The following is a 54,948-nucleotide window of genomic DNA, read 5'->3' on the forward strand; positions in this document are numbered from 1 at the left end:
CAGGGGCTGGCGGTGCAGCCCAGTCGACGGGCGGCGCCACCGGCGGCGCGAACGGCAGCGGCTGGGGGGTCGCCTGCGCGACCGGCGAGAGCGCAGGATCCGTCGCGGCCGGCTCCAGCTGACCGGCGAACTCCGGCAGCACGGGCGGCGGGCCCGGGGCGCCGACGTGCTGCGCCTCGTCGCCGGGCGCACCGCGTCGGAAGCGCGTGAGGCGCGGATCGTTCTCTGCCGGAGGAGCCATTGCCTCGACCCTATTACGCCGGTGGGCCATGATGGAGCGAGTGCGGCCGGAACCCGGTGGCCGCGACGACCCACGGAGAGCAATGATGCGAATCGGAATCCTGACCAGTGGCGGCGACTGCCCCGGATTGAACGCGGTCATCCGTGGCGCAGTGCTCAAGGGGATCCAGATCCACGGGCAGGAGTTCGTGGGGTTCCGCGATGGCTGGCGGGGGGTCGTCGAGTCGGACATCGTGCCTCTCGGCCGCAAAGAGATCCAGGGCATCGCCAAGCAGGGCGGCACGATCCTCGGCACGAGCCGCACGAATCCCTTCGAGGGCAACGGTGGGGTCGAGCGGATCACCGAGAACCTCGAGCGGCGGGGCATCGACGCCCTGATCGCCATCGGCGGCGAGGGCACTCTCGCGGCAGCCAAAAGACTGACCGACGCGGGTCTGAAGATCGTCGGCGTTCCCAAGACGGTCGACAACGATCTGGGCGCCACCGACTACACGTTCGGCTTCGACACGGCCGTCCAGATCGCCGTCGACGCGATGGATCGCCTCCGGACGACCGGGGAGTCGCACAGCCGCTGCATGGTCGCCGAGGTCATGGGCCGTCACGTCGGCTGGATCGCCCTGCACTCGGGCATGGCCGCTGGCGCGCACGCGATCCTGATTCCGGAGCAGAAGACCAGCGTCGAGCAGCTCGCCGAGTGGGTCCGATCGGCGTACGACCGCGGACGGGCGCCGCTCGTCGTCGTCGCCGAGGGTTTCGTTCCCGACGAAGAAGACGACGCTCACTCCGAGCGCGGCCTCGATGCTTTCGGCCGTCCGCGGCTCGGTGGCATCGGCGAGCGCCTCGCCCCGCTGATCGAAGAGCTGACCGGCATCGAGACGCGAGCCACGACCCTGGGGCACATCCAGCGCGGCGGCACGCCCTCGGCGTACGACCGGGTTCTCGCGACACGCCTCGGAATGGCCGCCAGCGACTCGGTCGCCGAGGGGCGCTGGGGCCGTATGGTCGCCCTCCGCGGAACCGAGATCGAGCACGTCTCGTTCGAGGAGGCCCTCGGCACGCTCAAGGTGGTGCCGCAGAACCGGTACGACGAGGCCGCCATCCTCTTCGGCTAGGTCGGGGCTGCCGAGAGGCGGTGTGCCCGTCGTTATTCGACGCACCTGGCGTAGCGTCGGGGCATGACCCGCGCCGTAGTCGTCTCCGAGTCCGAACCAGCGACCCTCCGGGAGGTCGACGACAGCTTCCTCCGGGGCGGCGGCGAACCGGCCCCGGGTGAGGTCACGATCGACTTGTCGTGGTCGAGCCTCAACTACAAAGACGGGATGGCGCTCGGGGGTGACCGCGGGGTCGCCAGGATCCTTCCGCTCATTCCCGGTATCGACCTGGTCGGCACCGTCGCTGCGGGCGATGCAGCCGGGCGCTTCGTCGCGGGACAGCAGGTGGTCCTCACCGGAGCGGGAATCGGCGAGACGCGCCACGGAGGTTTCGCCGAGCGGGCAATAGTCGATGCCGCGTCGCTGGTCGAGCTGCCCGAGGCACTCACTCCTCGGCGTGCGGCGGCGATCGGCACGGCCGGTTTCACCGCGATGCTCAGCGTGCTGAAGCTCGAACGAGACGTCGAGCCTGACGCGGGCGACATCCTGGTGACCGGGGCGACGGGAGGTGTCGGCTCGATCGCGGTCGCCCTCCTGGCCCGCCTCGGCTACCGCGTGGTGGCGTGCACCGGTCGAGCCGAGCTGACGGACTACCTCCGGGGTCTCGGAGCGGCCTCGGTGATCCCGCGGGAGTCGCTTGGCGAGCCCGGAAAACCGCTGCAGCGCGCTCTGTATGCCGGGGCGGTGGACTGCGTCGGCAGCACGACCCTCGCGAACGTCCTCGCACAGACGAGATGGGGCGGAACGGTCACCGCCTGCGGCCTCGCTCAGGGCAGCGACCTACCGACCACCGTGCTCCCGTTCATCCTCCGAGCCGTCTCGCTGGTCGGCATCAACTCGGTGGAGGCTCCACTGTCGCTTCGCCGAACCGCATGGCAACGACTGGCCCGCGACCTCGACCCAGCCCTGCTCGACTCCGTGACGGAGGAGGCCTCGCTGGCCGAGGCCATCGATCTCGGACCCGAGATTCTCAGCGGACGCATTCGTGGCCGGACGGTTATCGACGTTCGTCGCTGACTCCGCCCGGAGTACGAGCGCGGTGGCTCGACAACCGGTCGCAATTATCCTAGAGTCTGAGATACTCGATACATTCAACTGCATGGAAGGTGAGGCATGCCCGCCCGCACCCGCTCCCGTGCAGCAGCAGTCAAGCCCGATTGACCGTTGGTCGTCCCCCGGCGACCACCGATTCGATGTACTAGGGAGCCCCGATGCCAGTCCCCCGCCCCACCCCGGAAAACCAGGAACCCCGCCGCCTCCTCCGCGACGTCGTCTACGACAAGATGTTCCTCGCCATCCTCGACGGCACCCTCGAACTCGGCGAACGCTTGAACGACGACGAGCTCGTCCGCTGGCTCGGCGTCTCCCGCACCCCCGTGCGCGAAGCCATCGCCAAACTGGCTGAACAGGGCCTCGTCGACATCGAGGCCAACCGCTACACCCGCGTCGTCGCCCCGAGCTTCGAGCAGTTCACCGACACGATCCGGACGGGCTACGACCTCTGGTCGATCGTGATGAAGCGCGGCGTGCCGAACCTCACCGACGCCGACCGCACCTTCGTCGTCAACGCCCTCGGCCAGCGCGCCAAAGACCTCGCCGCCCACAAGCGCGAAGACCTCGCGACGCTCGACGCCTTCAACCTTCGAGTCGTGACCGCGGCGAACAGCCCCATGCTCTCGCGCCTCTGGGCGGCGACCGGGCCGCTGACCGCGCTGTTGTTTCAGCGGGCAGGCGCGAAAGACATCTTCCCGTTCGAACCGGGCGCGACCTTCAGCAAAGAGCTCGCGAAGGCGATCAAGGCGAACGACGCCGACCGCGCCGCCGAGCTCGTCTCGAACCAGCCGGACAACTTCCACGAGTTCTACGAGGCCGTCCGCGAAAGCGGAATCTACCCCGCCTGACCGCGACCTCTACCCTCTCCCCCCGACAATCGGCCCGCCAGCCAGAAAGACACTCATGCCTGTTCCCGTACCCACTGCCGAGGCCCCCGCACCTCGCCGCCTCCTCCGCGACGTCGTCTTTGACAAGATGCTGGCCGCCATCGGCGACGGCACCCTCGAACTCGGCGAACGCCTCAACGACGACGAGCTCGTCCGCTGGCTCGGCGTCTCCCGCACCCCCGTGCGCGAAGCCATCGCCAAGCTCGCCGACTACGGTCTCGTCGACATCGAAGCCAACCGATACACGCGCATCATCTCGCCCACGATGGATGACTTCGCTGACACGACGACGACGGCCTTCGACGTCTGGGGCATCGTCGCCCGACGCGGCATCCCAGCACTGACCTCGGCCCAGGCCAAAGAGGTCAAGACGCTGCTCAGCACTGTCGAACGCGACAAGTCGGGTGCCCTCAAGCCCGATGCCCTGGTCAACTTCTCGCGGGCGATGTCTATCTTCGCGGCCGCCTCGAAGAGCCCCAGCCTCGAGCGCGTGCTCGAGACGGTGGGCGACCGCGCCACCCTGCTCTTCGGAATCGCCTCGCGCGACGTCGCCTTCAACATCTCCGGCGTGCTGATGAAGGCGCTCGGCAAGGCCGTTGACGACCGCGATGGCAAGGCCGGCGCCAAGGCGTTCCTCGACACCATCGACGGCATGGGCGACTACGTCTCCTCGGTAGCGGCCGCCGGCGTGTTCCCGGCAGCGACCTCGAGCCGCTGACCTCCACCGTCGACCCGGGCGTCGTCCTACAGCTGGACGACGTCCGGGTCACCCGAGCCGGGCGAGACCTGCTCGAGCACGTCGACCTGCGAGTCGGGGTCGGCGAGCACTGGGCTTTGATCGGCCCGAACGGGGCCGGCAAGACCACGCTCCTGACGCTGTGCGGCGCGCTCGGGCACCCGTCCGGCGGCACCGTCGCCGTCCTCGGGCGACAACTCGGCCGCGTCGAGCTCGCAGCCCTCCGTACGCGCATCGGCCATGTCGACCCGAGGCATCGCATGCTCGGAGACAACAGCGTCGGCGAAGTCATCCTGACCGGCCTGACGGGATCGAGCGATCCCGTGCCCCGATGGCAGGCCTCCGCGGCCGAGCGCCAGCACGCCGTCGATCTCGCGGCGTCGGTCGGGCTGGGCGCGAGGGTGGACGCCCGGTGGAGCACGCTGTCGCAGGGCGAGCGGGGTCGAGCCCTGATCGCCCGCGCGCTCGTGTCGGATCCTGCGCTCCTGCTCCTCGACGAGCCGGCGACCGGGCTCGACGTCGCGGCTCGCGAGCACCTTCTCGACACGGTCGACACCCTCCGCCATCGGCACCCGTCGATGGCATCGGTGACCGTCACCCACCACCTCGAAGACCTTCCGGCGTCGACCACGCACGCGATGCTACTGCGCGACGGACGGGTCTTCGCATCGGGAACGGCCGACGACGTGCTCACCAGCGAGCTCGTGTCGGGTGCGTTCGACTTTCCGCTCTCGATCGAGCGCCGTGCCGGCCGCTGGGTCGCTCGACGCGCCTAACCTGCCCGGGCGACCCGGCTCAGCGGGGTGACGTGGCGGCGGCGGCAGCCTTCGCCGCACCCGGAAGAGCCTCGAGGATCCGGCCGATCGCCGCATCATCGTGCGCCGCTGTCAGGAACCACGCCTCGAACACCGACGGCGGGAGGTTCACGCCGGCATCGAGCATGGCGTGGAAGAACGGCGGGTACCGGAAGGCCTCCTGCGCCCGGACGTCGTCGTAGTTCTTCGGGGCCGAGTCGCTGAAGGCAAACGAGAACAGGTTGCCGGCGTGCTGCACCGTGTGGGCTACGCCCTCGCGCGAGAGCGCCGCGCTCGTCTCCCGCGAGACGATCTCGGCCGCGGCGTTCAACCGCTCGTAGACGGAGGCGTCGGCGAGCCGCAGCGTCGCGATGCCCGCGGCGACGGCCACCGGGTTGCCGCTGAGAGTTCCGGCCTGGTACACCGGCCCGAGGGGGGCCAAGAAGTCCATGACCTCGGCGCGACCGCCGAGAGCCGCGAGAGGCATGCCGCCTCCGATCACCTTGCCGAACGTGATGAGGTCGGGCTCCCAGCCGGCGCCGTCGGGCACGACCTGCGAGGCCTCGAGGCCCCACCAGCCGGCGGGCCCGACCCGGAACCCGGTGAGGACCTCGTCGACGATGAGCAGTGCGCCGTTTCGACGCGTGATCTCAGACAGAGCCCGGTTGAAGCCGCGCTCGGGTGCGAGAACGCCCATGTTGGCCGCGGCGGACTCGACGATCACGGCGGCGATGCGCTCGGAGTGCTCGTCGAACACCTGACGGACGGCGTCGAGGTCGTTGTAGGGCAGCACGAGGGTCTGCGCCGCGGTCGCCTCGGTGATTCCCGCTGACCCGGGCAGGGCGAGAGTGGCAACACCGGAGCCCGCCTCGGCCAGCAGCGAGTCGGAGTGCCCGTGATAATGCCCGGCGAACTTCACGAGCAGGTCGCGGCCGGTGTAGCCGCGAGCCAGGCGGATGGCGGTCATCGTCGCCTCGGTGCCGGTCGACACCATGCGGATCTTGCCGATGGGGCGCTGGTCGCCGTGGCTCACCCGCTCGCGGACGATCTCGGCGAGCTCGGTCTCACCCGGCGTCGAAGCGCCGAAGCTGAGCCCGCGCGCGGCGGCCTCCTGCACGGCCTGGACAACCGCGGGATGAGCGTGACCGAGGATGGCGGGGCCCCACGACGCGACCAGGTCGACGTACTTCGTGCCCTCGGTGTCGGTCACGTAGGCACCCTCGGCGCCCACGAGGAACCGCGGGGTGCCTCCGACCGACCCGTAGGCCCGGACGGGTGAGTTGACCCCGCCGGGAATCGACGCACGAGCCCGGGCGAACGATCGCTCGTTGGTGTTCTGCTGGCTCATCGGAGGTTCCTGCTCGCATCGCTTCGGCCGGTGAGGCGCTCGGCGAGGTCGACCGCCCAGTAGGTGAGGATCGCGTCGGCCCCGGCCCGCTTGATGCCGAGGACGCTCTCGTAGCTGGCTGCGTCGAGGTCGATCCAGCCGTTCGCGGCGGCGGCCTGGATCATCGAGTACTCGCCCGAGATCTGGTACGCCCAGACCGGGACGTCGCTGGTCGCGGCGACGTCTGCCAGCACATCGAGGTAGCTCATCGCGGGCTTCACCATGACGATGTCGGCGCCCTCGTCGAGGTCGAGGGCGACCTCGCGGAGGCCCTCGCGGCGGTTGCCGTTGTCCATCTGATAGGTGCGTCGGTCGCCGACGAGCGACGACTGGACAGCCTCGCGGAACGGGCCGTAGAACGCGCTGGCGTACTTCGCCGCGTAGGCGAGTACCGCCGTGTTGCCGAAGCCATGTGCGTCGAGCGCATCGCGGATCGCCGCGACCTGGCCGTCCATCATCCCGCTCGGGGCGACCAGCTCGGATCCTGACTCCGCCTGCACCACAGCCATCTCGCGGTACCGCTCGAGGGTTGCGTCGTTGTCGACGTAGCCGTGGGCGTCGAGCACTCCGCAGTGGCCGTGGTCGGTGAACTCGTCGAGGCACAGGTCGGTCTGGACGACGAGCGAGTCGCCCACCTCGGCCGCGGCGATTCGGGTGGCCACATTCAGGATCCCGTCGGAGTCGGTGGCACCCGAGCCCTGGGCGTCTTTCTTCTCGTCGAGAGGCACCCCGAACAGCATGACGCCGCCGATGCCCGCCTCAGCGGCTCGCTGCAGGGCCGGCTTGAGCGTGTCGAGCGAATGGTGCGCGACGCCCGGCATGGAGGCGATCGGCGCGTCTTCGGTGATGCCCTCGCGGACGAACATCGGCAGGATCAGGTCGGCGGGGTGCAGGCGGGTCTCGGCGACCAGGCGGCGAAGGGCGGGGGTGGCCCGGAGGCGGCGGCCTCGGACCAGTGGGAACTGCGACATCAGATGCTTTCGGAATTCGGCGACCCGGGGGTCACCTGATCGGTGTGCTCGGGCCAGCCGGCCAGAGCGTTGTCGACGACGGCCTCGACGAGCGCCGGTGCGGAGCGGGTCTCGGCGATGACGTGGACGGGGAGCCCGGCGGCGCGCGCATCGAATGCGGTGCGCGGGCCGATGCACGCGACGAGCACGTCGCGCGGGAGGGGGGCGAGCTGCTCGGCGATCTGGCGGGCGACGCTGCCCGACGTCACGAGGATGACCCGGATGGAACCGTCGGCGACCTCGGCCTTGACGCTCGCGTCGATCGAGACCCCGACCGTGCGGTAGGCGGCGACGAACTCTGCGTCGAGGCCCCGCGCGGCGAGACCTTCGACGAGACGGGGCTCGGCGATCTCGGACTGCGGCACCAGCACCCGGCCGACGATCTGGTCGGTCGGCCACTCCTTGACGAGCCCCCGCGCGGAGTTGTCGTTCTCGGGCACGAAGTCGACCCGGATCCCGGCCAGCGTCAGCGCGGCCGCCGTGGTCTCGCCGACCGCCGCCACCTTGGTCGTGGGCGCCGGGCGGATGCTGTTGCCGATCAGGACGTCGACCGTCGTGGCGCTCGTCACCACCAGCCAGTCGTATTCGCCGGCCTCCAGCCGGAGCAGCGCGATCATGAGTTCGTGCTGGTCGGCTGTCGGGGCGAAGTTGATGAGTGGTGCGATCACGGGACTCGCGCCGTACGAGCGCAGGATGGCCGAGACGTTGTCACCCCACTTGCCTCCGCGGGGCACCAGCACCCGGACGCCGCGAAGCGGCTTGTCGCTGGCGCGGGTGTCGGTCATGCCGAGCCGCCCTGGTCGGTGACGCTTCCGCGCGGCACGAGGTCGGCGGCGCCGTTCTCGAGCAGTTCGTCGACGACCCGCGACGAGACGTCGTGCACCTCGGCGAGCTGCGCCGCGAGGGTGCCTGGCTCGAGCGTGACTCCGTGCGAAGCAGTGAGACGCTCCGTGCCGTCGGGCCGATAGACGCTCGCGCTCAGCAGCAGGAGGCCCGCGTCGATCACGGCCGAAGCGCCGATCGGCGCCGCGCACCCCGCTTCGAGGCCGGCGAGCACTTCGCGTTCGGCGGTGACGATCAGACGCGTCTCGCGGTGGTCGATGGCGCGGAGCCCGGCGGCGAGATCGGCGGCCTTCTCGCCCTCGCGGACTTCGAGCGCCAGCGCGCCCTGGCCCGGCGCGCTCGGCCAGAAGCCGAGAGGCATCAGTTCGGTGGCGACGTCGAGCCGCCCCAGGCGCGAGAGACCGGCGGCCGACAGGAGCACGGCGTCGAGGTCGTCGCCGACTCGGGAGAGCCGCGAGTCGACGTTGCCGCGGATGTCGACAACATCGAGATCGGAGCGCCGGGAGCGGATCTGGGCGACTCGGCGTGGCGACCCGGTGCCGACGCGGGCGCCGGCAGGGAGGGCGTCGAAGGTGAGCCCATCGCGCGCGCAGAGGGCGTCTCGCGCATCCACGCGTTTTGGGATGGCGCCGAGAGTCAGCCCCGGGTACAGCGCGGTGGGAAGGTCTTTCAGCGAGTGCACGAGCAGGTCGCACTCGTCGGCGAGGAGCGCCTCTCGAAGGGCGCTGGCGAACACGCCGGTGCCGCCAAGGGTCGCCAGGGAGGCCTTCGAGGTGTCGCCCTCGCTCGTGACGGTGACCAGTTCGACATCGCGGCCCGTGACCTGGGCCAGTCGGTCTTTGATCAGGGTCGACTGAGCGAGGGCCAGTGCCGACCCTCTCGTGCCGATTCGGAGTGCTGTCACGGCTGCCCTACGGAACCAGGCCGGAGACGGCCGGCTTGAAACCGAGGCGGACGTTCTCGCAGCAGCCGGGACGGCAGACGTCGTACCAGGGGCCGAGGTCGGTGAGGTGCGGGCGGTCGGCGGCGGGCACACCGTCACGACGCTCGAGGACGAGGTCGACGAGACCGGTGACGTAGTTCGGGTCGATGCCGGGGGTCGGCGTTCGAACGGCCCAGAAGCCCTCTTCTTCGCACGACTCGAGCGCCTCGTTGTCGAGATCCCACATGACCTCCATGTGGTCACTCACGAACCCGAGGGGCACGATGACGACGGCCTTCGTCGGGCCGCCGTTCAGGGCGTGGATCGCGTCGTTGATGTCGGGCTCGAGCCACGGCATGGAGGGCGGGCCGGAGCGCGACTGGAAGACGAGCTGCCACGGGACAGTCGTGTCTGACGGAAGCTCGAGAGCGGCCTCGGCTGCTGCCATGACCACTTCGGCGACGGCCCGGTGCTGAGCGGCGTACGCGCCGTCGCCGTCGAATCCGCGCGCCTCGGGGCCGGATCTCGCAGCGTCGGTGGAGGGAATCGAGTGGGTTGAGAACAGCACCTGGATCTCGGTGCCGAGGTCGATCCCCTCGATCTCGGTCTGCGCCTTTACCAGGGCATCGCGGACGCCGTCGATGAAGGGCTGCACGAACCCGGGGTGGTCGAAGAACTGACGGACCTTGTCGATCTGCACGCGGTCGCGCAGGTCGGTGTCGTCGAGCGCCATCGCGAAGTCTTCGCGGTACTGCCGGCACGACGAATACGAGCTGTACGCGCTGGTTGCCACAGCGATCAGCTTCGTGAAGCCGCGATCCGCCGCCTCACGAACCGCGTCGGCCATGTAGGGATCCCAGTTGCGGTTTCCCCAGATCACGGGAAGGTCGATCTCGCGACGGGCGAGCTCGGCCTCGAGGGCCGCCTTCAACTCACGGTTGTGCTCGTTGATCGGGCTGACCCCGCCGAAGTGCCGGTAGTGGTGGGCGACCTCCTCGAGGCGCTCCTCCGGGATTCCGCGACCTCGGGTGACGTTGCGGAGAAAGGGGATGACGTCGTCCTGCCCCTCCGGTCCGCCGAAGCCGGCCAGGAGGATGGCGTCGTAGTCGGTGCCCTCGGTGACCCACTCGGGGCCGCTCTCGGCAGCCTTCGTGGCCGACGGGACCAACCCGCCGGGCGTCCCGATCTCGTTGTTCGTTATGTTGCTCAACTCAGGACCTCTGCGATAGCGGTGGTGGGGATTCGACGCCCCGTATAGAAGGGAACCTCTTCGCGCACGTGCATGCGCGCCTCGGTGTAGCGGAGATCGCGCATGAGGTCGACGAGCTGAACCAGCTCGGGGGCCTCGAGCGCGAGGATCCACTCGTAGTCGCCCAGGCTGAAGCTGGCGACGGTGTTGGTCAGGACAGCGCGGTGGGCGCCGCCCTTCATGCCATGGTCGCGGAGCATCTGGTTGCGCTCCGCATCGGGCAGCAGGTACCACTCGTAGCTGCGGACGAAGGGGTAGACAGTGAGCCAGGTCTCGGGCTCTTTGCCGCGCATGAAGGCGGGACTGTGGTCTTTCGCGAACTCGGCCTCGCGGTGCATTCCGAGGGCGTTCCACGTCGGCAGCAAATTCTTCAGGAGGTTCGTGCGCACCAGCTCGCGGTAACCGGCCTGGATGTCTTCGGGCACCTCGCCGTGCAACCAGATCATGAGGTCGCTATCGGCCTTGACCGCGCTGACGTCGTAGAACCCTCGAACGACGACGCCCTTCGCGGCGAGACGCGAGACGGCCTCGTCGAGCTCGGCGGCGTCGTCGACGCCGGGCACGAGAGGCCGGGCGGGATCACGCTGGAGAACCGCCCACAGCGTATAGCCGAGACGCTCGGCGGGGGCTTCGGCGGGTGCGGGTGGGGTGGAGTGCTGCGTGCTCGCTGGCGCGTCGGCGCTGGAATTCATGCGTTTATCTTCCTCCGTTCGGCTGGGAGCCGCGAACCGCGACGCTCGCCGTCGAGTGACCGCGAAACCGGCCCGGAGAAGAGGTTAGCGACGCTTCAGCGCGATGAGCGCAATACCGCCCACGACCGCTGCGACGGTAGCCGCACCGGCGAGCCACGGCTTCGGGTCTTTGCCGAACGAGATTTTCGCCTCGTGTGCCTTGATGCCCAGCTGCTTGGGGATGTTGAGCTTCTCTTCGAGCTCGTTCAGTGTCGCCGCGAGGTCGGCACGGGTGCGGTCGATGCTGGCCCGGATCTCTTCGGTGCTGCTCATCAGGATCGTCCTCCCACGTCGGAGCGCGGAATTCGACCGACGCCCTTCACTGCCTTGATGTCGCTCTTGACGCTGTCGATCGTCTGCTTGGGCAGCGGCGGCAGGCCCTTCTTGATCTGCTTGTACGCCAAGAAGCCGAGGATCCCGGCGATCACCAGGAACAGCGCGGCGACCAGCAGCGCCGCCAGCCAGAGCGGCATCACCAGCGACAGCGCCGCGATGCCCGCGCCGATGAGGCAGAGGAGCATCAGGAACAGGAACAGCAGCGCGCCCACAGCGAGACCGGCTCCGATACCGAACACCTTCGCCTTGTCGATCAGCTCCCTCTTCAGGAGCGCGATCTCTCCCTTGACCAGGTCGGTGACCAGCGTCGGGATGTCGGAGAGCAGGCCGAGCAGGGAGCGGTTCTTCTTGGCGTGCTTGATGGTGTCGGCGCGTGTCGACTCGGTCATGTGCTCCCTCTCAGGAAGTGCGGTGCGTCATGGTGCGGTACTTCAGAAAATTGGTTCCGCCGGGGCGGACCGGCGTCAGCGGCGTGCGGCGGTACTGGTCGTCTTGGGCTTCGACTGGATGCCCAGGATCTTCTTGACGCCCCACACGACGAGGTGGAACAGACCGGTGACGACGCGGGGCAGGATCTGACCGGCCGCGTCTTCGACCTTGACGACCTGCTTCTGCACGCCACGGCTGTTCCAGAACTTCGAGGCGCCGCTGGCGATCTGCTCGTAGCGCTGGTGGCCCGCCCTCGAACCCAGAACGTACCCGGCGGCCGCTCCCGCGACGAAAATCAGCTTGCCTCGCATGAAGCCTCCAAAAGTCAGGACTGCACGGAGAACACCGGCGCAGTGCTTCTAGGCTAGTCCGACCCGGGGGCCGTTCGCCGCACGAGTTCGCAACAGGGCCGGAAGCCCTCCGCTACACCTCTGGCGACAGGATCTCGGCGACCTTGAGTCGTGCGTCGGCGACAACGCCCGCGAGACCGCGACCGGCGACGGCACCGCCGACGCGCACCACACCGGGAACCTCGCGCCCCGCCGATCCGGCCCCGCGGTAGGGGCCGTCCCATTCCACTCGCGCGAACCCCTCGACAGACGCCGGGTCGACCGACAGGCCGAGGATCCGCGACGCATCGTCGATCGCGAGCGACCGCAGTTCGTCGTCCGCCGTCGCTCTCCCCACCGCCGGCGCGCTGTAGCTGAGCCGGAGCACGTGGCGCCCCTCCGCCCGCTCGGCCACCCAGTCCCACTTGACGGTGGCGTGGGTGAGGGCTTTGGCGCGGATTCCGGGCGCCCCCGGTGCCACCAGCACGCCCGTGCCACGCGGAGCCGCATCGAGCGCGGGGTCTCTCACGACGAGGGTCGCGAGCGTGATGAGGCCGGTCTCGCTGGCCGAGCCGGTGGATCCTTGGCTGGTGCCGTCGTCGAGGGCGCCGTCGAGACGCGCTGCGTCGCGGCCGCCGAGTGCGACGACGACCGTGTCGGCAGCAAGCTGTTCACCGGTGTCGAGAGTCACCGAGTGGGCTTCGTAGGCCGTGACGCGAGCGCCGAGCCGGACCTCGACACCGTACATCTCGAGGTCGGCGGCGAGCTCGTCGACCAGTCGCACGATGCCGCCGCGGATCCCGCCGACGGCCGAGCCCGCGGGTGACGCGTCGCGGAGGGCCCGGACCGCGCGGGCCAGGGAGTTCTCGTGGAGGAGCGCCTGGCGGAGCCCCGGTGCGACCCGGTCGACGTCGAGGTCGTCGGGGTGCGCCGAGTGGACGCCCTGAACCACGGGCGTGACCAGCTTGTCGAGCACCGCGCGACCCATGCGGCGCCGCACGAGCGGGCCGAGCTTCTGCTCTTTCGCCCCCACCGGGCCGGGCAGAAGGGAGTCCATCTCAGCGCGCAGGGCGGCGCCGGTGCCGATCACGTCGATCACGTCTTTGGCCATCGGCGTGCCCGGAATGCCGAGCAGCCCGGTCTTCGGCAGCTCGAACGCCGTGCCGTCGGGCTGGATGACCCAGGCTCCGCGCAGGTCGGGGTTCACGATCTCGTTGCCCAGCCCGAGCTGCGTGGCGAGGGTCTGGATTGCGTCGGTCTTCGTGGCGAAGCTCTCGGCGCCCGAGTCGAGGTCGATGCCCGCCACCGAGTGCCGCTGCACCTCGCCGCCGAGGCGCGCGGAGGCTTCGAGCAGCGTGACGCGCCGACCGGCCTTGCCGAGGTCGCGTGCGATGACGAGCCCGGCGACTCCGCCGCCAACGACGACCGCCGTCGCGTGTTCGCCGACGTCGGGCCTGAAGGGGGAGCCGGCGGTCACAGCGTGTGGGCCAGCTCGACGATGCGGGTGAGCACGCTCGGGTCGGTGTCGGGGTTCACACCGTGGCCGAGGTTGAGCACGTGAGCCGGAGCCGATTTTCCGCGCTGGACGATGTCACGGACGTGCGCCTCGAGCACCGGCCACGGCGCCTGCAGCAGCGCCGGATCGATGTTGCCCTGCACGACCGTGTCGCCTCCGAGACGTCGGGATGCCTCGTCGAGGGGGATCCTCCAGTCGACCCCCACCGCGTCGGTGCCGACATCGCGCATGGCCGCCAGCACCTCGCCCGAGCCGACACCGAAGTGGATGCGCGGCACCTCGAGCCCGTCGATGTGCGACATCGCCCGAGCCGAATAGGGGGCGACGCGATCGACGTAGTCGCGAAGCGACAGCGATCCGACCCACGAGTCGAACAGCTGGCCGGCGCTCGCCCCCGCGAGGATCTGCGCCCGCAGGAACGCACCCGTTACGTCGGCCGCCCAGGTCAGCAGGGCGTCCCAGGTCTCGGGGTCGGAGTGCATGAGCGTGCGGGCACGGATGTGGTCTTTCGACGGGCCGCCCTCGACGAGATAGGCCGCCAGCGTGAACGGGGCACCGGCGAAACCGATCAGGGGGGTTTCGGCCAGCTCGGCCACCGTGCGGGCGACACCCTCGGCGATCGGAGCAAGAGCGTCAGGATCCAGCGGGCGCAGCTTGGCGACATCGCTCGCGCTCCGGATCGGCTCGTCGAGCACGGGACCGCGTCCGGGAACGATCTCGACGCCCACCCCCGCCAGCTTGATCGGCACCACGATGTCGCTGAAGAAGATGCCCGCGTCGACTTTGTGCCGTCGTACCGGCTGCAGGGTGATCTCGCTGGACAGCGCAGGATCCAGGCAGGCGTCGAGCATCTTCGTGCCGACGCGCAGCTCGCGATACTCGGGCAGAGACCGCCCCGCCTGTCGCATGAACCACACCGGCAGAGTGTCGGGTCGATCGCCGCGGAGGGCGCGCACCAGAGGCGATCCGGCGGTCAAGCCGGAGGCGAGCGGGTGCGAGTCGGGGAGCGTCGGGCTGGCGGTCGTGTTCACGTGCTGAATTGTCGCACTTCGCCCTGGAAACCCGGCCACGCCTTGTCAATCGTATGTAGAGTGTATTCTTCTTCATATCGCGCAAGGGAGTGGGAAGTGGACGACGAATTCAGCCGGGCCCTTCGGCAGGTCGAAGAGGGCCTCGCCGACATGGGAAGGGGCGACGCCCATGCGTACAAGGCCTGCTGGGCCGATACGACCGACTCGACGCTGTTCGGCGCCTGGGGAACGATGGAACGCGGCCGGGCCGACATCGATGCAACGCTCGACTGGGTCGCCTCGCGCTTCTCCGGCGGGCCGCTCGTTCCCCGTTATGACGTCATCGTCGAGACGGGAGACACGGCGTGGACCGTGGGTAGTGAACGCGGAGTCGTCTCGGTCGACGGTGCTCCGGCGACGGAGGTGACCATCCGGGTCACGCACATCTACAGAAAGACGAGCGAGGGCTGGCGGATCCTGCATCGCCACGGCGACCATCCGCCGACCCTCTCCCGGCCCCCTCGACTCGGGCGGAGCTCAGACTGATGCTCGTTCCTGTCGCCCTGGCTATCATCATGTTCGGGCTCGGGGTGACGCTGACGCCGTCCGACTTCGCGCGTGCCCTGCGTCGCCCGGGGCTGCTGATCGTCGCGCTCGCCTGCCAGCTCGTCGTGCTGCCCGCCTTCTGCTTCGGCCTGGTCGCGGCCCTGCAGCTGCCGCCCCTCTTCGCGGTCGGGCTGGTGATCCTGGCCGCCTCTCCCGGCGGCGCGACAGCGAACCTCTTCAGTCACCTCTTCGGCGGAGAAGTAGCGGTGAACATCAGCCTCACGGCGATCAACAGCGTCATCTCACTGCTCACGATTCCCGTGCTCGTCCACCTGGCGACCTCCCTCCACCTGCCGAACGGCGAGGGAGTCGGCCTCCAACCGGGCAAGGTCATCGAGATGGCCGCCACCGTGCTGCTTCCGGTCGCGCTCGGCATGCTCTTACGCCACTTCCGACCCGCGACGGCCGCGCGAGCCGAACGCCCTGTTCGGATCGCCTCGATGGTCGTCCTCGCGCTCCTGGTGATCACGGCGGTCGTCCCCGCCTGGCCGACGGTCGTGGCGAACCTGGGCGGGCTGGTCGCCGCGGCCGCCCTTCTCGGGGCGGGGAGTTTCACCATCGGATACCTCGCGCCCCGACTGGCCGGCATCGACGTGCGACGAGCGATCACCGCGGCGTTCGAGATCGGGATCCACAATGCCGGAGTCGCGATCTTCGTCGCCACCAGTGCCCTCGGCCTGCCCGAGGCGGCGGTTCCGGCGGCCGTCTACGTGCTCGTCATGAACGTGCTGGCTCTCGCCTTCGGGTTCGGATTGGCGCGACCCGCCCTTGCCCGGGCGCGAACGCCGAATGACCGCTAAAGGGCCTTGCGCATCACGACCATGCGCAGGTCGTCGCGAAGGGGTTTGCCGAACCGCGGGTCGCCGTAGGGGAACGGCACGAAAGATCCCGTGGCCGTGAAGCCGCGGCGGTCGTAGAACGCCAGGAGCTCGCTCCGCGGCTCCAGCACCGTGATCTCGAGGGCCGACGCCGCCCACTCCTCGCGGGCCACCCGCTCGGCCTCGGCCAGGATCTCCTTACCGAGCCCCGCACCCTGCCGCCCGGGCGAGACCGCGAACATGCCGAAGTAGGCGACGCCGTCGGGCTTCCGCACGAGGTTGCAGCAGGCGACGATCGCGTCAGCGGCCCCCTCTCCCGTCTCGTCCTGATCCACCCAGACCAGAACGAGGCCGTGGGGGTTGTCGAGGTCGGCGGTGAGCAGGTCGGCGTCGATTCGCTGCCCCTCGAGAAGGTGCGCCTCCGTCGTCCAGCCCTTACGACTCGCGTCGCCGCGATAGGCCGACGTGACGAGCGCCACCAGCGGATCGATGTCGTTCTTTGTGGCCTGTCGCGATAGAAGCACGCCCCCGAATCTACCGGCCGTCGGGGCACCGACTCTCTCGACGGCGAGTCCAGCCAATGCACAGCCGAGAAGCGAGAGTTACCATATCTGTCGTGCTCATCTGCCTGACGGCGTCTCATCAGAACGCCAGCTTCGACCTCCTCGAGAAGTTGAGCGTCGGCGCACCCACGGCAGCCACCACCCTCGTCGATTCCAGTGATTTCGTCTCGGGCGCCGTCGTGCTCGCGACGTGCAACCGTTTCGAGGCCTACCTCGACGTCGACGAGCCCCTGACCGCGGCGAGCACCCTGGCGGTCGAGGCCACCATCCAGGCCATGAGCGAGGCCTCGAGCGTCGAGCCTGACGACCTCCGCGACAGCATCACGGTGATCACCGGCGAAGGCGTCGTCGAGCACCTCTTCGCCGTGAGTTCCGGCCTCGAGTCGGTCGTCGTCGGCGAAGACGAGATCTCGGGCCAGGTGCGCCGCTCCCTCGAGCGTGCCCGCACCGACGGCACCACCTCGTCCGACCTCGAGCGTCTGTTCCAGAAGGCCTCGCACACGTCGCGCGGCATCAAGAACCTCACCAACGTGGGCGGTGCGAGTCGCTCGCTCGTGCGCCTCGCCCTCGAGCTGGCGTCGAGTCGAGTGACCGACTGGAGCCAGGCCCGGATCCTGCTCGTCGGCACCGGCCAGTACGCCGCGACGACCGTCGCCGCCCTCCGCGACCGCGGTGCCGAGCAGATCGGCGTGTACTCCGCCTCGGGCCGAGCGAGCTGGTTCGGCGCGAAGCACGACGTCGCACCGCACACCGACCTCGCCGAGGCCATCGCCTGGAGCGACGTTTTGATCACGTGCACGACGACGACCGAGCCGCTCGTGACTCCCGACGTCGTCGCCGCGGGCGCCCGACGCCTCGTGATCGACCTCGGCCTTCCCCGCAACGTCGACCCGCTCGTCTCGAAGGTCGTCGGCGTTGAGCTGCTCGACCTCGAGACCATCAGCATTCATGCCCCACTGAAAGAGCTGACCGCCGCCGACGATGCGCGCGCCCTTGTCTCGACGGCCGCCGCCGAATTCCAGGCGGTCGCGGCCGAGCAGTCGCTCTCACCGGCCGTCGTCGCTCTGCGCAAGCACGTCTTCGACATCCTCGACGCCGAGATCGAGCGGGCGAGGGGTCGCGGCGATTCGACCGAGCGCACGGAGCAGGCTCTCCGACACCTGGCCGGTGTGCTGCTCCACACGCCGTCGGTTCGAGCGCGCGAACTCGCGCGCGAGGGCCGCGGCGAAGACTTCCGCGACGGGCTCGAGGCTCTGTTCGGCCTCACCGACACTCGGGCCGCGACGGCTCCGACGCCTCTGCGCCCGGCATCCGCCCGCCGCGAAGAGGGTCACGCCGATGGCCGCGAGGCCACGGCGGGCTGAGCAGAACCCGCTCACCCGTGCCCGTCACCGTCTCTTCTCTCGAGACCGATCGCCTGCTCTTGCGTCCATTGACGCCGGCTGATCTCGACGATGTCTTCGCGTATCAGTCCGATCCCGAAGCTCTTCGGTACATGCTCTGGCCCGTTCGCTCTCGAAGCGAGGCCGCCGAGCACCTTGCGCGGCGGAGCACGATGACGCACCTCGAGCACGAGGGCGACTCTCTCGTTCTCGCGGTGACCACGAAGAGCGAGCCCGGCCGGGTGATGGGCGAGGTGAACGTGCGCCTGACCAGCGTCGATTCGCGGCAGAGCGAGGTCGGCTGGATCCTGAACCCTGCATTTCAGGGTCGCGGCTACGCCTTCGAGGCGGCCACGCGCATGATCGAGCTGTGCGTCGACGACCTCGGCAGCCACCGGGTTCACGCCGAGCTCGATCCGCTCAATGCCGGCTCGGTAGCGCTGTGCCGAAAGCTCGGGATGCGACAGGAAGCCCACCTCGTCGAAGACCTCTTCTACAAAGGACGCTGGTCAGACACCGGCATCTACGCGATCCTCGCGTCGGAGTGGCGACAACGCCACGACCTCCGCCCCCGCTAGGTAGAGCCTCCGCGGAACGAAACGGTTCAAGCGACTGCCATCGCCACAACGTAGTCGGCGACGTGAGCGGCGAAGTCGTCGGGGCGCCCGTCGATGAGCGACCGGACCATCGAGCACACCAGCTCGCGTCGGACAACCGGCGGGGCGGCGAACTCGATGCCGTGAACGGCCTGGGCCGACTCGGAGAACAGCACGGCGACGGGCACGGCGAGCTCCTCGAGGAGGTGAGGTGCCCAGGTGCCGAGAAGCGCGCGGCACAGCTCGAGGAACAGCTCGACATCGCAGGGAGTCGTGAGGCCGAAGAGCTCGACCGCACCGAAGCGGGTCTGCTCGCCGTCGATGAGGCCGATGGTGCCGGCCCCGCGCGGGCCGCAGGAGACAGCCGACACCAGCGCACGGGCGAGCCGGTGCAGGTGCACCTGCGACGCCTCTGGCGTGTAGATCAGGATCCCACCGGTCGCCATCCCCTGACGCGTGACGAACCCGAGGCGCCAGGCCGTCTCGATCACCTCGTGAGCATCCTCGACGCTGAGACCGTGCTCGTGGGCGAGCTGCTCGGCATGGACCCCGTCGCCCGGCAGAAAACGGCCGGTGGCGATGTCGACGAGGAAGTAGTCGAAAGGCTCGACGATCAGGGTCGGTCGGAGAGTCGTGGTGGTGTTCCCTGCGGGCATGGGCTGAGTCCTGATCTATGAAGTAAGAGGGGGGGTTGATCACTGCGGAATTGAATATTTCACAGTTATATTGCGCTGTCAAGGGGCCCGGGCGCAATTGATCGAGGCGCCTTCCGCGAGAGGATTGACGCATGGATCCGATCGTCGTCAGCGCACTCGCCCTCGTCCGTGATCGCCGACTCCTGATGGTGACGGCGCGAGGCCGCGACGTCCTGTACCTGCCCGGGGGCAAAGTCGAACCGGGCGAGAGCGGGGCCGACGCGCTGGTGCGAGAGGCGCGTGAGGAGGTCGCGCTCACGCTCGACCCCGCCGGTGTCCAGCCGCTTTTCACCGTCTCCGAACAGGCGCACGGTGAGCCCGACGGGCGGCTCGTCGAGATGACGCTCTACTCCGCCGAGACCGACGAGGAGCCCCGTCCGAGCAGCGAGATCGGTTCACTCGCCTGGGTCACGACGGCGGATGCCGATCGCTGCCCTCCCGCGGGTGTAGAGACGCTCCGGCGAATGTCATTCCTCGGAGTGATCGACTGACACCGGGTTGGTGGCAGGGTAGAACCATGCGTATCCCCACCTCCCTCTCCGTGCTGGCCGCCTCAGTCATCGTGGTCGCCGGTCTGGCTGGCTGCTCGTCGTCGAACGACGACCCCGCGAGCACCCCTACCGTGACCGATACCGTGACCGCGGCACCGGCGACCCCCGACGCCACGACGACGCCCTCCATCACGCCGTCGACGACGTCGAGCCCGTCGGCGACCTCCGGGTCGGGCAGCACCGCGGCTCCGGCCGTCACCACCTGTACCTCGTCGAACCTCTCCGCAGCGATCGTCAGCGGCTCGGGCGGCGCGGCCGGGAGCACGTACGTGAACCTCTCGCTCACGAACAAGGGCTCGAGCACCTGCACCCTGCAGGGGTGGCCCGGAGTCTCTCTGGTCGGGTCGGGCAACGGCACCCAGATCGGCAAGGCCGCGAAGCTCGACCGCAGCTCGGCGCACGCCACCGTGAGCCTCAAGGCAGGTGCATCCGCCCAGGCCCAGCTGCAGATCGTCCAGGCCGATAACTACGAGCGGTCGCAGTGCAAGCCCGCCAAGGGCGACGGGTTCCGCGTCTACCCGCCCGGCAGCAAATCCTCCATCTTCGCGACGTACGCCGCGGTGACCGGTTGCAAGTCGACGTCGGTGTCGCTCTTCACCGTGGGCGCATTGCACCAGTAACGGCAGGCTCGAACAGGCTCAACTGACACGCTCCAGCAGGTCGAGCCCGACGGTGCGGAACACGTCGAGCACCCCGAGACGCGTCTCGAGGTCGACGTCGTCGAACTCGACGGTGACGGCGTACGAGACGCCTCGGTGGCTCCCTCGCAGGGCACCGGCCTCACTGCGGACGCCGCGGTCGGCCCCAGTGATGTTGACGAGCTGGAGCCCATGGTCGCTTGCCCGGTGTGCGACCGGGTCGAGGCCGAATGCCGACGCCACCAGCGACAGGTCGCTGCCTGCCGCGAGCCATCCGAGCACGCGATTGCTGGCGCCGCGGTCGACGCAGCGACCGGCCACCAGATCGCCGAACAGTTGCTGGAGTTCGGCGGTCGAGCCGACGGACGACTGCGGGGCGTCGTCGGGGCCGCGGGTGGCACGCGTGTAGTCCAGTAGCGCGGTTCGACGCAGGCCGAGCGATTCGCCTCGGGCACGGATCGCGTCAAAGCCGACGAGTCGGATCAGCCCGTTGGTGGCCACGGGATCGCGCACGGCACCCACGAGTGTCGCCGCGTCGATCACCCCGAGGCTCGGCAGCAGCAGCGACGACCACAGCCCACCAACGCGTGGGTCGTCGATGCCTCCGCCGGCGTCTCGGCCCGCCTCGCGCGCCACTTGGTCGAGTGGTGCGATACGGCCCGCGCCGAACTGGGCCGCGACCTCCACGAGCAGCAGCAGCCTCCCGACTTCCGCCGTCGGCAGGGCTACGGTATCGTCGATTGCCAGGAGCGTCTCACCCGTGTCGAGGTCGGCTGCCGCCGCCGATACTCGCGCGTTCGCGAAAGCCAAGGATCCGAGTGCCCGAAAGCTGCGCTCGAACGGCGCCGAGCGGTCTTCGGCGCCGTTCAGCCGAGCGTGCGCCGACGAACCCGAGCGGTCGGTGCGGTGCCGCCCCGGATCAGCGTCGCGAGCGCGGCGACTCCGCTCCGCATCACCCTCCCCGGCCATGCTGCTTCTACCAGATCGTGACTCGCTGGTCGGCGGGCAGCCAGAGGGCGTCGGTTTCGGTGACGCCGAAGGCCTCGTAGAACTCGTCGATGTTGCGGACGATCTGGTTGCACCGGAATTCGTTGGGCGAGTGCGGGTCGATCGACATCAGTCGGATCGCCTCCTCGTCGCGGATCTTCATCTGCCAGGCCTGCGCCCAACTGAGGAAGAAGCGTTCGGCGCCCGAGAGCCCGTCGATCACCGGCGGTTCTTCACCGTCGAGCGAGATGAGGTAGGCCTTCCACGCGATCGAGAGCCCGCCGAGGTCGCCGATGTTCTCGCCGATGGTGAGAGCGCCGTTGACGTGGTGGCCGGGGGTCTGCGCGGGCTCGAGTGCGTCGTACTGAGCGATGAGAGACGTCGTCAGCTTCTCGAAGGCCTCGCGGTCGGCCGACGTCCACCAGTCGGTGAGTCGGCCGTCGCCGTCGTACTTCGAGCCCTGGTCGTCGAAGCCGTGGCCGATCTCGTGGCCGATGACCGCGCCGATCGCACCGTAGTTGGCTGCGGGGTCGCGGGTCTCGTCGAAGAAGGGGAACTGCAGGATCGCCGCCGGGAACACGATCTCGTTGAATCCGGGGTTGTAGTACGCGTTGATCGTCTGCGGGGTCATGAACCACTCGTCGCGGTCGATCGGCTTGCCGATCTTGCCGAGCTCGCGGTTGAAGCCGAACACGGCGGTGGCTCGGATGTTTCCGACGAGGTCGCCCGCGTCGATCTCGAGCGCCGAGTAGTCGCGCCACTTGACGGGGAACCCGATCTTCGGAGTGAACTTCGACAGCTTGTCGAGCGCCCTCTCCCGGGTCTCGTCGGTCATCCAGTCGAGGCCCGTGATGCTCTGCCGGTACGCCTCGACGAGGTTCGCCACCAGGACGTCCATCGTCGTCTTCGCGTCTCGATTGAAGTGGCGGTCGACGTAGATGCGGCCGACGGCCTCACCCATCGCTCCTTCGACGAGCGAGACCCCGCGCTTCCAGCGCACCCGCTGCACGGGCGTGCCCGTGAGGGTCTTGCCATAGAAGTCGAAGTTCGCCTTCACGAAGCCGCTCGACAGGTAGGCCGCGAATGACCGGATAATCTGGAATCGCAGCCAGTCGCGCCAGGCCTCGAGGTTGTCTTCGGTGAGCAGTGAGGCAAGACCCTCGACGAACGACGGCTGACGCACGACGATCTCGTCGAAGGTGCCGGCCGGCGCACCGACAGCGTCACGCCAGACGCCGAGGTCGATACCGTCGGCGAGCGCCGCGGCGTCTGCCCACGGCAGCAGGTTGTAGGTCTTCTCGGATTCGCGGGTCGCCACGTTGTCCCAGTGGTGGGACGCGATCGAAGTCTCGATCTCGAGGACGCGCGCCGCGCGCTCTGCGGCCGCGCTGGATCCTGAGAGCTCGAACATGGTCTGGATGTACGAGCGGTACGCCGTGCGGATGTCGGCGAACTTCTCTTCGCGGTAGTACGACTCGTCGGGAAGACCGAGGCCGCCCTGCTCGACGAAGACGATGTAGCGCTCGGGGTTGCCCGGGTCGTTGTCGACGAAGAGCTGAACGAAGCCGGAGACACCCTGCAGCTCGAAGCGGCCGACGGTCTCGAGGAGGGCGTCGACGGTGGTGACGTCGTCGACGGTGGCGAGCAACGGCTGGATGGGCGTGGCCCCGAGCGACTCGATGGTGTCTTCGTCGAGGAAGCTGGTGAACAGGTCGCCGACCTTGCGAGCCTCGGTGCCGGGCTCGGCGCCCTGCGACTCGTCGATTATCTCGCGGACGGCCTTCTCGGCGGCCTCGGCCAGGAGGTAGAACGAGCCCCAGCGCGCCTTGTCTTCGGGAATCGCGGTCTCGGCGATCCAGCGCCCGTTCACGTGGCGGAACAGGTCGTCTTGCGGGCGGACCGCGGGGTCGAGGTCGTCGGTCAGGATTCCGGATGCAGCAGCAACGTCTGTCATGGCTCAAGCCTAGGCGCGCCGTCCGACAGCGGCCTCTCTGCCGCCAGTACAGTCTCTGCATGCCCCTCCCCTGGAAGCTGCACGGCGACGGTAAGAACGTCGGCCAGTCCGAGATCGTCCTCCCCGAGGAGCGCCTCACCTGGCCTCGCACGATCGGGCTCGGGGGGCAGCACGTCGTCGCCATGTTCGGTGCGACGTTCCTCGTTCCGCTGATCACCGGGTTCCCGCCGTCGACGACCCTCTTCTTCTCGGGCATCGGCACGCTGCTCTTCCTCCTCATCACGCAGAACAAGCTGCCGAGCTATCTCGGGTCGTCGTTCGCGTTCCTGGCCCCGATCGGAGCCGCGACGAAGATCGGCGGCATTCCGCTCGCGCTCAGCGGCATCATCGTCGTCGGGGCGCTGCTCGCGATCGTCGGGGTCGTCGTGCACCTGCTCGGCACGAAGTGGATCGACTCGTTGCTGCCGCCCGTCGTGAGCGGCTCGATCGTGGCCCTGATCGGTTTCAACCTGGCACCGACCGCGGGCAAGAACTTTCAGGCCTCCCCGCTCGTCGCGGTCATCACGCTGGCCGCCGTCGTGCTGAGTGCGGTGGTGTTCCGCGGGATCCTCGGCCGCCTCTCCATCGTGATCGGACTCGTGATCGGCTACGTCGCAGCTGTGATCGGAGGCGTGGTCGACTTCAGCAAGGTCGACTCGGCCAAGTGGCTCGGCCTCCCCCACTTCACGGCGCCCTCCTTCGACGCCTCGAACCTGGCCGTCTACGCCGGGTTTCTCCCGGTCGTCCTGGCGCTTGTCGCCGAGAACGTCGGGCACGTCAAGGGCGTGGGGCAACTCACGAACCGCGATCTCGACCGGGTCACCGGTCGCGCCCTCTTCGCCGACGGCATCTCGACCGTGCTCGCGGGTGTCGGCGGCGGCTCGGCCACGACCACGTACGGCGAGAACATCGGCGTCATGAGCGCCACGCGCGTCTTCTCGACGGCGGCCTACTGGGTGGCGGGCATCATCGCCATCCTCCTCAGCCTCTCTCCGAAGGTCGGAGCAATCATCAACACCGTTCCGGCCGGCGTCCTCGGCGGCGTCACCATCGCTCTCTACGGCCTGATCGGCATCATCGGAATCCGCATCTGGGTCGAGAACCGCGTCGACTTCTCGAAGCCGAAGAACCAGCTGACGGCGGGTATCGCGCTGGCCATGGGTATCGCGAACCTCACCTTTACGGTCGGCGGGGCGACCTTCGGCGGCATCATCCTCGGCACGGTGGCGGCCGTCGTCGTCTACCACCTCATGAGCACCGTCGGCAGGGCTCGCCAGACCGAGTGAGCGCCGCAGTCTCGGGCCCCGTGCCGAATTTGAAGGAGATCCGGGCCGGCGACCCCCTCCGATCCCTGATTTTCCGTTGTCGCGGCGAGGTTTCTCCTTCAAATTCGGGCGGGCTACCCACGTGACGCGTGCACTCGACCGCGACATCGCTCGGCTGGCAGTGCCGGCGCTCGGCGCCCTCGTCGCCGAACCGCTCTTCCTCCTCACCGACACCGCCCTCGTCGGCCATCTCGGCGCCGCGCCCCTCGCGGGCCTCGGCATCGCGAGCGTGGTGCTGCAGACGGCGCTCGGCCTCCTCGTGTTCCTCGCCTATGCCACTACGCCGACCGTCGCCAGACGCCTCGGCACCGGCGATCTCGCGGGAGCGATCCGCGCCGGCATCGACGGCATGTGGTTCGCCCTCCTCGTCGGCGCGATCCTGCTCCTCGTCGGGCTGACGACCGCAGGATCCCTCGTCACGGCTTTCGGCACGGCACCCGACGTGGCCTCGCAGGCGACGACGTACCTCCGCATCTCGGTGCTCGGCCTCCCCGCGATGCTCCTCGTGATCGCGGCGACCGGCCTCCTGCGCGGCCTGCAGAACACCCGCACGCCGCTCGTCGTCGCGACCGCCGGCTTCGCCGCGAATGCGGCCCTCAACGCCCTGTTCATCTACGGATTCGGCTGGGGCATCGCAGGCTCGGCGACCGGCACGGTCGTCGCTCAGTGGGCGATGGCGTCGGTCTACGTCGTGATCGCGGTGCGAGCCGCTCGTCGGGTCGGCGCATCGCTGCGCCCGGGGCTCGGCGGAGTGGGTCGGACCGCGTCGGCGGGCGGCTGGCTCCTCATCCGCAGCGCGGCCCTGCGTTTCGCCATGCTCGCAACGGTCTGGGCCGCCGGCACTCTCGGCGTGACCGGGTTGGCGTCGATCCAGGTCGCGCTGACCCTCTTCTCGACGTTGGCCTTCGCCCTCGACGCACTCGCGATCGCGGGCCAGGCGATGGTCGGTCACGCACTCGGCGCCGGCGACGAGGGTCGGGTGAAGGCCATCACGCGACGCCTGGAGTTCTGGGGCGTGATCGGAGGGGCGGCTCTCGGCGCGGTGCTGATGGCGGTGTCCGGGATCCTGCCGTCGGTGTTCACGACCGATCCGGCCGTGCGCGCGCTGCTGCCGGGGGTGCTGCGCGCGATGGCGATCGGAATTCCTCTCGCGGGGCTCGTGTTCGTGCTCGACGGCGTGCTGCTGGGCGCGGGTGACGCCCGCTACCTCGCCTGGACGGGCCTCGTCAACGTCGCCGTATACCTGCCGCTGCTGGCGTGGGCGCTGACCGCCCCGGTCGACGGTCGGCCGGTCGCCCTGTGGATCGCGTTCGGTCTCGGCTACATCGGGGCCCGGGCGGTCACGCTCGGTCTGCGCAGGGCGTCGGGCCGGTGGATCGTGACGGGCGCGGCACGCTAGCTCGGCCGGCTCACGCGGAACAGATCAGCGAGCCCGAGCCGTCGTCGCCCCACGCCGGAACGCGCTCGTGAACGCCACCGATCGTGCCTCACGCCCCGCCAGCAGATCGACGAGCGCCCGTCCGGCCGCGCGCCCCTTCTCGAGGCCCGGCTGCACCATCGTCGTCAGCTCCGGCACCAGCGGATCGTCGACACGCACGCCGTCGAATCCCACGACGCTGAGGTCGCCGGGCACGTCGAGGCCGAGCTCGTGCGCCGAACGGATCACCCCGGCCGCGAGCAGGTCACTCTGCGCGATGATCGCGGTCGGGCGCTCCGCCGATTCGCCCGCACCCGGGTCGAGCAGTGCGTGGCCAGCCAGGCGTCCTTCGTCGATCGTGCTGCCGAGGGTCGCCACTCCGCCGATCGAGGGGTAGACCTCTTGCGCCCCCCGGATCCGCTCCAGCGCCGTGAACGACGTCGCCCGGTCGATTCGGGCGGGGTTCAGGACCCCGCGGTGCCGGTCGCGGTCGAGCTCGAGCGTCACGAGAGCGACGCGACGATGGCCGAGGTCGTGCAGGTGCGCGGCGAGCGCACGCGTCGCCTCGCGACTGTCGAGCCCGACGTCGACCACGCCGAGAAGCGGGCGTCCTTCGATGGCGACCACCGGGATCCCACGTTTCTGCACGATCCTGACCTTGTCGTCGACGACCGGACTGCACCCGAACAGCACGGCCGCGTCGATGGGCGCGTCGACCAGCGCCGACCCGGGCCCGGCCGATTCGGTCAGCAGCAGAAGCGAATTGCCCGCGGCTCCGGTCACGTCGGCGATGCCGTCGAGCATGGCGAGGTTCATCGGGTCGCGGAACGCCTCGCGGAGCGCCTCTTCGAGCACGACGCCGATGATGCCCGAGCGACCTCGCCTCAGAGATCGAGCACGAGGATCCGGCCCGTCGTAGCCCAGCTCGAGAGCCGCTTGGCGCACTCGCTCTCGCGTTGTCTCCGCCACGGGCCCCGAGCCGTTGAAGGCGAGCGACGCCGTGGACGGCGAGACGCCGGCCAGCTTGGCTACGGCTGCCAGAGTGGCTCGCACGGGCTCGGTCATGCTCGGGCTCTCTCGGTCATGCACCGACCTTAGTCGAATCGATTCGACGCGGCACTTGCGGGGCGTGACGAGACGTTGCTAGCGTGACGGAGTCGGATCCTCGAATCGATTCGACTCCAGCTTTTCACCTCGATATGTGAGCGAACCAATGGCGTCCCCCTCCCTAGACACCCGCACCTACGACGGTGGACTCACCCGCTACGACGTGGTGCGCTGGCGCAATGCCCTCTTCATCGTGTTCGCCCTCTCCGGCCTCTCGATCGCGAGCTGGTTGGGGCGCATCCCCAGCATCCGCGACCTGCTGCACGCGTCGACTCTCGAGATGGGCTTTCTCGCCGGGGGCATCAGCGTGGGGTCGATCGCGGGCGTGACACTCTCGAGCCACGTCATCGCTCGATTCGGGGCTCGGCGCACCTCGCTCTACGCCCTGATGCTGGTCGCCTTCGGGCTCGTCTTCGCCGGGCTCAGCACGGCGCTCGGCGGCGGCTTCTGGGCGATCCTGGTCGGCATGGCCGTCTTCGGCTACGGCAACGGCACGCTCGACGTGGCGATGAACGTGTCGGGGGCCGCCGCCGAACGCGTGCTCGGGCGCACCGTGATGCCGCTTTTCCACGCCTCCTTCAGTCTCGGCACGATGGTCGGAGCCGCTCTCGGCGCCGGCGCCGAGCTGATCGACCTGCCCGTCTCGGTGCACGTGTCGGTCATCGCCGTGGTGGTCGCGGGCGTCGGGGTGATCGTCACGCGCTGGTACCAATCCGAAGAGCTCGGGCACGCGGTGCGCGAAGACGACGGCCCCGCATCGACCGGCTGGCGGTCGCGCCTCGCGATCTGGACCACGCCCGGCACCCTCCTGATCGGCCTCATCGTGCTCGGCATGGCGACCGCCGAGGGCTCGGCCAATGACTGGCTCGCCCTCGCCATGGTCGACGGGCACGACGTGAGCAACGTGGCGGGCACGACGATCCTCTTCGTGTTCCTCACCGCCATGACCGTCGCTCGCATCGCCGGATCGCCGCTCATCGACAAATACGGCCGCGTGCCCATGCTGCGCGTGACAGCAGCGTCGGCGGTCGTCGGGCTGCTGCTCGTGATCCTCGCCCCGACCGTCTGGCTCGCCGTCGTCGGTGTCGTATTCTGGGGGTTCGGTGCGGCGCTCGGGTTCCCGGTCGGGCTGTCGGCCGCCGCCGACGACTCGCGCAATGCCGCCGCCCGCGTGAGTGCGGTCGCGACGATCGGCTACGTGGCCTTCCTAGTGCTGCCTCCCGTGATCGGGTTCCTGGGCGAGCACTTCGGGCTCCTGAATGCGCTGTTCGTGGTGCTCGTGCTGATCGTCGCCGCCGGCCTCGCGTCCGGTGCCGCTAGGGAGCCCGCCCGCCGCTGACCTGCCCCTCCGAATTTGAAGGAGATTTCGGCCTGGTGCGACGATCTCATGCGGATCCGGGCCCGCCGACGCAGTTTTCTCCTTCAAATTCGGCGGGATAGCCGGTGAGGAGCCCACCCGCCGCAGCGACTAGGCTTCCCGGGTGCGTCTCGTCATTGCTCGCTGCTCGGTCGACTACGCCGGGCGCCTCTCCGCTCATCTCCCTCTCGCCACCCGGCTCCTCATGGTCAAGAGCGACGGCAGCCTTCTCGTCCACTCCGACGGGGGCAGCTACAAGCCGCTGAACTGGATGAGCCCGCCCTGCACCATCACCATGGGCGAGCCCGACGACGAGCAGGCCCAGGCCGGCATCGCCGAGGTGTGGAAGGTCGTCCAGGGCAAGACCAACGACGTCCTGCTCGTGTCGATCTACGAGATCCTGCACGACTCCGCCCACGAGTTGGGCGTCGACCCGGGCCTCGTCAAAGACGGCGTCGAGGCACACCTTCAGAAGCTCATGGCCGAGCAGATCGAGGTGCTCGGCGACGGCCACACATTGGTGCGGCGCGAATACATGACCGCGATCGGCCCGGTCGACATCCTCGCTCGTGACGCGAAGGGGGCGGCGGTCGCCGTCGAGATCAAACGCCGCGGCGACATCGACGGTGTCGAGCAGCTCACCCGCTATCTCGAGTTGATGAACCGCGACCCGCATCTCAAGCCTGTTCAGGGGGTGTTCGCCGCGCAAGAGATCAAACCGCAGGCGCGGACACTGGCGGAAGACCGTGGCATCCGCTGTGTCGTTCTCGACTACGACGCGATGCGCGGGCTCGACGACGGGCACTCGCGGCTGTTCTGAGCGCCGCTGAATGCAGCTGGGCTTGGCCGACCGGAACAGTTGATCCAGCTGAAATACATATTGACATTGTGAGACAAGCTCGTAGGATTTGATATACCCAATCCGAAAGGCTTCTCCAATGACCTCCGTGCAGACCGCGCCCACTCGTGCTCGTGCCCGCAACCGCACCGCCCGTTCCAACAGCCCCCTTTTCGACGAGCTGGCCGCGAAGATACCCGCGTCGACCCGCCCCCTCGCGCCGATCCTCCCGAAGGCCGGTACCACGGAGGCCCGCACCGCCGAGGCCGGCACCACGGTTGCCGGCCTGATCGTTCGCATGCTCGACGACGACACCAAGGCCACCCGCCGCTGGCCTTTCCACTCCGTCCAGTAGGGCACGCGCGACGCAGGACCGTAGGGCACGCGCCACGCAGGCCCGTAGGCTGGAAACAATGAGCGACAAGTTCCCCTACTCGGCCGTGCTGTTCGATCTCGACGGGACGATCGCCGACTCTGCACCCGGCATCACCTCGACCCTGGCGAGCACGCTCCAGCAACTCGGGCACCCCGTCCCCGCCCCGGCACAGCTTCTCGAGTGGGTCGGCCCGCCGCTGCCCGAGAGCTTCACCCGTCGGCTCGGCCTCGTCGGTGACGACCTCGACCATGCCATGGCCCTCTATCGACGCGAGTACCTCGCCCGGGGTGCGCTCGACAGCGTCATCTTTCCCGGCATGGAAGACCTGCTCCGCCGAGTCCACGAGGCGGGTCTGCCGGTGTCGACGGCCACCTCGAAACCGGAAACCCCGGCCACGCTGATGCTCGACCATTTCGGGCTGAGCCGCTACCTCGACGTGATCACGGGGGCCAGCGACGACGAGAAGCGCGGGGCCAAGGCCGACGTCGTCGAGGAGGCCCTGCATCGCCTGAGCGCCCGCGGAGCCGATGTGTCGCGCCCCGTCCTCGTCGGCGACCGTCACCACGACATCGACGGTGGTGCGGCACACGAGGTTCCCACGATCTTCGTGGAGTGGGGCTACGGCGGCGTCGAGGAGCAAGCGGGCGCGATCGCCGTCGCCTCCAACCCCGACGAGCTCGCCCTTCTGCTGGGGCTGCCCGCGCAGACCCGCCGGTGAGCCGCCGCACTCTGGCCCGGTCGACCGTGCGGTCTCCTGCCGCCTGGTTTCTGACTCTCGCGATTGTTCTCATCGCGCTGAACCTCCGCGGGCCGATCGTCGCGACGGCACCCGTCATCGACACGATCAAATCCGACCTCGGCATCGGCGCGCTCGTCGCCGGACTCCTGACGAGCATTCCCGTGCTGTGCTTCGCACTCGCGAGCCCGCTCGCAGCGGGGGTCATCGGGCGACTCGGCGCAGAACGAGCCGTCACCATCGGCCTCCTCGGCGTCGTGGCCGGCACTCTGATCCGCTCCGGCGGATCGCAGGCGACTCTCATCGTCGGCACGGTGATTTTGGGCGTCTCGATCACGATCGGCAACGTCGTGCTGCCCGTCGTCATCCGCCGCGATTTCTCTCCGGAGCGCGTCGGGTTCGTGACCGGCATCTACACGTCGGCCCTCAACGTCGGGTCGATGATCACCTCCCTCGGGACGGCCCCGCTGGCCGACGCGACGGGATGGCCTCTGGCGCTGATCATCTGGGGCACGTTCGCCGTGATCGCCGGAGGTGTCTGGATCCTCGCCGTCGGAATCCGCCCCGCCGTCACGGGCGAGGGCAGCCGCACCGACAAGGACGTCGTGACCGGGCCGATCGAGGTCATCACCGCGAGCATCCCGCAGGTCTCGGTCGACGACGAACGGAGTCTGCTGCGGCGGGCCTCCACCTGGGGTCTCACTCTGGCCTTCGCCGGTCAGGCGTTCAGCTACTACGGCCTCACCGCCTGGATCCCGACGCTCCTCCACGACGAGGTGGGTCTGAGCCGCTCCGGCGCCGGTGCGAGTTCGTCGGTCTTTCAGATCCTCGCCGTCGTCGGGGCGCTCGGAGTGCCGTTCCTCGCCTTGCGAGTGCGCCCGGTCGTGATCGTGGGGATCGTCAGCGCGCTCTGGATCGTCATGCCCCTCGGCCTCCTCATCGCCCCGCAGCTCTGGCTCCTGTGGTCGATCTCGGGCGGCATGGCTCAGGGCGGCGGTATTACGATCATCTTTATCATCATCGTGAGGATGGTCACAAGCGACCGCGAGGCACGACGCCTCTCGGCACTCGTACAGGGCGGCGGCTACGCCATCGCGGCGCTCGGACCGATCGTGGTCGGCGCCGTGCACGACTCGTCCGGCACCTGGACGGCCCCCATGATCGTCGTGCTGTTCTCGGTGCTGACTCTCGGAGTGAGCGGCGTCCTGTCGGCCCGCCGCGTCCGCTGACCCCGACCGTCTCGGGTCAGCGCGGGCTCAGCCCAGCAGATCCTCGAGCGACAGCGGCCGACGCCCGATGATCGCCTCGACGTCGGGTGACACCGACTCGAGCTCTCCCGACGCGATCGACGTGTAGGTCGACACCCACGCGTCGGCGAGCCAGGGCTCCGGCTGCCACTTCTTGCGCGACTCGTAGGCCTCCTCGACGGTCTCGTTGTGGAAGGTGACGGGCTTGCCGGACGTGTGGGCGAGGAGCTCCGCAGCCTCGGCCAGCGAGAACGCGTTCGGTCCGGTCAGTTCGTACGTCTTCTGACGATGAGCCTCAGGATCCGACAGAACCCGCGCCACCACCGCCGCCACGTCTGCCCGGGCGACCGCTGCCATCCGCCCCTCGCCCGCCGGCCCGCGAATCACCCCGTCTTCGCCCACCAGTTCTGGCACGAAGTCGAGATAGAAGCTGTCGCGAAGGATCGTGAATCGCTTGCCGGTGTCTTTGATTCGCTGCTCCGTAGCCCAGTGGTCGCGGGCCAGCGTGAAGATCGCATCTTCGGCGGCGCCGATGAACGACGTGTAGACGATGTGCAGTACGCCCGAGTCGACCGCGGCCTCGATGAAATCGACGTGCTGCTGCAGCCGATCAGGGGCCTCGGCGCCCGACACCATGAAGAGCGTCTCGATGCCGCGAAGGGCGTCCATGCTCGACTCGCGCTGACCATACGCGGCGACCGCGACCTCGGCCCCGTCGAGCTGGGGCGCCTTGGCGGCGTTGCGGACGATGAGGCGCTGACGGACGCCCGCCTCCGAGAGCATCGTGGCGACGGCACCGCCGACGTGGCCGGAAGCGCCGGTGACGGCGATTGTGGGGGCGGGGAGGGCCGGATCCTGAGGCTGGTCTGTCATGGGGTCAGCCAACCACTCGAGCCTCCCGGTTGTCGGTGCTCGGGAGCAGAATGGCGGCATGTGCGGTCGCTTCGTCGTTGCCCGAGCCACGTCAGATCTTCTGCCGAGCCTGCTCGACTCGCTGGCGTCGGCGGACGCCCGCGCCGAGGTGGCCGACCACGGCCTCCCCGAGTCGTTCAACGTCGCGCCCACCGACCGGGTCTCGGCCGTTCGCGAGCGGCACGGCGAGCGCGAGCTCGCCTCTCCGCGCTGGGGATTCGTGCCATCGTGGTACCCCGACCTCAAGAAACGGCCCCAGCCGATCAACGCGCGGATCGAGACGGTCTCGACGAGCGGCATGTTCCGCAAGGCGTTCGCGGGCGGTCGCTGCATCATTCCGGCGCAGGGCTACTACGAATGGGTCGTCACCGAGACCGGCAAGCAGCCGCACTACATCTTCGAGCCCGGAGCGGCACTCGCGATGGCGGGCATCGTGACCGCATGGCCCGACCGATCGAAGGCGGAAGACGACCCCGACCGCTGGGTGCTGTCGACGGCGATCATCACGCGCGACGCGCATGTGGCGCCGGGCGAGGTGCACGACCGGATGCCGGCCTGCCTGACGCCGGAGTCGTTCGACGCGTGGCTGGATCCTGCGCTCGATGCCGACTCGGCCCTCGCCCTGCTCGACGGCGACAGTCTCGAGGTCGCGCACGCCCTCACGCACTACGAGGTCTCCCGCGACGCCAACAGCGTGCGCAACAACGGTCCGCAGTTGATCGAGCCGCTGGGGTGAGGGGTGTCGGCGCAGGGGGCCGAGAGGGTGAAGAATAGAGGCGTACTGCACCCTCGAGAGGATTCCCCGCGATGACCACCACCACGACCTCGAAGATCCGCTACGGCTACGCCGCCGGCCCGGCCCAGGTCGCCGCGCTCGTCGTCGCGATCCTCTTCATCCTGCTCGGCATCGCCGGGTTCATTCCCGGCATCACCACCAACCTCGGCTCGATCAGGTTCGCCGGGCCCGACTCCGACGCGATGATCTTCGGGCTGTTCCAGACCGCCGTGCTGCGCAACGCCCTGTACCTGCTGATCGGCCTCGCCGGTCTCGGGGCCGCGGGCAAGCGTCTCAACTCGACGCTCTACATCGCCGGCGCGGGCATGCTCATGCTGACCCTCTGGCTGTACGGCATCCTCTTCGGTAACAGCGACTTTGGCGGCAACATCTTCCCGTCGAACCTCAACGACTACGCCCTCGACTTCTGCGTCGGGCTGGGGCTGCTGATCCTCGCCCTGTCGACCAGCCAGCTCGCGCTGTTCGGTAGCGACTACGAGGAGTAGCGCTAGGAGCGTCGCTGCGGCCGTAAGTGCTGCCGTCGCCGCTGCCGCTGTCGTTGGTCCAGCCGCTGCCGAAAGTGCCCAAATCGTCGTCTGATCTGCTCAGACAGGCCGATTTGGGCACTTTCGTCGTCGCGGCGGGCATCGGAGGTGCCGGCCAGCGATCACCGACCGCGATGTCGGCGGCCGGCCCTAACGTACGAGCATGACGTCGAACACCTCAGCGGCTCCGGCCACCGTCGGGCTCGCGTGCGTCGCACCGGACTGCCCGCGACCCGCCGCCGCCGACGCACCCCTCCCCCTCTGCGACCGGCACTTCGACATCGCCGCCGAGTGGTCAGCACGCACCGAGGGCGTCACCGACACACTGCCGTCTCCCTGCCTCGCGTGCGGGTCGCGCCTCGGCGTCCGCTACCCGAGCGGCTGGCTCTGCGCCGTGTGCGAGTGGCGCTACGGCGAGGTTCCCGACGGTGAACTGCCCACGCCCCGCGTCGACGTCGTCTATTACATCCGCTTCGACGACCGGATCAAGATCGGCACGTCGTCGAATCCGCGGCAGAGGCTCACGCGGATCTGGCACGACGCCGTGCTGGCATTCGAGCGGGGTGGGCGCGACGTCGAGCAGAAGCGGCACGCCGAGTTCGCGGCCGACAGGTTCGACCGGACGGAGTGGTTCCGGCCGAGCGACGCCCTAGCGGAACACATCGCCGTGGTGGGGGCGGCCGGGCCGGATCCTTGGGGTCTGTATGCCCGGTGGGTGAGCGAGGCGATGGCGTTACGCACCTGAGGCCGGGCGCAGGTAGGCGTCGACGAAGAGCGGCCCGCGAATGTCGCGCAGCCGGTCGAGCAGGACCGGCACCGTCTGCCTCGTGAGCCCCGACGCGACGAGATCGTAGGGACCGAGCGGTTGCAGCTTTCCGGTGCGCACCCGGATCACCTCCCACCCGGCGGCGCGCAGCAGCCGGTCTTTGCGGCGGTCGGCAACCTCGCGCTTGCCGACGTGCTCGAGCCCGTGCCGACCCGTCGAGTCGTACTCGATCGCGACGCGGAGCTCGGGCAGCAGAATGTCGGGCCACGCCTCGAGGTGGTCGAAGAACGGCTGCGCGAGCCGGACAGCGTTGACCCCGGCCGTGAATTCGAGCCGTGCCGCCAGATCGGCCCGCAGCTGCGCCTCGACGGCCGACGCCGGCGGGGGCGCGCAGAGACTCGCGAAGGGTTCGCCGACGGCAAGGGCCGGAGTCTTGGCACAGAGCGCCGAGACGGGAGAAGCACGACGTGCGCCGGCAGGTCGTCGTACGGGCGCCGACGGGCGTGAAACCGAAGGATCCGGCGCAAGCGCCGCCGCCCACGCCGCTGACGCCGACGTTCGGCGGGGTGCCGCCATTTCGAGGCACGCCGGGCACCACGACGATCGGCGCCGCTCTCGCCCCGGCCGCGCCCGCTGCTCCTCCGGCGTCGCGACGAAGACATGCCCCGTCTCGCACTGCCAGCAGAGAAACACGTCGGCCGCGGGCGGCACCTGGGTCAGCATGATGCCGCCGTTGTATTCGGGGTGGTACTGGCGCACGAGCACCGGATACGCCGCCCACGCGTCTCGGTAGGTGCCGACGGCGTAGGGCACGGCGGATCGGCGCGACAGCTGACGTCGCGCCCACCAGGCGAGGATCGGCTCGGGCACGGCAGCAGGCTACGACGAGCCTCCGACATCGAGCGGTGGTGCCCTGCGAGCAAAGCGACGCGGATCGGCCATACCGACGCGGCTAACCCCGTCGTTATGGCCGATCCGCGTCAGAAAGGGCCCGCGCGACCTACTTGTCGATCTCGGCCAGCAGGTCGGTCGAACCGCTCCACAGGGTGCCGTTAACGAACACGGTCGGCGTGCCGAATCCGCCCTGCGCCGGGTTGACCAGCGACTTGTCAGCGAGCACGCGGTTCGTCTCGGCGGTGACCCAGCTGCCGAACTCCTCGTCGTCGATGCACGAGCTGACCGACGCGTCGGTCACCCCGCCGTCACGAACGAGCTTCTTAATCTGCGTGTCACTCAGCCCATTCGACCCCTCGGCCGGCTGATTGTCGTAGAACTCCGTCTGGACGGAGAGGAAGTTGTCGGGGTCGTAGTTCGCGACGCACGCCGCCGCATTGGCCGCTCGGCTGGCGTAGCGGCTGTTCTGGTAGTTGCGGTCGAGGATCGACACCGGGTGGATCTCAAGGGTCGCCTTGCCCGCTGCAACGCGCGACAGGATGTCTTTCGAGTAGCTGGCCTCGAACTGCTTGCAGACCGGGCAGGCCCAGTCGATGTAGGTGACGACCTTGGCAGCCCCATCGGCGTTCGACGTTGCCACGGGCGACGGCGTGGCACTGGCTTTGACACCCGCCGTCGCGACCGGCTCGACCTTGCCGTCGACACCCTGGAACTGGATGCCGTCGGTGACCATGTTCTTCGGGCCGGCGTCGCTCGAGACGCGAGTGGTGCTGCCGCTGTTGGACGCCTGCACCACCAGGATGATCACTACGACGATCGCCGCGATGGCGAGGCCGATACCCCCCTGCAAGAAGATGCGGTTGCGTAGACGGCGCTTGCGTTCTTCTTCTTGGCGCTTCTTCGCTACTTCGCGAGCGTGCTCGCGGCGGGCGTTCTTGCTCGGCCGTTCGGCGTTCGACATCGGAAAATCCCTGCTCTCGGTGTGGGCTCTACTCTCGCACGCCACGCCGAGAGGCAGGGAGTCCCCGTCGAACGACTATTTGGCCGTGGGGCCGTAGAACGAGTTGATCTCCTGCAGCTCGAGGTCGGCGGTCTCCTGAATCAGGGCGAGCAGATCCTTGTCGAGACCCGGCGCGAACTCTTCGAGGCGCTCGTCCGAGATCTGCGAGGGAACGCCGACGGGGGCCTGCTCGGTGGCGGTGAGATCGGTGCCGTCCTTCGACGGCGACGGACCGCGGAAGATCTTCGACGCCTCGCTCTTGCCGTCGAGGTCGAACGAGTACTGCTTGCTCTGCAGACCGAGATCGACCAGCTTCTTCACCTCCGGGAACTTCTCGGCGTTCGTCTTCGGGATCGGCAGCAGGGTCTTCCAGTCGACGCCGAGCGTCTCGAGCGCCTTCGCGTAGGCGTTCTCGTGCGCCTGATCGCGGACGATCAGATAGGCGAGCGTGCCGCGGGCGGTGGCGTTGTCGGTCATCTCGTAGATGCGGCACTTCTGCAGGCGACCGGTCGACTCGAGCATCAGGTTGTACAGCAGGTCGAGGGGCAGGTTGCCGGAGTTGTAGACGTAGCTTCCCGACCACGGGTTTCCGACCGAGTCGACCGGGAGTGCGCCCTGCGCACCGACCAGGTAATGATGGATGTTGCCCGCGCCCAGGGCGAGGTTTAGAGGTGTGGCGCCGCCGGATCCTGGGGTGTCCAGTGGGTCGGTGAGCTTGCCCGTGTACTCGGGCGAGCCGTCGAGCAGGCGCGAGATCGTCGTGCCGATGAGCTCGACGTGGCTGATCTCTTCGGTGCCGACACCCTGGATGAGGTCGCGGTAGGGCTTCGCGGCTGCCCCGCGGAAGTTCATGGCCTGGAACAGGTACTGCATCATCGTGCGCATCTCGCCGAACTGGCCGCCGAGGCCCTCCTGCAGCGCGTTGGCGGCGGCCGGATCGGGCTCGCCGTCGGTGATCTCGTTGATCCATGTCTGAGCGTGGAAGTACATTCGCATCTCCTCCGGGCGGCGGCACCCTGCCGTTGTCCTGCTCTCTGCCTACGCGCGGACCGGATGTGGCGACGGGGGTTGACTCTCGGCCCGACTCAGGCGGGGGTCTCGAATACAGCCGAGTCGAGCCGCGACGGGCCGGGCCGAGAGGGGCCGGGCCGAGACCGACCGGAGCGTCTACCGTGCCTTCGTGACGCCCCCTCCCGCACCCGCGGGAACGCGCCACGATCGCTTGCCACGGAGCACCGCCATGACCACAACGCCGCCACTGACCGTCTCCGTCGTCATCCCGGTCAAAGACGATGCCACCGTGCTCATTGCTTGCCTGCGCGCGCTGTCGCTGCAGTCGCAGCGAATGCTCGAGATCATCGTCGTCGACAACGGCTCGACGGACGCGAGTGCTCTCGTCGCGACCCGGGCGGGAGCGATCGTGATCCCGGAGTTAAAGCGAGGCATCGCGGCAGCAAGCGGAACCGGCTACGACGCCGCACGAGGCGACATCATCGCCCGGGTCGATGCCGACACCGTCGTGCCGACCGACTGGATCGAAACCGTGATGGAGGAGTTCGACCGGCGGCCCGACGTGGACGCGGTCACGGGAGGCGCGTACTTTCTCGACGGCCCGACCTGGCTCCGTCGCCCGGCAGCACTGGTCTACCTGGGGGCTTACTTCGTGTTCGCCGGGCTTGCTCTCTCGCACGTGCCCGTCTTCGGTTCCAACCTCGCCATGCGACGTCAGGCCTGGGTGGATGTCCGCGACGAGGTGCACGCTTCTGAGGCCGTCCACGACGATTTCGACCTGTCGTACCACCTCGGTCGACGCCACCGAATCCGGTTTCTCGTGCGTCTGCGCCCGGGCATCTCGATGCGCCCGCTCTTCGATGGCAAAGGCCGTCTGCGGATGCGCCGCGGTCTGCACTCGGTTGTGCTCCACTGGCCGGAGGAGCTGCCTCTCCTCCGCTTCCTCCGACGACTCGCGCTTCGCACCCAGATGCGCTGAAGCCGCTGAAACGCACAAAAAAGGACCAGCCTCTCGGCTGGTCCTCTTCGTGTTTCAGTGCTTCGTGTCTTGCTGCTGCTGGTGCGCGAGGGGGGAGTTGAACCCCCACGCCCTTTCGGGCACACGGACCTGAACCGTGCGCGTCTGCCTATTCCGCCACTCGCGCCAGCGTTGGCCGCCTGGGCCAACCTGAAAACGATAGCATGCACCGGCCCCTACTCTTGCAAGGGCAGGGCATCCCTGCGCCCGCATGAGCCACACCGACCAGGAGACCCATGGGACTGCTCGACAACTTCGAACGACGCCTGGAGCGTGCCGTCAACGGCGCCTTCTCCAAGACGTTCCGTTCCGGCGTGCAGCCTCTCGAGATCACCGCGGCCCTCCGGCGCGAACTCGATGTCAAAGCGGCCGTGGTGTCGCGGGAGCGGATCCTCGCGCCGAACGACTTCCGGGTGAAGCTCGCCGCCCAGGATTTCGCGAAGATGGACGGCATGGGTGCCGCCCTCATCGACGAGCTCCACGCCCTGGTCGAGAAGCACGCGTCGACGCAGAACTACTCGTTCGCCGGGCCCGTTCGCATCGCTCTCGAAGAAGACTCGCAGTTGACGGTGGGGATCATCCGCGTCGAGTCGGCCAATGTGCGCGAAGAAGACGTGACGTGGTCCGGGATCCTCGAGATCGACGGCCGTCGCCACACCCTCCCCAAGGGCCGCACCGTCGTGGGCCGAGGCAGCGAGGCCGACATCACTGTGCAAGACACCGGCACGAGCCGCAAGCACGTCGAGTTCGTGTGGGATGGCACGCACGCCCAGGCCACCGATCTGGGGTCGACGAACGGGTCGAAACTCGACAGTCAGGCCCTGACGAAGGCGGTCATCCAGCCGGATTCCGTCATTCAAATCGGTCGTACGCGTATCGTGTTCCGAGTGCTTCCCGTCTCGACGCCCCCTCGCGACTCCGCCGACCCCGGTCGAAGCGGCTCGTCCGGAGGCCGCCGATGACCTCTGAGCTGACTCTTCTCGCCCTCCGCCTCGCGTTCATCGTGGTGCTGTGGCTGTTCATCTTCTTCATCGTCTATGCCCTCCGCAGCGACCTCTTCGGTCAGCGTGCCAAGCGTCTTCCGGTCGACCAGCAGGCCCAGAGCCACCAGGGCGCAGGATCCGCGGCGACGCCGCCCACCCCGACGCCCCAGGCCGCACCCAGTGCACCTCGCACCCCGCCGCCGTCCGCCCCGGCCGGTGCAGCGGCGACCCGCCTCGTGATCACCAAGGGCGCTAAGAACGGCCTCGAGATGCCTCTCGGCGACGGGCCCCTGACGATCGGCCGCTCCAACGAGAGCAACCTGATCATCCGCGACGACTACACCTCGACCCACCACGCCCGACTCATGCTGTGGAACGGCCGCTGGGTGATCCAGGATCTCGACTCCACAAACGGCACGTTCCTGAACGGCGAGCGCATCACCGTCCCGACCCCCGTCCCGTCGAACGCCACGATCACCATCGGCACCACGAGCTTCGAGTTGCGGCGGTAACCGGGTGACGTCGTCGATCAAAAGCGCCGCCCTCTCCAATGTTGGAAAGATCCGGGCCAACAACCAGGATTCCGGTTACGCGGGCAACCACCTCTTCGTCGTGGCCGACGGCATGGGTGGGCACGCGGGCGGTGACGTCGCTTCGGCGATCGCGATCCGGCGCATTCGCGAGACCGACAAGGTCTACAGCTCGTCGGGCGATGCGGAGTTCGCTCTGCAGTCGTCGCTGATCGCCGCGAATCAGCTTCTGGCCGAGACCGTGTTCGAGCACCCCGAGCTCACCGGCATGGGCACGACGGTCAGCGCGATGATGCGGGTCGGCGACAGCATCGCCATCGCGCACATCGGCGACTCGCGCATCTACCTCTATCGCGAGGGGGAGCTCAGCCAGATCACGGCCGATCACACCTTCGTGCAGCGTCTCGTCGACTCCGGCCGGATCACCCCGGAGGAGGCCGCCGTGCATCCGCGGCGCTCCGTGCTGATGCGCGTGCTCGGCGATGTCGACGCGGCTCCCGAGATCGACACCGCGACCCTCGGCACGCAGCCCGGCGACCGCTGGCTCATCTGCTCCGACGGGCTCTCGAGCTACCTGGCCGAGGATCGCATCCGCAAGGCCCTCGCCTCCGGCCTCGACGCCGAGGCCGTGTCGCGTCGCCTCGTCAAAGAGACCCTCGACCATGGTGCCCCCGACAACGTCACCGTCGTGGTCGTCGATGTCGACGACGACGACTCGTCGGCCGCCGACCAGCCCACGACCGTCGGCTCGGCCGCGGCGCCGCTGACCTTCGAGGGCCAGGAGGGTCGACGACCGCTGCGCCTCTCGTCGATCCTCGTGCACCCGCTCAAGGTCGCGACCACGCCCGAAGACAGTCACTTCGAGCCGGAGTCCGACGAGTACCTGGCCGAGCTCATCGCCGAAGACCGTCGCCGCGCCCGTCGACGACGCATCACCTGGTTGGCCGCCCTCGTGATCGCGATCCTCATCGTGGCCGTCGGCGTGTTCTCGACCTACCGCTGGACCCAAGACCACTACTACGTCGGCGAGCAGGACGGCACCGTCGTCATCTACAAGGGTGTGCAGCAGGCCCTCGGCCCCATCAAGCTGTCGAGCGTCTACGAGACGACGACGGTCTCGGTCTCCGGGCTCTCCGCGTACAACCGCCAGACCGTCGACAGCACCATCAACGCCGACAACCTCAGCGACGCCCGCATGATCGTCGAGAGATTGGCGAAGTCCGGTGAGTGACAGCGCAACCGAGGCCATCAGCAAGCCCACCAACCCGGGCGGCAAGGCCCAGAACCTCACGCAGGCGATCTCGATCCGTCTGCGGCAGCCGGCGAGGCTCCGCAACATCGAGCTCGGTCTCCTGCTCATCGCCTGCGGAATCGCCGTGGGCGCGCTCGTGCTGGTGCAGCTCGGTGCACTCGGCGAACTGCGGACCGACGTGCTCTGGTCCGAAATCATCATCCTGGTGCTCGCCCTGGTGCTCCACGTCATCCTGCGCGTCGTGGCGCGGGAGGCCGATCCGTTCCTCGTTCCGATCGCGCTGACCCTCAACGGCCTCGGTATCGCCGAGATCTACCGCATCGACATCGCCTCGTGGACGACGCAGAATCCCACCCACGCGGGTGAGCGGCAGATCCTCTGGACCACGGCCGCGCTGATCATCGCGATCGCCGTGCTTCTCGTGATCCGCAACTACCGCGTGCTCGCGCGCTACCGCTACATCGCGATGTTCATCTCGATCGTCTTCCTCCTCCTCCCCCTCGTGCCGGGTCTCGGTCGCCGTGGTCTCGCCGCACGTGTGTGGATCGACGTCGGGCCCCTGTCGTTCCAGCCCGGTGAGATCGCCAAGATCACGCTCGCGATCTTCTTCGCCGGCTACCTCGTTCAGGCGCGCGACAGCATCTCCCTGATGGGCCCGAAGATCCTCGGCATGCGCTTTCCGCGGGCCCGCGACCTCGGCCCGATCCTGATCATCTGGGCCGTCGCCATGCTCGTGCTGATCTTCGAGCGCGACCTGGGTACCTCGCTGCTCTACTTCGGTCTCTTCGTCGTGATGATCTACGTCGCCACCGGCAAGGGCTCCTGGGTGATCCTCGGCATGATCCTCTTCGTCGGCGGTGCGCTCGTCGCCGCCCTCACGATGAGCTACGTGCATGGCCGCTTCGAGGCCTGGCTCGACCCGTTCTCGACCGAGGCCTACAACCGCATCGGCGGCAGCTTCCAACTGGTGGCAGGGCTGTTCGGGCTCGCCAACGGCGGCCTGATCGGCACCGGTTTCGGGCAGGGCAGCCCGCAGACGACGCCGCTCGCTCAGAGCGACTACATCATCGCCTCCCTCGGCGAAGAGCTCGGTCTGGCCGGTCTCGTCGCCATCCTCGCGCTGTATCTGCTGCTCGTGTCGCGCGGGTTCCGCATCGGCTTCGTCGGCCAGGACGACTTCGGCAAGCTGCTCGGCGTGGGGCTCGCGTTCGCCATGGCCCTGCAGGTCTTCGTCGTCATGGGCGGGGTCACCCGGGTCATCCCCCTGACCGGGCTGACGATGCCGTTCCTCGCCGCGGGCGGGTCGTCGCTCCTCTCGAACTGGATCATCGTCGCGCTGCTCCTGCGCCTCTCCGACGGTGTCCGCAGCGGCCCGAGGATGGTGGTCGGCTGATGAACAAAGAACTCAAGCGCGTGAGCGTGGTCGTCCTGGCCATGTTCATCGCCCTCCTCGCCTCGAGCACCTACATCACCGGCATCCAGGCCGATTCGCTGAAGTCCGACTCGCGCAACACGCGGGCGATTCTGCAGAGCTACTCGGCCCAGCGCGGCGCGATTCTCGTCGATGGTCAGGCCGTCGCCGAGTCGAAGCCCGTCGATGACCAGTACAAGTTCCTCCGCACCTACTCCGATGGCGACCTCTACTCGCCCGTCACCGGCTACTACACCCTCGGCGAAGGCTCGACCGGCATCGAGAGCGCCCTCAACAAGCAGCTCTCCGGCACATCCAACTCGCAGTTCTTCGACAAGCTCAACTCGCTCCTTACCGGCAAAGACCCCGAGGGCGCCTCGGTCAACACGACGATCGATGCCACCGTGCAGAAGGTCGCCTACGACGCGCTCGGCGACAACACGGGGTCGGTCGTGGCGATCGAGCCGTCGACCGGCAAGATCCTCGCCATGGTGTCGAAGGGCTCCTACGACCCGAACGCTCTCGCCAGCCACGACCGGGCCAGTGTGCTCAAGGCGTACGACTCGCTGATCAATGACTCGACGCAGCCCCTGATCAACCGGGCCATCCAGGGCAACCTGTACTTCCCCGGATCCACCTTCAAACTGGTCGTCGCGGCCGCCGCCTTCGAAAGCGGCAGCTATACCAAAGACTCGAAGCTCGACAACCCCGCATCACTGAAGCTCCCCGGCTCGACCTTCCGCATCACGAACGCCGAGGGCGGATCCTGCGGCGGCGGATCGAAGGTGACCATCGAGACCGCACTGATCGACTCGTGCAACATCCCCTTCGCCGAACTCGGAGCGAAACTCGGCTACGACCGCATCAACGACATGGCGAAGGCATTCGGCTTCGACACGGCGTTCGAGATTCCGCAGACGACGGCGAAGAGCGTGTTCCCCGAGACAAGCGACACCGCCACGCTGATGCTGCAGTCGTTCGGCCAGGGCAGCGTGCGTGAGAGCCCGCTCCAGGTCGCCATGATCACGGCGGCGATCGCGAACGGCGGGCAAGAGATGACGCCCACGCTCATCGACAACATCGTGAACCCCGACCTCTCGACCCTGCAAGACTTCCAGGCCGACGAATTCGGTCAGCCGATCAGCGCAGAGACGGCATCAACCCTGACCGAGCTGATGACGGAGGTCGTCACCAAGGGCACGGGAACCAATGCAAGAATTGACGGCGTCGACGTGGCCGGCAAGACGGGGACTGCCGAGAACGGCACGGGCGACCCGTACACGCTCTGGTTCACAGGATTCGCTCCGGCGAACGACCCCAAGGTGGCCGTCGCGGTCGTCGTGGGGAACGGCGGAGGACAGGGACAATCCGGTGTCGGCAACAGCATTGCCGCGCCGATAGCAAAGCAAGTCATGGAGGCGGTGCTCAACAAATGAGGCCATACAGCGGACTCACTCTCGGCGGACGCTACGAGCTGTCGTCCCGTGTCGCGATCGGCGGCATGGGCGAAGTGTGGCAAGCCACCGACCTCGTCATCGGTCGTACCGTCGCGATCAAGATCTTGAAAGACGAGTATCTCGGCGACCCCGGTTTCCTCGAACGCTTCCGCGCCGAAGCGCGTCACGCCGCTCTCGTCAACCACGAGGGCATCGCCAACGTCTTCGACTACGGCGAAGAAGAGGGCAGCGCTTACCTCGTCATGGAGCTGGTGCCCGGCGAAGCCATGTCGACCGTGCTCGAGCGCGACCGCGTGCTTCCGACCGACAAGGTGCTCGACATCGTCGCCCAGACGGCGTCGGCGCTTCAGGCTGCCCACGCGGCGGGCCTCGTCCACCGCGACATCAAGCCCGGCAACCTGCTCGTCACCCCCGACGGCCGCGTCAAGATCACCGACTTCGGTATCGCGCGGATCGCCGACCAGGTGCCCCTCACCGCCACCGGCCAGGTCATGGGCACGGTGCAGTACCTTTCACCGGAGCAGGCGTCGGGCCACCCCGCCTCCCCCTCGACCGACATCTACTCGCTCGGAATCGTGGCGTACGAGGCCCTTGCCGGCCGGCGACCCTTCACCGGCGAATCGCAGGTCGCCATCGCGATGGCGCAGATCAACGAGACGCCGCCCGACCTCCCGAGCACCATCCCCGAGGCCGTGCGCAAGCTCGTCTACTCGTGCATAGCCAAGAAGCCCGCCGAGCGACCCGCATCGGCCTCCGCGCTGGCCCAAGCGGCGCGCGCCCTGCGACGGGGTGACGTCGCGGCAGCCACCGCGGCCGTGCCGATGCTCGGCGTCGGCGGCAACGGCGATGCTGCGACGCAGGTCTTCGCGGCGCAAGACGCTGCGACCAGGATGATGCCGGCGCCCGAGCGCCAGGCACCTCCGACCGCAGCCACGCTGGGCTTAGGATCCTCGTCCACCGGTCTCAACGACACCGTCGACGGAGACGAGCCCGAGAAGAAGAAGCGCAGCGCCTGGTTCTGGCCCCTTATCGTGCTCGGCATCATCGTCGTCGTGGGTGGCATCGCTTTCGCCGCCTTCTCGCTGACCAACAGCGACAAGCCGCAGACGATCGAGACCTCGAAGCCCGCGACGACCAAGTCGTCGACGCCGAAACCCTCTCCGACGCCGAGTGAGACCCCGGTCGCCGACAGCGCAGTGATCAACGGCGCCGACTACACCGGTAAAAACGTCGACGAGGTGCAGGCTTCTCTCGGGCGCCTCGGCTTCGAGACGACGATCTCGCCCGACTCGTCGCCGGCACCCACGGCCGCGCAAGAGAACCAGGTGTACCGCGTGTCGCCGACGGGGCTCGTCAAGAAGACCGAAGAGATCGTTCTATACGCCTACACGGCTGCTCCGACCGCCGGCGATCCCGGTGCTCCCACGGCTGCGCCGACCGCGATCGACACCACGCAGCAGGCGGTTGTCACGATCCCGACCTACACGGGCTGCCCCGCCGGATACTCGGTCACCGGCTTCACCTACTCGATCTCGGGCGGAACCGACTCGGCCGGCAAGACGAAGAACACCGTCGGCGCCAATGCGACGAGCGTGACCGTGCAGTCGTCTGACGTGGGCACCCTCACGTTCACCTATCAGGCCAAGTGCGGTTCGTCGGTGACCTCGCCTTCGTCGGCGGGCGTCTCGATCACTGTCACCGCGGCCCCCACCACACCGACCGAGGATCCCACGACCCCGGCCAGCGACCCCGCAGACGGCTGATCTCACTCCGGTCTCGATCGGCCGCGACGCGCACCGGCTCCGACTCACACGGTCCCGCCCAGGTAGAATGGTCGGGACCGTGGCAGTGGGAGGGCAATTCGTGGCTGAAGGCGTGACCGAGGGGATCAGCCTCCTCGCCAACCGTTACCAGATCGGTCACCTGATCGGTCACGGCGGTATGGCCAACGTCTACATGGGCACCGACAGCAGGCTCGGCCGCCAGGTGGCGATCAAGCTGATGAAGTCGCAGCTCGCCTCCGATCCCTCCTTCCGCACTCGCTTCCGGCAAGAAGCCCAGGCGGCAGCCCGCATGGCCCACCCGACCATCGTGCGCGTCTTCGACGCCGGCGAAGAGCAGACCCGCGACTCCATGGGCAACACGGTTCTCGTGCCCTACATCGTCATGGAGTACGTCGAGGGTCGACTCCTCAAAGACATCGTCGCCGAGGGCCCCCTCGACCCCAAAGAGGCTGTCCGCGTCACCGAGGGCATCCTGACCGCCCTCGAATACTCGCACCGGGCCGGCGTCGTCCACCGCGACATCAAGCCCGGCAACGTGATGCTGACCCACACCGGCCAGGTCAAGGTGATGGATTTCGGTATCGCCCGAGCCGTCTCCGACTCGGCGGCCACGGTCGCGCAGACCACCGCAATTCTCGGCACCGCCCAATACTTCAGCCCCGAGCAGGCCCGCGGCGAGACCGTCGATGCCCGCTCCGATCTCTACTCCACCGGAGTCCTCCTCTTCGAGCTCCTGACGGGGCGACCGCCGTTCCGCGGTGACTCCCCCGTCGCCGTCGCGTACCAGCACGTCAGCGAGCCGCCCGTGCCGCCGAGCGTCATCAACCCGGCCGTGTCGCCCGCTCTCGATGCCGTCACCCTGCACGCCCTGGCGAAGAATCGCTTCGACCGGTTTCAGAGCGCCGCCGAGTTCCGCAACGACGTCGTCGACGCGGGTGCCGGCCACCTTCCGGCCCGCCGACAGCACGTCGACGTCACCTCGCCCGACACCACGCTGTTCGGAGTCAATCCGCGCGCTGCCGTCGGCTCCGAAGCGGCTCTCAAAGAGCTCGACAGCACCGACGCTAATCGGCCCTCCCGCACCCAGACCAGGCCTCCGGTTGCGTGGATCTGGGCGGGCATCGTGCTCGTCGTCATCATCGTCGTGGCCGTCGTCGTCTGGGTCGGCCGTCTCTCGCCGGTCGAGCTCCCCACCAACGCCGGCGTCGAAGTACCGATTATCTCCTCCGAGTCGTACGACGCGGGGGCTGCCGAGCTCACCAAGCTGGGCCTCGTCCCCGACCGCAACGACATCGCCAGCGACTCTGTCGACGAAGGTGACATCATCAAGACCTCGCCGGTGGCGGGCACCAACGTCGCCAAAGACGAGACCATCAGTGTCTATGTGTCGTCCGGCCCCGCGTCGGTGAATGTGCCCGACGTCTCAGGCAAGTCCACCGACGACGCCTGGTCAGAGATCACCGGTCTCGGCTTGCAACAGGGCTCCGTCAGCCAGCAAGATAGCCCGACTGTACCCGCCGGCAATGTGATCCAGACAACGCCCGAGTCGGGCACGAGTGTCGACGTCGGCAGCACGATCGACCTCGTCGTCTCGAGCGGCACCGTCGCCGTTCCCGACGTGACGGGCAAGCCCGTCGCCGACGCCATGTCGACGCTGAACACGCTCGGCCTCCAGGTGAAGACCGTCGCCGATGGCACCTGCACCGGCAACGTGGTCAAGACCCAAGACCTCCCGGTCGGCGAGCAGCCGCAGGGCTCCACGATCACGCTGACGATCTGCAGCGGCTCGTAGTACCGGGCGTTTGAGGCTCGGCTGCTCGGCTGGCGCCTTGGCCTAAACCCCCCTGTGCGGCGCAGACCCGCCCAGCCGGCCTGAACCCGCCGCCTAGGTCACGAGTGTGAGCCGATCGTGCGGGTGTATGCCGAAGAGACGGGTCTGAGCCGGTCTAGCGGGCATGCGCCGGAGACGACGGTCTGGGCCGGCCTCGCCAGCATGGGGCAGCCTCGCGGGCCCGGGTCACACCCGAGCCCGGCCAAGCCGAGCCACCGGCCCTACCCCAGGTTGACGAGCGGGCTCAAGCCCTTCGCGGCCTCGACAGCGGACGGCAGCCCGGCCACCGACAGCCAGTTGCCGACCATGCTGTAGCCACCCTCGGTGAGCACCGACTCGGGGTGGAACTGCACGCCGAACACGGGCGCGTCGCGATGCCGCAGACCCATGATGACGCCGCCGGTGGTGCGGGAGGTGACCTCGAGCACCTGGGGCACGGTGGAGTCGACGACGGCGAGCGAGTGGTATCGCGTCGCCAGGAACGGCTGGGGAACGTTGTCGTAGAACGAGCTGTCGTCGTGCTCGACCCGCGAGGTCTTGCCGTGCATCAGCTCTTCGGCGTGGGTGACGGTCGCACCCATGGCCTCGGCGATCGCCTGGTGGCCGAGGCAAACGCCGAGAAGAGGCTTGTCGACCGCGAGAGCGGCGTGGACGACGTCGACGGACACCCCGGCGGCGGCAGGAGTGCCCGGGCCGGGTGACAGCAGAACGCCGTCGTACTCGGCAATACGCGCAGCGGCCTCCCCCGCGGTGAAGGAGTCGTTGCGCACGACGTCTGTTTCGGCCCCGAGCTGGTGCAGGTAGCCGTTCAGCGTGTAGACGAAACTGTCGTAGTTGTCGATGACGAGAATGCGCGTCATGAAGAACCCACTGTCACTTCAGGCGAATCGATGAACGAGTCGGCGTACGGGAATGCCCAGGTGACCAGGGCGTAGAGAATCGCAGCGAGGAGCACGAGGAGGATGAGAACGCGAACCCACCAGGGGCCGGGGAGAACGCGCCAGAGTGCGGAGTACATACGTCAGCCCTTCACCAGCGACTTGATCTCAGACGGGGCCCCGGCCGAGAAGGGCCGCCAGGAGTCGAAGACACCGTAGGCGATGATTCGCTCGGCCGCGCTGAACTTCGGATTGCAGCTCGTCAGCGTGATGAGTCGATCGCCCGACGTTGTGTCGACCTTCGGTGCGTCGGGAACCTGCTGCAGAACCTGGATCTGGGTCGGCTGCACGTATTGCAGATTGCGGAACGTGTAGGTGTAGTAGCCGGTCTTCGTCTGCACGTAGAAGTGATCGCCCACTTTGAGCTCGGCGATATTGGCGAAGGGCGCCCCGTGCGTCGTCCGGTGGCCGGCGATCGCGAAGTTGCCCACGGCACCCGGCATCTGCGAGGAGTCGTAATGCCCGGCATCGCCCTTGTCGAGGGTTTGCGCCGTGCCCGTGCCCCCGGCGAGAGGTACGCGGTAGTCGGAGCCGAAGCGAGGCACGTAGAGCACGCCGAAGTCGACACCGTCGGCTGGCTTCGGAGTCACCTTGGGCTTGCTGCTGTCGAACGTGACGGTGTTCGATCCGACCGGCGGTGCCGCGTCGTGCAGCTGCTCGCTGATCTTGGACGCCTGATCACGAGTGCCCTGCGCGACGACGATGTCGTTGAACCACTGCTGCCAGACGATGAAGAGGAGCACGACGACGCCCGTGGTGATGAGCACCTCGCCCAGAACACCGATCACCGACGTGCGGCGCCGCTGCGAACGGCGACGGGCACGTCTGCTGGCGGCGGGCGCTTGGAAATCGGACATACCCCGATTCTACGGGCGCGAAGTTGCAACGCAGAGGCTATCCACAGACCCCCTACCGGTACACTTCTGCCCATGGCCAGAGAGAAGAAGACCACCGCGAGCACCGCGCGACCTGGCGGCACGACCGCAACCGACTCCCAGTCGAACGCCAACCAGCCGAATGCCGTCTGGTTCAAGCCCGTCATGTTCGGCTTCATGCTGCTCGGTCTCGCCTGGATCATCGTCTACTACGTCAGCCAGACCGTCTACCCCGTGCCGTCGCTCGGCACCTGGAACATCCTCGTCGGCTTCGGCATCATGTTCATCGGCTTCCTGATGACGACCCGCTGGCGCTGACGTACCGCCCAAAGTCTGACCAGTGCGGCCGGGTTGGCCCGACGCGAATCCGGCCCTGCGGCCGGTTTGATTGCGGTTTTGCCCGGATCCTTGTCATTCATAACGGGGTGTCTTACACGGGTGTAACTATCCCCAATGTGGATGAACCTGTGGATAACTCTGCCAAGCACCCGGCGAACTAGAAACGCCCCGCTCCTTATTGAGAAGCGGGGCGTTTTCGCGTGACCACCTAGGCGGCAAGCCCGACCAGTGACGCCGAACGGACCAGCAGGATCGCGAGTAGGGCGACCGCCAGCCCACCGGCCAGCAGGCGTTGCTGCATCGCCCGCGATCTATGCTGAGTGCGCATGTAGATCAGGGCCGTCAGGGCCCCGATCGCGGCGGCACCGATGTAGTTCTGCCACGGAGTACCGAAGAAGATTCCGATGACGACGTTGAGGGCGATGATCACCAGAATCTGGACTGCCTGCTCGCCGCGCGACCGCAGAATCACGTAGAACGCCCCGAAGAGGCCGAACATGGCCGCTCCGCTGATCAACACGGGCTGATAGGGGAAGAACAAAGAGGCCGCAACCTCGGCGCCCAATGCACCGAGCAGGTAAAGCCCGATGTAGCGAACCCGGCCGAGTTGCTGCTCGATCATCTGGCCGAACGCCCACAGCATGTAGACGTTGAAGGCCAGCTGGATGATCGAACTCAGACCGCCGTAGACGAAGATGCCCGTCACCATCCGCCACGGTTCGGTGAGAGCGCCCGCTCCATAGAAGAGCAGAGCGCCCTGGGCCGACGGAACGAGGCTCACCAGGAACCCGAGCACCGACAACGCCATCAGCGCATACGTGGCCGTCGGGCCGCCCGAGGTAGCGAGGCTGTTCATGCGGGTGACGACCTGAGGCCTCACCTTGGGCATGTTGCCGCGTGCCTCGCGGACGCACTCCGGGCAGTGCACTCCCACCGCGGCCGGTGTCTGGCACTGCGTGCAGATCGTCCGGCCGCACCGCTGGCAGAGAATGAAGCTCTGCCGGTCGGGGTGGCGATAGCAGAAGTTATCGGAGTTGCGCGGGATGTTCGTCACCGAAGGGTCAGACCTCGTCGATCGTGACGCTCTCGATGACGACGTCTTTCAGCGGCTTGTCGCGCGCGTCGGTGTCGACGGCCTGGATGGCGTCGACGACCTTCTTCGACTCGGGGTCGGAGACCACGCCGAAGATGGTGTGCTTGCCCTGGAGCCACGGGGTCGCGACGGTGGTGATGAAGAACTGCGAGCCGTTGGTGCCCTTGCCGCCGCGGGTGCCGGCGTTGGCCATGGCGAGGATGTAGGGCTCCTGGAAGGTGAGCTCGGGGTGGATCTCGTCGTCGAAGTTGTAGCCGGGGCCGCCGGTGCCCTGGCCGAGCGGGTCGCCGCCCTGGATCATGAAGTCGGGGATGATGCGGTGGAAGACCACGCCGTCGTAGAGGTTGTCTTTCGACACCTTGCCCGTGCTCGGGTGGGTCCACTCGATGGTGCCGGTGGCGAGGCCGGTGAAGTTGGCGACGGTCTTGGGGGCGTGGTTGCCATACAGATCGACCTTGATGGGGCCGAGGGTGGTGGTGATGGTGGCGACTGCGGTGTGCGTAGACATGTGTCCGATTCTTTCACAGCGACATGATGATTCAGTCGTCCCCCAGACATCATCCTGTGACCTATCAGGGGAGCCCGTGCCAAGATAGGCGCAACGCCGCAGGAACCATAAGGGAGAGCACATGGCCACGTCACGCAAGAGCACACGCGAACTGAAGAAGCTCCGGAGCGACGCCGCCGGCATCTGGGGTGAGCAGCGCGAGCTTCTCGGCCACGCCGGTGAATTCTGGAAGGCCGTCGGCGCCGAAGCCGCCGAGCGCGCAAAGAACGACCTGGCACCCCGAGTCAAGGCCGCCTACGACGCCCAGGTCAAGCCTGCCGTGTCGACCGGTGTCGCCAACGCCTCCGTGGCAGCCACGCACGCCAAAGACCGCCTGAAGAACGACGTGGCGCCGGCTGTGTCGGCCGCCGTGGCCTCGAGCCCGCTGGCCGAGCACATCGACCTCGACGAGCTCCTCAAGAGCGGCAAGAAGCTCAGCAAGAAGGCCAAGCGCAAGGCACTGAAGAAGGCCGCGCAGCAGGCTCGCAAGCACCCCAAGGCCACGAAGAACATCGCGAAGACGGTTCTCAAGGCCAAGAAGCTTCAGAAGAAGACGCAGAAGAATAAGGGCCTGGGCAAGGGTGGGGTCTTCCTCATCATCCTGGGCGTGGTCGGCCTCGGCGCCGTCATCTACGCGGCAGCTCAGACGCTCCGTGCCGACGACGAGCTGTGGGTTGCCGACGACGAAGACAGCCCCAAGGCCTGATCGTCGCGTCACCGCATCGAAGGTCCGCATCCCTCCGGGGGTGCGGGCCTTCGTCGTTCCCCAGGCCAGTCTCCGACCTCAGGATCCGGCGGCCCCGCCTGCCAGCTTCTGCCCCCGGGCGCACCCCGGGCCTGCCATCCCGGCCCCGCCCCTGCCCGCGAGAGTGCGCAATTGGGCCCTCCGGCGCTCCCTTGGCCCACACTTGCGTACTCTCGCCTCGCACGAGCGCAGCGAGTGCCGCGGCGAAGCCGCCAGCGAGCACGACGAGATTGGTGTGAGGTGAGCCGAAGGCAAACCGAACACACGAGAGGAGAATTGACCACTGCGGCGAAGCCGCCAGACCAGCACGATACCCACTGCGAGCCCGAGCAAAGCGAGGGCGAGTAGAACAAACTGTGGAGCCTGGGAGAATCGAACTCCCGACATCCTGCTTGCAAAGCAGGCGCTCTACCAACTGAGCTAAGGCCCCGGTCACTGACCAGGTGTTGCACCGAATGGTGCTTGGTCTTGGGGGTGTTTCTTCAGTGTCGTAAGGAGACACCGTGGGGCTAATAGGACTTGAACCTATGACCTCTTCGTTATCAGCGAAGCGCTCTAACCGCCTGAGCTATAGCCCCCTGGACCGAATAAGACAGTACCTTATTCGGCCCGATTCACTAAATCGAGTGGGGCCTCGGAGGCCCCGGCTGGATCAGTTGTTTGTGAAACCGACGAGTAGACCGCCGGTGATGCGCACGCTCAGGTTATACAGGAGCGCAGCGATGGCACCGAGGACGGTGCCGATCACGATGTTGAGGATCGCGACGACGATCGCGAACAGCATGACCTGCCCGATCGAGAGGGTGTCTTGGAGGGTGAAGCCCTTGTCGCCAAGCACCTCTTGGAGCAGCTTGTCGACGGTGTCGAAGATGCCGAGGCGCGTGAGGATGACGTACACGAGGAACGTGGCGACGACGGTGATGATGCCGAGGGCCACGGCGATCAGGAACGACAGCTTCACGGTCGACCAGAAGTCGATGTAGACGAGCTTCAGTCGAACCTGCTTTGTTCCGACTGGCTTCTTGGCTTTGCTCTGCAGTTTTTCTGCGACGCTAGTCATGCTTCGGTCGTGTCCTCTCCGGCGGTCTCACCCGTGGTGTCGGGCGATGTGTCGGTGCCCTCGACGCTGTCGGCGTCGGAGGACACTGTATCTACAGTGTCACCTTCCGCGCTGGCAGCGCCTCCGTCTACGGTCGCATCTTCGATCGCTGTCTCGTCGTCGGGCCCCTCGAGGTTCCGCTCGGTGTTGCGGGCGACGGCGATGATCCGGTCGTCGGCGGCGAACCGCGCGAAGACGACTCCCATGGTGTCGCGGCCCTTGGCCGGCACCTCGGAGACCGCGGAGCGGACGACCTTGCCGCCCGACAGGACGACCAGCACCTCGTCGTCTTCGGAGACGATCATGGCTCCGGCCAGGTCGCCGCGGGCCTCGGCCAGCTTGGCGACCTTGATGCCCAGCCCACCGCGGTTCTGGATGCGGTACTGGTCGGCGGCCGTGCGCTTCGCGTAACCGCCCTCGGTCACGACGAAGACGAATCCTTCTTCGCCGACCACCGATGCGGAAAGAAGCGAGTCGTCGTCGCGGAAGGTCATGCCCTTGACGCCGGAGGTCGAACGACCCATCGGCCGGAGTGACTCGTTCGTCGCGGTGAAGCGGAGCGACATGCCGTGACGCGAGACCAGGAGGAGGTCGTCGTGCTCGTCGACCAGCAGCGCGGACACGAGCTCGTCGCCCTCGCGCAGGTTGATGGCGATGATGCCGCCGGTGCGGTTCGTGTCGTACTCGGTGAGGGCCGTCTTCTTGATGAGACCCTCGCGCGTCGCGAGCACGAGATAGTCGGCGACCTCGTAGTCGGGGATGTCGAGCACCTGCGAGATCTCTTCGTCGGGCTGCATGGCAAGGAAGTTCGCCACGTGCTGGCCCTTGGCGTCTCGGCCGGCCTCTTGCAGCTCGTACGCCTTGGCGCGGTAGACGCGGCCTTTGGTCGTCAGGAACAGCAGCCAGTGGTGCGTGGTCGTGACGAAGAAGTGCTCCACCACGTCGTCTGCACGCAGCTGTGCACCCTTGACGCCCTTGCCACCACGGTGCTGCGAGCGGTAGCTGTCGCTCTTGGTGCGCTTGACGTAGCCGCCGCGCGTGAGCGTGACCACCATCTCCTCTTCGGGGATGAGGTCTTCGACGCTCATGTCGCCGTCGAACCCGAACATGATCTCGGTGCGACGGTCGTCGCCGAACTTGTCGGTGATGGCCTTGAGCTCCTCGCCGATGATGGTGCGCTGACGCTCCGGCTTGGCGAGGATGTCTTTGAAGTCAAGGATCTTGCGCTCGAGCTCGTCGTGCTCGTCTTGGATCTTCTGGCGTTCGAGAGCCGCGAGGCGACGAAGCT

Annotated in this window: 59 protein-coding genes and 3 tRNA genes (2 of these 62 running past the window's edge); 31 read left to right on the forward strand and 31 right to left on the reverse strand. The window is 68.0% G+C overall.

All coding sequences use genetic code 11. From position 1 onward, the window contains the following. A protein-coding gene (locus tag ITJ49_RS02835) for a DUF4190 domain-containing protein (RefSeq protein ID WP_194601079.1) crosses the window boundary here: on the reverse strand, positions 1-241 show its 5' portion. Its footprint begins 404 nt before the window's first position; the window shows 241 of its 645 coding nt (coding positions 1-241); it begins with the start codon at positions 239-241; the stop codon falls past the left edge of the window. An 85-nt stretch (positions 242-326) separates the two neighbouring features. Between ITJ49_RS02835 and ITJ49_RS02840 the strand changes: the two genes are divergently transcribed. The 5 genes from ITJ49_RS02840 to ITJ49_RS02860 all read left to right on the forward strand — a co-directional run bounded on the left by ITJ49_RS02840 (position 327) and on the right by ITJ49_RS02860 (position 4,843). Further along, positions 327-1,352, forward strand: coding sequence for a 6-phosphofructokinase (locus ITJ49_RS02840; RefSeq protein ID WP_055965393.1), 1,026 nt, complete (start codon positions 327-329; stop codon positions 1,350-1,352). 63 nt (positions 1,353-1,415) lie between these two features. Beyond that, positions 1,416-2,408, forward strand: coding sequence for an MDR family oxidoreductase (locus ITJ49_RS02845; RefSeq protein WP_194601082.1), 993 nt, complete (start codon positions 1,416-1,418; stop codon positions 2,406-2,408). Between the two features lie 194 nt (positions 2,409-2,602). After that, positions 2,603-3,292 (forward strand): GntR family transcriptional regulator, encoded by a 690-nt coding sequence (locus ITJ49_RS17480; RefSeq protein ID WP_228513897.1) that lies wholly within the window; start codon positions 2,603-2,605, stop codon positions 3,290-3,292. A gap of 55 nt (positions 3,293-3,347) precedes the next feature. Next, positions 3,348-4,049, forward strand: coding sequence for a GntR family transcriptional regulator (locus ITJ49_RS02855; RefSeq protein WP_194601084.1), 702 nt, complete (start codon positions 3,348-3,350; stop codon positions 4,047-4,049). Positions 4,050-4,165: 116 nt separating this feature from the next. Beyond that, the gene (locus ITJ49_RS02860) at positions 4,166-4,843 is read left to right on the forward strand and encodes an ABC transporter ATP-binding protein (protein WP_255521637.1); all 678 of its coding nucleotides are present in this window, start codon (positions 4,166-4,168) and stop codon (positions 4,841-4,843) included. Between the two features lie 19 nt (positions 4,844-4,862). On the opposite strand, the gene hemL is transcribed toward ITJ49_RS02860, so the two are convergent. The 11 genes from hemL to hemE all read right to left on the reverse strand — a co-directional run bounded on the left by hemL (position 4,863) and on the right by hemE (position 14,644). Next, entirely contained in the window at positions 4,863-6,209 is a 1,347-nt protein-coding gene (hemL, locus tag ITJ49_RS02865) for a glutamate-1-semialdehyde 2,1-aminomutase (protein WP_194601088.1), read from the reverse strand. Beyond that, entirely contained in the window at positions 6,206-7,219 is a 1,014-nt protein-coding gene (gene hemB, locus ITJ49_RS02870; protein WP_194601091.1) for a porphobilinogen synthase, read from the reverse strand. The genes hemL and hemB overlap by 4 nt, the downstream gene beginning before the upstream one ends. Then, positions 7,219-8,043, reverse strand: a complete 825-nt coding sequence (locus ITJ49_RS02875; RefSeq protein WP_123939997.1) for a uroporphyrinogen-III synthase — start codon at positions 8,041-8,043, stop codon at positions 7,219-7,221. The genes hemB and ITJ49_RS02875 overlap by 1 nt, the downstream gene beginning before the upstream one ends. Continuing rightward, positions 8,040-9,005, reverse strand: a complete 966-nt coding sequence (hemC, locus tag ITJ49_RS02880; RefSeq protein WP_194601094.1) for a hydroxymethylbilane synthase — start codon at positions 9,003-9,005, stop codon at positions 8,040-8,042. Before hemC ends, ITJ49_RS02875 begins: the two co-directional genes overlap by 4 nt. A 7-nt stretch (positions 9,006-9,012) precedes the next feature. Then, complete coding sequence (locus ITJ49_RS02885; protein WP_194601426.1) at positions 9,013-10,224, reverse strand: ferrochelatase; 1,212 nt, start codon at positions 10,222-10,224, stop codon at positions 9,013-9,015. A gap of 5 nt (positions 10,225-10,229) precedes the next feature. Further along, a complete protein-coding gene (gene hemQ / locus ITJ49_RS02890; protein WP_194601097.1) occupies positions 10,230-10,964 on the reverse strand; it encodes a hydrogen peroxide-dependent heme synthase in 735 nt (244 codons plus the stop codon). An 84-nt stretch (positions 10,965-11,048) separates the two neighbouring features. After that, positions 11,049-11,276, reverse strand: a complete 228-nt coding sequence (locus tag ITJ49_RS02895) for a DUF3618 domain-containing protein (protein ID WP_194601100.1) — start codon at positions 11,274-11,276, stop codon at positions 11,049-11,051. Beyond that, on the reverse strand, positions 11,276-11,728 hold the full coding sequence (locus ITJ49_RS02900; RefSeq protein WP_194601103.1) for a phage holin family protein: 453 nt from the start codon (positions 11,726-11,728) through the stop codon (positions 11,276-11,278). The genes ITJ49_RS02895 and ITJ49_RS02900 overlap by 1 nt, the downstream gene beginning before the upstream one ends. A gap of 75 nt (positions 11,729-11,803) precedes the next feature. After that, the gene (locus ITJ49_RS02905; protein ID WP_123940001.1) at positions 11,804-12,079 is read right to left on the reverse strand and encodes a hypothetical protein; all 276 of its coding nucleotides are present in this window, start codon (positions 12,077-12,079) and stop codon (positions 11,804-11,806) included. Between the two features lie 112 nt (positions 12,080-12,191). Then, positions 12,192-13,574, reverse strand: coding sequence for an FAD-dependent oxidoreductase (locus ITJ49_RS02910; protein ID WP_194601106.1), 1,383 nt, complete (start codon positions 13,572-13,574; stop codon positions 12,192-12,194). Continuing rightward, positions 13,571-14,644: a uroporphyrinogen decarboxylase gene (gene hemE / locus ITJ49_RS02915; protein ID WP_194601109.1), complete on the reverse strand. Its 1,074-nt coding sequence runs from the start codon at positions 14,642-14,644 to the stop codon at positions 13,571-13,573. The genes ITJ49_RS02910 and hemE overlap by 4 nt, the downstream gene beginning before the upstream one ends. A 96-nt stretch (positions 14,645-14,740) precedes the next feature. Between hemE and ITJ49_RS02920 the strand changes: the two genes are divergently transcribed. Together ITJ49_RS02920 and ITJ49_RS02925 are read left to right on the forward strand one after the other, a co-directional pair. Continuing rightward, complete coding sequence (locus ITJ49_RS02920; RefSeq protein WP_194601112.1) at positions 14,741-15,169, forward strand: nuclear transport factor 2 family protein; 429 nt, start codon at positions 14,741-14,743, stop codon at positions 15,167-15,169. Then, the gene (locus ITJ49_RS02925) at positions 15,169-16,029 is read left to right on the forward strand and encodes a bile acid:sodium symporter family protein (RefSeq protein ID WP_194601115.1); all 861 of its coding nucleotides are present in this window, start codon (positions 15,169-15,171) and stop codon (positions 16,027-16,029) included. Before ITJ49_RS02920 ends, ITJ49_RS02925 begins: the two co-directional genes overlap by 1 nt. Here the strand turns inward: ITJ49_RS02925 and ITJ49_RS02930 are convergent. Then, entirely contained in the window at positions 16,026-16,571 is a 546-nt protein-coding gene (locus ITJ49_RS02930; RefSeq protein ID WP_194601118.1) for a GNAT family N-acetyltransferase, read from the reverse strand. The genes ITJ49_RS02925 and ITJ49_RS02930 overlap by 4 nt on opposite strands. Before the next feature lie 92 nt (positions 16,572-16,663). On the opposite strand from ITJ49_RS02930, the gene ITJ49_RS02935 reads away from it, so the two are divergent. Then, positions 16,664-17,974: a glutamyl-tRNA reductase gene (locus ITJ49_RS02935; RefSeq protein WP_194601121.1), complete on the forward strand. Its 1,311-nt coding sequence runs from the start codon at positions 16,664-16,666 to the stop codon at positions 17,972-17,974. 17 nt (positions 17,975-17,991) lie between these two features. Beyond that, positions 17,992-18,570: a GNAT family N-acetyltransferase gene (locus ITJ49_RS02940; RefSeq protein WP_194601125.1), complete on the forward strand. Its 579-nt coding sequence runs from the start codon at positions 17,992-17,994 to the stop codon at positions 18,568-18,570. A gap of 26 nt (positions 18,571-18,596) precedes the next feature. Here the strand turns inward: ITJ49_RS02940 and ITJ49_RS02945 are convergent, their stop codons facing one another. After that, a complete protein-coding gene (locus ITJ49_RS02945) occupies positions 18,597-19,244 on the reverse strand; it encodes a hypothetical protein (protein ID WP_055964374.1) in 648 nt (215 codons plus the stop codon). 131 nt (positions 19,245-19,375) lie between these two features. Here ITJ49_RS02945 and ITJ49_RS02950 point away from each other — a divergent pair, with 131 nt between their 5' ends. Together ITJ49_RS02950 and ITJ49_RS02955 are read left to right on the forward strand one after the other, a co-directional pair. Further along, complete coding sequence (locus tag ITJ49_RS02950) at positions 19,376-19,774, forward strand: NUDIX domain-containing protein (RefSeq protein WP_055964371.1); 399 nt, start codon at positions 19,376-19,378, stop codon at positions 19,772-19,774. Positions 19,775-19,800: 26 nt separating this feature from the next. Next, positions 19,801-20,454: a DUF4232 domain-containing protein gene (locus ITJ49_RS02955; protein ID WP_194601128.1), complete on the forward strand. Its 654-nt coding sequence runs from the start codon at positions 19,801-19,803 to the stop codon at positions 20,452-20,454. Positions 20,455-20,472: 18 nt separating this feature from the next. Here the strand turns inward: ITJ49_RS02955 and ITJ49_RS02960 are convergent, their stop codons facing one another. Both ITJ49_RS02960 and ITJ49_RS02965 read right to left on the reverse strand, forming a co-directional pair. Continuing rightward, complete coding sequence (locus tag ITJ49_RS02960) at positions 20,473-21,441, reverse strand: serine hydrolase (protein ID WP_194601130.1); 969 nt, start codon at positions 21,439-21,441, stop codon at positions 20,473-20,475. A gap of 7 nt (positions 21,442-21,448) precedes the next feature. Further along, on the reverse strand, positions 21,449-23,413 hold the full coding sequence (locus ITJ49_RS02965) for a M13 family metallopeptidase (protein WP_055964366.1): 1,965 nt from the start codon (positions 23,411-23,413) through the stop codon (positions 21,449-21,451). Positions 23,414-23,472: 59 nt separating this feature from the next. On the opposite strand from ITJ49_RS02965, the gene ITJ49_RS02970 reads away from it, so the two are divergent. Continuing rightward, entirely contained in the window at positions 23,473-24,738 is a 1,266-nt protein-coding gene (locus ITJ49_RS02970) for a uracil-xanthine permease family protein (RefSeq protein ID WP_194601133.1), read from the forward strand. 121 nt (positions 24,739-24,859) lie between these two features. After that, positions 24,860-26,176 carry an MATE family efflux transporter gene (locus ITJ49_RS02975; protein WP_370544342.1) on the forward strand — a complete coding sequence of 439 codons (1,317 nt, stop codon included), beginning with the start codon at positions 24,860-24,862 and terminating at the stop codon, positions 26,174-26,176. A gap of 24 nt (positions 26,177-26,200) precedes the next feature. On the opposite strand, the gene ITJ49_RS02980 is transcribed toward ITJ49_RS02975, so the two are convergent. Then, positions 26,201-27,259, reverse strand: a complete 1,059-nt coding sequence (locus ITJ49_RS02980; protein WP_194601136.1) for a LacI family DNA-binding transcriptional regulator — start codon at positions 27,257-27,259, stop codon at positions 26,201-26,203. Between the two features lie 136 nt (positions 27,260-27,395). On the opposite strand from ITJ49_RS02980, the gene ITJ49_RS02985 reads away from it, so the two are divergent. From ITJ49_RS02985 to ITJ49_RS03005, 5 genes are all read left to right on the forward strand, one after another. Further along, positions 27,396-28,640 (forward strand): MFS transporter, encoded by a 1,245-nt coding sequence (locus tag ITJ49_RS02985; protein WP_370544343.1) that lies wholly within the window; start codon positions 27,396-27,398, stop codon positions 28,638-28,640. A 142-nt stretch (positions 28,641-28,782) separates the two neighbouring features. Next, positions 28,783-29,478: an endonuclease NucS gene (gene nucS, locus ITJ49_RS02990; protein ID WP_194601139.1), complete on the forward strand. Its 696-nt coding sequence runs from the start codon at positions 28,783-28,785 to the stop codon at positions 29,476-29,478. A gap of 118 nt (positions 29,479-29,596) precedes the next feature. After that, on the forward strand, positions 29,597-29,851 hold the full coding sequence (locus ITJ49_RS02995; RefSeq protein ID WP_194601143.1) for a hypothetical protein: 255 nt from the start codon (positions 29,597-29,599) through the stop codon (positions 29,849-29,851). Between the two features lie 58 nt (positions 29,852-29,909). Then, positions 29,910-30,590, forward strand: a complete 681-nt coding sequence (locus tag ITJ49_RS03000) for an HAD hydrolase-like protein (RefSeq protein WP_194601147.1) — start codon at positions 29,910-29,912, stop codon at positions 30,588-30,590. Then, positions 30,587-31,837 (forward strand): CynX/NimT family MFS transporter, encoded by a 1,251-nt coding sequence (locus ITJ49_RS03005; protein WP_370544344.1) that lies wholly within the window; start codon positions 30,587-30,589, stop codon positions 31,835-31,837. The genes ITJ49_RS03000 and ITJ49_RS03005 overlap by 4 nt, the downstream gene beginning before the upstream one ends. Positions 31,838-31,864: 27 nt before the next feature. Here the strand turns inward: ITJ49_RS03005 and ITJ49_RS03010 are convergent, their stop codons facing one another. Beyond that, a complete protein-coding gene (locus tag ITJ49_RS03010; protein WP_194601152.1) occupies positions 31,865-32,728 on the reverse strand; it encodes an SDR family oxidoreductase in 864 nt (287 codons plus the stop codon). On the opposite strand from ITJ49_RS03010, the gene ITJ49_RS03015 reads away from it, so the two are divergent. The 3 genes from ITJ49_RS03015 to ITJ49_RS03025 all read left to right on the forward strand — a co-directional run bounded on the left by ITJ49_RS03015 (position 32,727) and on the right by ITJ49_RS03025 (position 34,832). Next, entirely contained in the window at positions 32,727-33,503 is a 777-nt protein-coding gene (locus tag ITJ49_RS03015) for an SOS response-associated peptidase (protein ID WP_228513901.1), read from the forward strand. The genes ITJ49_RS03010 and ITJ49_RS03015 overlap by 2 nt on opposite strands. A gap of 71 nt (positions 33,504-33,574) precedes the next feature. Then, entirely contained in the window at positions 33,575-34,048 is a 474-nt protein-coding gene (locus ITJ49_RS03020) for a DUF4383 domain-containing protein (protein ID WP_055964338.1), read from the forward strand. A 202-nt stretch (positions 34,049-34,250) separates the two neighbouring features. Next, on the forward strand, positions 34,251-34,832 hold the full coding sequence (locus ITJ49_RS03025; RefSeq protein WP_194601155.1) for a GIY-YIG nuclease family protein: 582 nt from the start codon (positions 34,251-34,253) through the stop codon (positions 34,830-34,832). On the opposite strand, the gene ITJ49_RS03030 is transcribed toward ITJ49_RS03025, so the two are convergent. The 3 genes from ITJ49_RS03030 to ITJ49_RS03040 form a co-directional block, all read right to left on the reverse strand. Further along, positions 34,821-35,723, reverse strand: a complete 903-nt coding sequence (locus ITJ49_RS03030; protein ID WP_194601157.1) for a zinc-ribbon domain-containing protein — start codon at positions 35,721-35,723, stop codon at positions 34,821-34,823. The genes ITJ49_RS03025 and ITJ49_RS03030 overlap by 12 nt on opposite strands. 130 nt (positions 35,724-35,853) lie before the next feature. Next, a complete protein-coding gene (locus ITJ49_RS03035) occupies positions 35,854-36,708 on the reverse strand; it encodes a thioredoxin domain-containing protein (protein ID WP_123940044.1) in 855 nt (284 codons plus the stop codon). Between the two features lie 75 nt (positions 36,709-36,783). Further along, complete coding sequence (locus ITJ49_RS03040) at positions 36,784-37,737, reverse strand: manganese catalase family protein (protein ID WP_194601160.1); 954 nt, start codon at positions 37,735-37,737, stop codon at positions 36,784-36,786. Between the two features lie 250 nt (positions 37,738-37,987). Here ITJ49_RS03040 and ITJ49_RS03045 point away from each other — a divergent pair, with 250 nt between their 5' ends. Beyond that, a complete protein-coding gene (locus ITJ49_RS03045) occupies positions 37,988-38,737 on the forward strand; it encodes a glycosyltransferase family 2 protein (RefSeq protein WP_194601163.1) in 750 nt (249 codons plus the stop codon). Between the two features lie 79 nt (positions 38,738-38,816). Here the strand turns inward: ITJ49_RS03045 and ITJ49_RS03050 are convergent. Continuing rightward, positions 38,817-38,903: transfer RNA gene (locus ITJ49_RS03050), tRNA-Leu, on the reverse strand. A 109-nt stretch (positions 38,904-39,012) separates the two neighbouring features. On the opposite strand from ITJ49_RS03050, the gene ITJ49_RS03055 reads away from it, so the two are divergent. The 7 genes from ITJ49_RS03055 (at position 39,013) to pknB (ending at position 47,985) form a co-directional block, all read left to right on the forward strand. Beyond that, on the forward strand, positions 39,013-39,738 hold the full coding sequence (locus tag ITJ49_RS03055) for a DUF3662 and FHA domain-containing protein (RefSeq protein ID WP_194601167.1): 726 nt from the start codon (positions 39,013-39,015) through the stop codon (positions 39,736-39,738). Beyond that, the gene (locus ITJ49_RS03060; protein WP_194601170.1) at positions 39,735-40,271 is read left to right on the forward strand and encodes an FHA domain-containing protein; all 537 of its coding nucleotides are present in this window, start codon (positions 39,735-39,737) and stop codon (positions 40,269-40,271) included. Before ITJ49_RS03055 ends, ITJ49_RS03060 begins: the two co-directional genes overlap by 4 nt. A gap of 4 nt (positions 40,272-40,275) precedes the next feature. Continuing rightward, the gene (locus tag ITJ49_RS03065; RefSeq protein WP_055964314.1) at positions 40,276-41,520 is read left to right on the forward strand and encodes a PP2C family serine/threonine-protein phosphatase; all 1,245 of its coding nucleotides are present in this window, start codon (positions 40,276-40,278) and stop codon (positions 41,518-41,520) included. Next, the gene (locus ITJ49_RS03070) at positions 41,513-42,934 is read left to right on the forward strand and encodes an FtsW/RodA/SpoVE family cell cycle protein (RefSeq protein ID WP_084816302.1); all 1,422 of its coding nucleotides are present in this window, start codon (positions 41,513-41,515) and stop codon (positions 42,932-42,934) included. The genes ITJ49_RS03065 and ITJ49_RS03070 overlap by 8 nt, the downstream gene beginning before the upstream one ends. Further along, a complete protein-coding gene (locus ITJ49_RS03075; RefSeq protein ID WP_055964311.1) occupies positions 42,934-44,388 on the forward strand; it encodes a penicillin-binding protein 2 in 1,455 nt (484 codons plus the stop codon). Before ITJ49_RS03070 ends, ITJ49_RS03075 begins: the two co-directional genes overlap by 1 nt. After that, complete coding sequence (locus ITJ49_RS03080; RefSeq protein ID WP_194601173.1) at positions 44,385-46,172, forward strand: protein kinase; 1,788 nt, start codon at positions 44,385-44,387, stop codon at positions 46,170-46,172. The genes ITJ49_RS03075 and ITJ49_RS03080 overlap by 4 nt, the downstream gene beginning before the upstream one ends. 100 nt (positions 46,173-46,272) lie before the next feature. Then, positions 46,273-47,985: a Stk1 family PASTA domain-containing Ser/Thr kinase gene (pknB, locus tag ITJ49_RS03085; protein ID WP_370544345.1), complete on the forward strand. Its 1,713-nt coding sequence runs from the start codon at positions 46,273-46,275 to the stop codon at positions 47,983-47,985. A 260-nt stretch (positions 47,986-48,245) separates the two neighbouring features. On the opposite strand, the gene ITJ49_RS03090 is transcribed toward pknB, so the two are convergent. Genes ITJ49_RS03090 through ITJ49_RS03100 form a run of 3 tightly spaced genes read right to left on the reverse strand, consistent with a single transcriptional unit; the run spans position 48,246 to position 49,819 of the window. Next, positions 48,246-48,884 carry an aminodeoxychorismate/anthranilate synthase component II gene (locus ITJ49_RS03090; protein ID WP_055964305.1) on the reverse strand — a complete coding sequence of 213 codons (639 nt, stop codon included), beginning with the start codon at positions 48,882-48,884 and terminating at the stop codon, positions 48,246-48,248. Beyond that, complete coding sequence (locus ITJ49_RS03095) at positions 48,881-49,042, reverse strand: hypothetical protein (protein WP_194601180.1); 162 nt, start codon at positions 49,040-49,042, stop codon at positions 48,881-48,883. The genes ITJ49_RS03090 and ITJ49_RS03095 overlap by 4 nt, the downstream gene beginning before the upstream one ends. A 3-nt stretch (positions 49,043-49,045) precedes the next feature. Beyond that, a complete protein-coding gene (locus ITJ49_RS03100) occupies positions 49,046-49,819 on the reverse strand; it encodes a class E sortase (RefSeq protein WP_194601183.1) in 774 nt (257 codons plus the stop codon). A 72-nt stretch (positions 49,820-49,891) separates the two neighbouring features. On the opposite strand from ITJ49_RS03100, the gene ITJ49_RS03105 reads away from it, so the two are divergent. After that, entirely contained in the window at positions 49,892-50,155 is a 264-nt protein-coding gene (locus tag ITJ49_RS03105; protein ID WP_194601187.1) for a cell division protein CrgA, read from the forward strand. Positions 50,156-50,384: 229 nt separating this feature from the next. Here the strand turns inward: ITJ49_RS03105 and ITJ49_RS03110 are convergent, their stop codons facing one another. Continuing rightward, positions 50,385-51,065 carry a rhomboid family intramembrane serine protease gene (locus ITJ49_RS03110; RefSeq protein ID WP_228513902.1) on the reverse strand — a complete coding sequence of 227 codons (681 nt, stop codon included), beginning with the start codon at positions 51,063-51,065 and terminating at the stop codon, positions 50,385-50,387. A 172-nt stretch (positions 51,066-51,237) separates the two neighbouring features. Continuing rightward, a complete protein-coding gene (locus ITJ49_RS03115; RefSeq protein WP_194601191.1) occupies positions 51,238-51,777 on the reverse strand; it encodes a peptidylprolyl isomerase in 540 nt (179 codons plus the stop codon). Positions 51,778-51,898: 121 nt separating this feature from the next. Between ITJ49_RS03115 and ITJ49_RS03120 the strand changes: the two genes are divergently transcribed. Further along, complete coding sequence (locus tag ITJ49_RS03120) at positions 51,899-52,522, forward strand: hypothetical protein (protein ID WP_194601193.1); 624 nt, start codon at positions 51,899-51,901, stop codon at positions 52,520-52,522. A gap of 396 nt (positions 52,523-52,918) precedes the next feature. On the opposite strand, the gene ITJ49_RS03125 is transcribed toward ITJ49_RS03120, so the two are convergent. The 4 genes from ITJ49_RS03125 to gyrA all read right to left on the reverse strand — a co-directional run. Then, a tRNA-Ala gene (locus ITJ49_RS03125) sits at positions 52,919-52,991 on the reverse strand. 74 nt (positions 52,992-53,065) lie between these two features. Beyond that, positions 53,066-53,139 (reverse strand) — tRNA-Ile (locus ITJ49_RS03130). A gap of 74 nt (positions 53,140-53,213) precedes the next feature. Continuing rightward, a complete protein-coding gene (locus ITJ49_RS03135; RefSeq protein ID WP_055964288.1) occupies positions 53,214-53,621 on the reverse strand; it encodes a DUF3566 domain-containing protein in 408 nt (135 codons plus the stop codon). After that, positions 53,618-54,948: the final stretch of a DNA gyrase subunit A gene (gyrA, locus tag ITJ49_RS03140; protein WP_194601195.1), read on the reverse strand. It continues 1,357 nt past the right edge of the window; only the last 1,331 of its 2,688 coding nucleotides appear in the window; its start codon lies beyond the right edge, outside the window — the gene reads right to left on this strand; it ends in the stop codon at positions 53,618-53,620. Before gyrA ends, ITJ49_RS03135 begins: the two co-directional genes overlap by 4 nt.

It is taken from the genome of Frondihabitans sp. VKM Ac-2883, assembly GCF_015350875.1.
GTDB lineage: Bacteria > Actinomycetota > Actinomycetes > Actinomycetales > Microbacteriaceae > Frondihabitans.

Excerpts from the sequence above, each read along its gene's own strand:
- ITJ49_RS03035 (WP_123940044.1), bottom strand. The coding sequence starts at position 36,708 with ATGTCGAACGCCGAACGGCCGAGCAAGAACGCCCGCCGCGAGCACGCT.
- ITJ49_RS03055 (WP_194601167.1), top strand. The coding sequence starts at position 39,013 with ATGGGACTGCTCGACAACTTCGAACGACGCCTGGAGCGTGCCGTCAAC.
- ITJ49_RS03020 (WP_055964338.1), top strand. The coding sequence starts at position 33,575 with ATGACCACCACCACGACCTCGAAGATCCGCTACGGCTACGCCGCCGGC.
- ITJ49_RS03010 (WP_194601152.1), bottom strand. The coding sequence starts at position 32,728 with ATGACAGACCAGCCTCAGGATCCGGCCCTCCCCGCCCCCACAATCGCC.
- ITJ49_RS02995 (WP_194601143.1), top strand. The coding sequence starts at position 29,597 with ATGACCTCCGTGCAGACCGCGCCCACTCGTGCTCGTGCCCGCAACCGC.
- ITJ49_RS02960 (WP_194601130.1), bottom strand. The coding sequence starts at position 21,441 with ATGGCCGGGGAGGGTGATGCGGAGCGGAGTCGCCGCGCTCGCGACGCT.
- ITJ49_RS02955 (WP_194601128.1), top strand. The coding sequence starts at position 19,801 with ATGCGTATCCCCACCTCCCTCTCCGTGCTGGCCGCCTCAGTCATCGTG.
- ITJ49_RS03090 (WP_055964305.1), bottom strand. The coding sequence starts at position 48,884 with ATGACGCGCATTCTCGTCATCGACAACTACGACAGTTTCGTCTACACG.
- ITJ49_RS03105 (WP_194601187.1), top strand. The coding sequence starts at position 49,892 with ATGGCCAGAGAGAAGAAGACCACCGCGAGCACCGCGCGACCTGGCGGC.
- ITJ49_RS02980 (WP_194601136.1), bottom strand. The coding sequence starts at position 27,259 with ATGACCGAGCCCGTGCGAGCCACTCTGGCAGCCGTAGCCAAGCTGGCC.
- ITJ49_RS02895 (WP_194601100.1), bottom strand. The coding sequence starts at position 11,276 with ATGAGCAGCACCGAAGAGATCCGGGCCAGCATCGACCGCACCCGTGCC.
- ITJ49_RS02950 (WP_055964371.1), top strand. The coding sequence starts at position 19,376 with ATGGATCCGATCGTCGTCAGCGCACTCGCCCTCGTCCGTGATCGCCGA.
- ITJ49_RS03060 (WP_194601170.1), top strand. The coding sequence starts at position 39,735 with ATGACCTCTGAGCTGACTCTTCTCGCCCTCCGCCTCGCGTTCATCGTG.
- ITJ49_RS03075 (WP_055964311.1), top strand. The coding sequence starts at position 42,934 with ATGAACAAAGAACTCAAGCGCGTGAGCGTGGTCGTCCTGGCCATGTTC.
- ITJ49_RS03095 (WP_194601180.1), bottom strand. The coding sequence starts at position 49,042 with ATGTACTCCGCACTCTGGCGCGTTCTCCCCGGCCCCTGGTGGGTTCGC.
- ITJ49_RS03080 (WP_194601173.1), top strand. The coding sequence starts at position 44,385 with ATGAGGCCATACAGCGGACTCACTCTCGGCGGACGCTACGAGCTGTCG.
- ITJ49_RS03040 (WP_194601160.1), bottom strand. The coding sequence starts at position 37,737 with ATGTACTTCCACGCTCAGACATGGATCAACGAGATCACCGACGGCGAG.
- ITJ49_RS03135 (WP_055964288.1), bottom strand. The coding sequence starts at position 53,621 with ATGACTAGCGTCGCAGAAAAACTGCAGAGCAAAGCCAAGAAGCCAGTC.
- ITJ49_RS02845 (WP_194601082.1), top strand. The coding sequence starts at position 1,416 with ATGACCCGCGCCGTAGTCGTCTCCGAGTCCGAACCAGCGACCCTCCGG.
- ITJ49_RS03015 (WP_228513901.1), top strand. The coding sequence starts at position 32,727 with ATGGGGTCAGCCAACCACTCGAGCCTCCCGGTTGTCGGTGCTCGGGAG.
- ITJ49_RS02875 (WP_123939997.1), bottom strand. The coding sequence starts at position 8,043 with ATGACCGACACCCGCGCCAGCGACAAGCCGCTTCGCGGCGTCCGGGTG.
- ITJ49_RS02900 (WP_194601103.1), bottom strand. The coding sequence starts at position 11,728 with ATGACCGAGTCGACACGCGCCGACACCATCAAGCACGCCAAGAAGAAC.
- ITJ49_RS03025 (WP_194601155.1), top strand. The coding sequence starts at position 34,251 with ATGACGTCGAACACCTCAGCGGCTCCGGCCACCGTCGGGCTCGCGTGC.
- hemB (WP_194601091.1), bottom strand. The coding sequence starts at position 7,219 with ATGTCGCAGTTCCCACTGGTCCGAGGCCGCCGCCTCCGGGCCACCCCC.
- ITJ49_RS02840 (WP_055965393.1), top strand. The coding sequence starts at position 327 with ATGCGAATCGGAATCCTGACCAGTGGCGGCGACTGCCCCGGATTGAAC.
- ITJ49_RS03100 (WP_194601183.1), bottom strand. The coding sequence starts at position 49,819 with ATGTCCGATTTCCAAGCGCCCGCCGCCAGCAGACGTGCCCGTCGCCGT.
- ITJ49_RS03120 (WP_194601193.1), top strand. The coding sequence starts at position 51,899 with ATGGCCACGTCACGCAAGAGCACACGCGAACTGAAGAAGCTCCGGAGC.
- ITJ49_RS03110 (WP_228513902.1), bottom strand. The coding sequence starts at position 51,065 with ATGCCCAAGGTGAGGCCTCAGGTCGTCACCCGCATGAACAGCCTCGCT.
- ITJ49_RS02855 (WP_194601084.1), top strand. The coding sequence starts at position 3,348 with ATGCCTGTTCCCGTACCCACTGCCGAGGCCCCCGCACCTCGCCGCCTC.
- ITJ49_RS02965 (WP_055964366.1), bottom strand. The coding sequence starts at position 23,413 with ATGACAGACGTTGCTGCTGCATCCGGAATCCTGACCGACGACCTCGAC.
- hemQ (WP_194601097.1), bottom strand. The coding sequence starts at position 10,964 with ATGAATTCCAGCGCCGACGCGCCAGCGAGCACGCAGCACTCCACCCCA.
- ITJ49_RS03115 (WP_194601191.1), bottom strand. The coding sequence starts at position 51,777 with ATGTCTACGCACACCGCAGTCGCCACCATCACCACCACCCTCGGCCCC.
- ITJ49_RS02970 (WP_194601133.1), top strand. The coding sequence starts at position 23,473 with ATGCCCCTCCCCTGGAAGCTGCACGGCGACGGTAAGAACGTCGGCCAG.
- ITJ49_RS17480 (WP_228513897.1), top strand. The coding sequence starts at position 2,603 with ATGCCAGTCCCCCGCCCCACCCCGGAAAACCAGGAACCCCGCCGCCTC.
- ITJ49_RS02945 (WP_055964374.1), bottom strand. The coding sequence starts at position 19,244 with ATGCCCGCAGGGAACACCACCACGACTCTCCGACCGACCCTGATCGTC.
- ITJ49_RS03000 (WP_194601147.1), top strand. The coding sequence starts at position 29,910 with ATGAGCGACAAGTTCCCCTACTCGGCCGTGCTGTTCGATCTCGACGGG.
- ITJ49_RS02925 (WP_194601115.1), top strand. The coding sequence starts at position 15,169 with ATGCTCGTTCCTGTCGCCCTGGCTATCATCATGTTCGGGCTCGGGGTG.
- hemL (WP_194601088.1), bottom strand. The coding sequence starts at position 6,209 with ATGAGCCAGCAGAACACCAACGAGCGATCGTTCGCCCGGGCTCGTGCG.
- ITJ49_RS03045 (WP_194601163.1), top strand. The coding sequence starts at position 37,988 with ATGACCACAACGCCGCCACTGACCGTCTCCGTCGTCATCCCGGTCAAA.
- ITJ49_RS02905 (WP_123940001.1), bottom strand. The coding sequence starts at position 12,079 with ATGCGAGGCAAGCTGATTTTCGTCGCGGGAGCGGCCGCCGGGTACGTT.